This window comes from Brevibacterium sp. Mu109 (assembly GCF_900169375.1).
In the GTDB taxonomy this organism is placed as follows: domain Bacteria; phylum Actinomycetota; class Actinomycetes; order Actinomycetales; family Brevibacteriaceae; genus Brevibacterium; species Brevibacterium yomogidense_A.
Window position 1 is genome coordinate 1 of the sequence record NZ_FXZF01000025.1, and the last position, 45,987, is coordinate 45,987.

42 protein-coding genes and 1 pseudogene are annotated in these 45,987 nt (G+C 67.0%); 15 read left to right on the forward strand and 28 right to left on the reverse strand.

Going from position 1 to position 45,987, the window contains the following annotated elements:
• Positions 1-257: 257 nt before the first annotated feature.
• Both BSP109_RS13490 and BSP109_RS13495 read right to left on the reverse strand, forming a co-directional pair.
• Positions 258-1,409, reverse strand: a complete 1,152-nt coding sequence (locus tag BSP109_RS13490; RefSeq protein ID WP_146001163.1) for a hypothetical protein — start codon at positions 1,407-1,409, stop codon at positions 258-260.
• Entirely contained in the window at positions 1,406-1,948 is a 543-nt protein-coding gene (locus BSP109_RS13495) for an O-acetyl-ADP-ribose deacetylase (RefSeq protein WP_101601291.1), read from the reverse strand. The genes BSP109_RS13490 and BSP109_RS13495 overlap by 4 nt, the downstream gene beginning before the upstream one ends.
• A 128-nt stretch (positions 1,949-2,076) precedes the next feature.
• Between BSP109_RS13495 and BSP109_RS13500 the strand changes: the two genes are divergently transcribed.
• Positions 2,077-2,973: a patatin family protein gene (locus BSP109_RS13500; protein ID WP_101601292.1), complete on the forward strand. Its 897-nt coding sequence runs from the start codon at positions 2,077-2,079 to the stop codon at positions 2,971-2,973.
• A 161-nt stretch (positions 2,974-3,134) separates the two neighbouring features.
• Positions 3,135-3,701, forward strand: coding sequence for a hypothetical protein (locus BSP109_RS13505; protein ID WP_101601294.1), 567 nt, complete (start codon positions 3,135-3,137; stop codon positions 3,699-3,701).
• Between the two features lie 349 nt (positions 3,702-4,050).
• Here BSP109_RS13505 and BSP109_RS13510 read toward each other — a convergent pair whose 3' ends face one another.
• The 8 genes from BSP109_RS13510 to BSP109_RS13545 all read right to left on the reverse strand — a co-directional run bounded on the left by BSP109_RS13510 (position 4,051) and on the right by BSP109_RS13545 (position 12,290).
• Positions 4,051-4,425 (reverse strand): hypothetical protein, encoded by a 375-nt coding sequence (locus tag BSP109_RS13510; RefSeq protein ID WP_101601296.1) that lies wholly within the window; start codon positions 4,423-4,425, stop codon positions 4,051-4,053.
• A 230-nt stretch (positions 4,426-4,655) separates the two neighbouring features.
• Complete coding sequence (locus BSP109_RS13515) at positions 4,656-5,603, reverse strand: zinc-binding dehydrogenase (RefSeq protein WP_219618554.1); 948 nt, start codon at positions 5,601-5,603, stop codon at positions 4,656-4,658.
• A gap of 100 nt (positions 5,604-5,703) precedes the next feature.
• The gene (locus tag BSP109_RS13520; RefSeq protein ID WP_146001164.1) at positions 5,704-6,939 is read right to left on the reverse strand and encodes a YibE/F family protein; all 1,236 of its coding nucleotides are present in this window, start codon (positions 6,937-6,939) and stop codon (positions 5,704-5,706) included.
• A gap of 98 nt (positions 6,940-7,037) precedes the next feature.
• Positions 7,038-7,970 carry an NADP-dependent oxidoreductase gene (locus BSP109_RS13525; RefSeq protein ID WP_101601299.1) on the reverse strand — a complete coding sequence of 311 codons (933 nt, stop codon included), beginning with the start codon at positions 7,968-7,970 and terminating at the stop codon, positions 7,038-7,040.
• Positions 7,971-8,057: 87 nt separating this feature from the next.
• Complete coding sequence (locus BSP109_RS13530) at positions 8,058-9,107, reverse strand: hypothetical protein (RefSeq protein WP_101601301.1); 1,050 nt, start codon at positions 9,105-9,107, stop codon at positions 8,058-8,060.
• An 83-nt stretch (positions 9,108-9,190) separates the two neighbouring features.
• Positions 9,191-9,883, reverse strand: a complete 693-nt coding sequence (locus BSP109_RS13535; protein WP_101601303.1) for a DUF6320 domain-containing protein — start codon at positions 9,881-9,883, stop codon at positions 9,191-9,193.
• Positions 9,880-11,322, reverse strand: coding sequence for an alcohol acetyltransferase (locus BSP109_RS13540; RefSeq protein WP_101601304.1), 1,443 nt, complete (start codon positions 11,320-11,322; stop codon positions 9,880-9,882). The genes BSP109_RS13535 and BSP109_RS13540 overlap by 4 nt, the downstream gene beginning before the upstream one ends.
• Positions 11,319-12,290, reverse strand: a complete 972-nt coding sequence (locus tag BSP109_RS13545) for an alpha/beta hydrolase (protein WP_101601346.1) — start codon at positions 12,288-12,290, stop codon at positions 11,319-11,321. Before BSP109_RS13545 ends, BSP109_RS13540 begins: the two co-directional genes overlap by 4 nt.
• A 48-nt stretch (positions 12,291-12,338) precedes the next feature.
• Between BSP109_RS13545 and BSP109_RS13550 the strand changes: the two genes are divergently transcribed.
• Positions 12,339-13,214, forward strand: a complete 876-nt coding sequence (locus BSP109_RS13550) for a TIGR02206 family membrane protein (RefSeq protein WP_101601306.1) — start codon at positions 12,339-12,341, stop codon at positions 13,212-13,214.
• A gap of 291 nt (positions 13,215-13,505) precedes the next feature.
• Here the strand turns inward: BSP109_RS13550 and BSP109_RS13560 are convergent, their stop codons facing one another.
• Complete coding sequence (locus BSP109_RS13560; RefSeq protein ID WP_219618555.1) at positions 13,506-13,811, reverse strand: type II toxin-antitoxin system ParD family antitoxin; 306 nt, start codon at positions 13,809-13,811, stop codon at positions 13,506-13,508.
• Positions 13,812-13,838: 27 nt separating this feature from the next.
• Between BSP109_RS13560 and BSP109_RS13565 the strand changes: the two genes are divergently transcribed.
• A complete protein-coding gene (locus BSP109_RS13565) occupies positions 13,839-14,756 on the forward strand; it encodes an FUSC family protein (protein WP_180959743.1) in 918 nt (305 codons plus the stop codon).
• Positions 14,757-15,060: 304 nt separating this feature from the next.
• Here the strand turns inward: BSP109_RS13565 and BSP109_RS13570 are convergent, their stop codons facing one another.
• From BSP109_RS13570 to BSP109_RS13585, 4 genes are all read right to left on the reverse strand, one after another.
• Positions 15,061-16,902, reverse strand: coding sequence for an ABC transporter ATP-binding protein (locus tag BSP109_RS13570; RefSeq protein WP_101601348.1), 1,842 nt, complete (start codon positions 16,900-16,902; stop codon positions 15,061-15,063).
• Positions 16,903-16,913: 11 nt separating this feature from the next.
• Entirely contained in the window at positions 16,914-17,879 is a 966-nt protein-coding gene (locus tag BSP109_RS13575) for an ABC transporter permease (protein ID WP_101601312.1), read from the reverse strand.
• A complete protein-coding gene (locus BSP109_RS13580; protein WP_101601313.1) occupies positions 17,879-18,973 on the reverse strand; it encodes an ABC transporter permease in 1,095 nt (364 codons plus the stop codon). The genes BSP109_RS13575 and BSP109_RS13580 overlap by 1 nt, the downstream gene beginning before the upstream one ends.
• A gap of 88 nt (positions 18,974-19,061) precedes the next feature.
• The gene (locus BSP109_RS13585; protein WP_101601315.1) at positions 19,062-20,696 is read right to left on the reverse strand and encodes an ABC transporter substrate-binding protein; all 1,635 of its coding nucleotides are present in this window, start codon (positions 20,694-20,696) and stop codon (positions 19,062-19,064) included.
• 195 nt (positions 20,697-20,891) lie between these two features.
• Between BSP109_RS13585 and BSP109_RS13590 the strand changes: the two genes are divergently transcribed.
• Positions 20,892-21,980, forward strand: coding sequence for an aminotransferase class V-fold PLP-dependent enzyme (locus tag BSP109_RS13590; RefSeq protein ID WP_219618556.1), 1,089 nt, complete (start codon positions 20,892-20,894; stop codon positions 21,978-21,980).
• On the opposite strand, the gene BSP109_RS17925 is transcribed toward BSP109_RS13590, so the two are convergent.
• Entirely contained in the window at positions 21,952-22,641 is a 690-nt protein-coding gene (locus BSP109_RS17925) for a BCCT family transporter (RefSeq protein ID WP_101601318.1), read from the reverse strand. The genes BSP109_RS13590 and BSP109_RS17925 overlap by 29 nt on opposite strands.
• A gap of 450 nt (positions 22,642-23,091) precedes the next feature.
• Between BSP109_RS17925 and BSP109_RS13600 the strand changes: the two genes are divergently transcribed.
• A complete protein-coding gene (locus BSP109_RS13600) occupies positions 23,092-23,868 on the forward strand; it encodes an NAD(P)-binding domain-containing protein (RefSeq protein WP_101601319.1) in 777 nt (258 codons plus the stop codon).
• A gap of 36 nt (positions 23,869-23,904) precedes the next feature.
• Here the strand turns inward: BSP109_RS13600 and BSP109_RS13605 are convergent, their stop codons facing one another.
• From BSP109_RS13605 to BSP109_RS13640, 8 genes and pseudogenes are all read right to left on the reverse strand, one after another.
• Positions 23,905-24,636 carry a glucosamine-6-phosphate deaminase gene (locus BSP109_RS13605; protein ID WP_101601320.1) on the reverse strand — a complete coding sequence of 244 codons (732 nt, stop codon included), beginning with the start codon at positions 24,634-24,636 and terminating at the stop codon, positions 23,905-23,907.
• Positions 24,637-24,739: 103 nt separating this feature from the next.
• Entirely contained in the window at positions 24,740-25,474 is a 735-nt protein-coding gene (locus BSP109_RS13610; RefSeq protein ID WP_101601322.1) for a hypothetical protein, read from the reverse strand.
• The gene (locus BSP109_RS13615; RefSeq protein WP_146001165.1) at positions 25,471-26,364 is read right to left on the reverse strand and encodes a hypothetical protein; all 894 of its coding nucleotides are present in this window, start codon (positions 26,362-26,364) and stop codon (positions 25,471-25,473) included. Before BSP109_RS13615 ends, BSP109_RS13610 begins: the two co-directional genes overlap by 4 nt.
• The gene (locus BSP109_RS13620) at positions 26,361-27,005 is read right to left on the reverse strand and encodes a SipW-dependent-type signal peptide-containing protein (RefSeq protein WP_101601325.1); all 645 of its coding nucleotides are present in this window, start codon (positions 27,003-27,005) and stop codon (positions 26,361-26,363) included. Before BSP109_RS13620 ends, BSP109_RS13615 begins: the two co-directional genes overlap by 4 nt.
• A gap of 94 nt (positions 27,006-27,099) precedes the next feature.
• A complete protein-coding gene (locus BSP109_RS13625; RefSeq protein ID WP_180959744.1) occupies positions 27,100-27,687 on the reverse strand; it encodes an alternate-type signal peptide domain-containing protein in 588 nt (195 codons plus the stop codon).
• Between the two features lie 124 nt (positions 27,688-27,811).
• On the reverse strand, positions 27,812-28,378 hold the full coding sequence (locus BSP109_RS13630) for a signal peptidase I (protein ID WP_101601328.1): 567 nt from the start codon (positions 28,376-28,378) through the stop codon (positions 27,812-27,814).
• Positions 28,375-28,923: an SDR family NAD(P)-dependent oxidoreductase gene (locus BSP109_RS13635; RefSeq protein ID WP_101601329.1), complete on the reverse strand. Its 549-nt coding sequence runs from the start codon at positions 28,921-28,923 to the stop codon at positions 28,375-28,377. Before BSP109_RS13635 ends, BSP109_RS13630 begins: the two co-directional genes overlap by 4 nt.
• A gap of 47 nt (positions 28,924-28,970) precedes the next feature.
• Positions 28,971-30,499 (reverse strand): annotated as a pseudogene (locus BSP109_RS13640) (succinic semialdehyde dehydrogenase).
• 106 nt (positions 30,500-30,605) lie between these two features.
• Between BSP109_RS13640 and BSP109_RS13645 the strand changes: the two are divergent.
• From BSP109_RS13645 to BSP109_RS13660, 4 genes are all read left to right on the forward strand, one after another.
• Positions 30,606-31,181, forward strand: a complete 576-nt coding sequence (locus BSP109_RS13645) for a peroxidase-related enzyme (RefSeq protein ID WP_087004594.1) — start codon at positions 30,606-30,608, stop codon at positions 31,179-31,181.
• Positions 31,182-31,321: 140 nt separating this feature from the next.
• Positions 31,322-33,049 (forward strand): carbon starvation protein A, encoded by a 1,728-nt coding sequence (locus BSP109_RS13650; protein WP_101601330.1) that lies wholly within the window; start codon positions 31,322-31,324, stop codon positions 33,047-33,049.
• 3 nt (positions 33,050-33,052) lie between these two features.
• On the forward strand, positions 33,053-33,358 hold the full coding sequence (locus BSP109_RS13655) for a cory-CC-star protein (protein WP_219618559.1): 306 nt from the start codon (positions 33,053-33,055) through the stop codon (positions 33,356-33,358).
• On the forward strand, positions 33,349-34,332 hold the full coding sequence (locus BSP109_RS13660) for an ArsA family ATPase (RefSeq protein ID WP_101601331.1): 984 nt from the start codon (positions 33,349-33,351) through the stop codon (positions 34,330-34,332). The genes BSP109_RS13655 and BSP109_RS13660 overlap by 10 nt, the downstream gene beginning before the upstream one ends.
• A gap of 54 nt (positions 34,333-34,386) precedes the next feature.
• Here the strand turns inward: BSP109_RS13660 and BSP109_RS13665 are convergent, their stop codons facing one another.
• Positions 34,387-34,809 carry a DUF2695 domain-containing protein gene (locus BSP109_RS13665; protein WP_087004603.1) on the reverse strand — a complete coding sequence of 141 codons (423 nt, stop codon included), beginning with the start codon at positions 34,807-34,809 and terminating at the stop codon, positions 34,387-34,389.
• Positions 34,810-35,068: 259 nt separating this feature from the next.
• Here BSP109_RS13665 and BSP109_RS13670 point away from each other — a divergent pair, with 259 nt between their 5' ends.
• Positions 35,069-35,887: a SurA N-terminal domain-containing protein gene (locus BSP109_RS13670; RefSeq protein WP_256970189.1), complete on the forward strand. Its 819-nt coding sequence runs from the start codon at positions 35,069-35,071 to the stop codon at positions 35,885-35,887.
• Between the two features lie 94 nt (positions 35,888-35,981).
• On the opposite strand, the gene BSP109_RS13675 is transcribed toward BSP109_RS13670, so the two are convergent.
• The gene (locus tag BSP109_RS13675) at positions 35,982-37,028 is read right to left on the reverse strand and encodes a tellurite resistance/C4-dicarboxylate transporter family protein (RefSeq protein WP_257944697.1); all 1,047 of its coding nucleotides are present in this window, start codon (positions 37,026-37,028) and stop codon (positions 35,982-35,984) included.
• 141 nt (positions 37,029-37,169) lie between these two features.
• Here BSP109_RS13675 and BSP109_RS13680 point away from each other — a divergent pair, with 141 nt between their 5' ends.
• From BSP109_RS13680 to BSP109_RS13690, 3 genes are all read left to right on the forward strand, one after another.
• The gene (locus tag BSP109_RS13680) at positions 37,170-37,901 is read left to right on the forward strand and encodes a TetR/AcrR family transcriptional regulator (protein WP_101601335.1); all 732 of its coding nucleotides are present in this window, start codon (positions 37,170-37,172) and stop codon (positions 37,899-37,901) included.
• A complete protein-coding gene (locus BSP109_RS13685) occupies positions 37,894-39,333 on the forward strand; it encodes an MDR family MFS transporter (protein ID WP_101601337.1) in 1,440 nt (479 codons plus the stop codon). Before BSP109_RS13680 ends, BSP109_RS13685 begins: the two co-directional genes overlap by 8 nt.
• A gap of 582 nt (positions 39,334-39,915) precedes the next feature.
• Positions 39,916-40,821: a macrolide 2'-phosphotransferase gene (locus tag BSP109_RS13690; RefSeq protein ID WP_101601339.1), complete on the forward strand. Its 906-nt coding sequence runs from the start codon at positions 39,916-39,918 to the stop codon at positions 40,819-40,821.
• Positions 40,822-41,148: 327 nt separating this feature from the next.
• Here BSP109_RS13690 and BSP109_RS13695 read toward each other — a convergent pair whose 3' ends face one another.
• Positions 41,149-43,650 carry a PEP/pyruvate-binding domain-containing protein gene (locus BSP109_RS13695; protein WP_101601341.1) on the reverse strand — a complete coding sequence of 834 codons (2,502 nt, stop codon included), beginning with the start codon at positions 43,648-43,650 and terminating at the stop codon, positions 41,149-41,151.
• A gap of 53 nt (positions 43,651-43,703) precedes the next feature.
• On the reverse strand, positions 43,704-44,900 hold the full coding sequence (locus BSP109_RS13700; RefSeq protein ID WP_101601343.1) for a glycerol acyltransferase: 1,197 nt from the start codon (positions 44,898-44,900) through the stop codon (positions 43,704-43,706).
• A gap of 119 nt (positions 44,901-45,019) precedes the next feature.
• On the opposite strand from BSP109_RS13700, the gene BSP109_RS13705 reads away from it, so the two are divergent.
• Positions 45,020-45,595 (forward strand): 1-acyl-sn-glycerol-3-phosphate acyltransferase, encoded by a 576-nt coding sequence (locus BSP109_RS13705; RefSeq protein ID WP_101601351.1) that lies wholly within the window; start codon positions 45,020-45,022, stop codon positions 45,593-45,595.
• The last annotated feature ends 392 nt before the right edge of the window (positions 45,596-45,987 follow it).

The following is a 45,987-nucleotide window of genomic DNA, read 5'->3' on the forward strand; positions in this document are numbered from 1 at the left end:
TCATCGTGATGACTCCTATTCGAGGATTCTTGGAAGGTTGACTCGAAGGATCACACGGTGGCCGCGTCTACATCCGGGTGGGTGTGTCCGGGCCTCTGTGCGTTACACCACTCTATGGGGCTCTACCGAACTGACGATGGATGACAAGGAGGGCGGCCCGTGCGCGGGCCGCCCTCATCTGTATTCACTGCTCTTCACTCGCCACCCGGAACGCCTGCTCGGTGTGGGTGCGTCGGTGGTCGAACAGACCGTCCTGGTTACTCGTCGTCTGGGACCACCGCAAACTCGAGCGAACCGAACGCGCTATCCAGGGCCCCCTCCGCACAGTGCGCGGCAGCCTCAACGAGTTCTCTGCGCCAACCGTCGACCGGTGCGTTCGCGCTCTTGGGCCACCATGCTTCGCCTTCGAGGTCCCAGCCCGCTTCGGCGGATCCGCTCCAGACCACAAGACCGATAACTCGCGCGTCGTCATACGAACCGAAGGTCAGCATCACCTCGACGGCATATCCGCCGCACCAGAAGTATCGGCCGAACTGGCACCCGTCCTCGTCGCTGAGCCGAAGGTCGCGATCCCAACGGCCCCTAGTGGAAGCAGCGAGTCCAGACTGAACGGTGGTGTTCCACAGCTCATTCATCGCCTGCGCGAGCTCAGTCAACGCGGACTCAGATCCCCGGCTCTCGTTATCCGGCTCCCAGGTCCATGCCTCGTCCGACCAAGACCACCACCAGGTGTTCTCCTTGAGATCGAGCGCTCGATGCTCGCTGCCGTCCTTGTTGTTGCATGTGAACCAGTCGGTTGAATTCCACGTGATCGATCCACCCGCACACTGCAGCGCAAACTCACCCACTGATGAACGAGCGATACTTCGAAGTTCATCCAATCGCTGCTGGTCGAGGTCGCTCGGCCATTCGACGGGATTCGTTCCGTACGCCATTCCCTCATAGAAGGCACGCAGGCGTTCCAGTTCAACGTCCGGACTCGAGCTCGCTAAGCGCTCGAACAGGTCCTCCCACGCCACCACCTCACCGTCGACCTGGCTCCGAACGGCCGCAACACGTCCACGGGGGACGATGAAGAAGTCAGCGTAGTCGTCACCGGTTTGGGCCGGAGTCAGTGCCGCACGAAGTTTCAGCTCAACACGGGTCGACGATTCGCAATGATGAAAAGTAATGTCCACCCTGCCCAGACTCGGATCCTCATCGCTGACCTGAGCGTCGATCACGACTGCTTCGCGGCCAATCTCTGCTACACCAAGCTCTGACAAGAACCTCCGGCTGTTCCCCTCCAGCCTCAACCACGCCAACAACGCGTTCTCCACGAACTGTTCATCACGGCGACGGTCGCCCTCGCCGTATGTCGCGCGGATCAGCTGAGCTGCCCAGGCACCAGAACGCTCACTTTCACTCATGCCTTCGTCCCTCCAGCCGTGTCGCCGAGAGCATCCCGGAACGCTCTCTCCGCCTCGTCTCCGAAGGGGACGAAGACGACGGTCTCGACAGTCTCTGCGACCTCGGCGGCGGTGTCCTGCACGGTCTGGACTGCGATGCGAGCGGCATCGTCCATCGGCCAGCCGTAGACGCCGGCGGAGATCGCCGGGAAGGCGACGCTGCGAGCGCCCACCTGCACCGCGACCCGCAGGCTCTCGCGATAGCAGGAGGCGAGCGTCTCCGAGCGGTCCTCCGTCTTTGCGAAGACCGGGCCCACGGTATGGATCACCCAGGAGGCGGGCAGCTTTCCAGCGGTCGTGGCGACCGCCTGTCCGGCGGGAAGTCCGTCCGGCAGCGTGGTGTCGCGGAGCTCGCGGCATGCGGCGAGGATGTCCGGGCCGCCTGCGCGGTGGATCGCACCGTCCACTCCCCCGCCGCCCAGCAGACCGGAGTTCGCGGCATTCACGATCGCGTCAGTCTCCTCCTGCGTGATGTCACCCGGGCGGATCATGATGTCCATGGCTGCGCTCCTCTGCTGATCGGGTCGTTCTGGTGCGGCTGTTGTGGCTGGTCTGGTCGGTGACCCCACCGTAGTCCGGGTCACCGAGCACGTGTCCGCGCGCACTGCACGTGTCTAGGATGGCGGGCATGACGCTTGCGGCTGCCCCCACACGGATCGACGACACCGCGCTCATCTTCGAAGGGGGTGGCATGCGGGCCGCTGTCACCAGCGGCATGGTCGTCACGCTCTTGGAATCTGGCCTGTCCTTCGACTGGGTGGCCGGGGTCAGCGCGGGAGCGACGAACACCGCGAACTATCTGTCTCGCGATGCTCGCCGGGCTCGGCGCTCATTCGTCGAGTTCTCTGCCGATGAGCAGTTCGGCGATCTGCGCACCTTCGCCCGCGGGCAGGGACTCTTCAACGCCGAGTACATCTACCAGAACTCCGGCGGCCCCGACCAGGCGCTCCCCTACGACTGGGAGTCGTTCCTGTCGAACCCCGGTGACCTGCGGGTCATCGCGTTCGATGCAGAATCAGGCGAGGACGTCGTGTGGTCGAAGTCGGACATGCCGCACATGGACGACCTCATGGTCCGGGTGCGCGCATCCTCGACCATGCCCATCCTCATGCCGCCCCTTCACCTGGATGGACACGTCTACGTCGACGGCGCGATGGGCGAGGACGGCGGGATCGCGCTCAGCCAGGCACAGCGCGAGGGCTTCGAGACCTTCGTCATCATCCTCACCCAGGAGCGCGACTACGCGAAGGAGCCGCAGCGCTTCCCCGGGTTCTACCGCAGCTGGTTCCGCCGCTATCCCACCCTGGCCGACGCCCTGCTGACACGGTGGAAGCGCTACAACGAGACACGCGAGCGCGTCTTCGAGCTGGAGCGCGAGGGCAGGGCATACGTGTTCACGCCGGACCGCATGCCGGTGGGCAACGGCACTCGGGATCTGTCCCGGCTGGCGGCGGCGCATCGCATGGGGCTGTCCCAGTCGCGGCGTGAGATGCCGGCGATCCGGGAGTTCGTGGGGGCGCGGTGAACAGCATGCGAACGTCTCGTTCCTCACCGCTGAGTGACCGGTGAGCGCTTCGACATCATTCGGTGGAGACCGCCAGTTCGCCATTGACCCAGGTCACAGCGCTCCTTCTATCGTGGCTGGTGAGGGCACCCGCTCTCATCACCGCTGAAGAAAGGCACACCATGAAACTGCGCCAGGCGATCAGCACTCCGCTGGCCACGACTGCACTCATCGTCACCGCTGCGGTGGGAGGCTCGGTCTCCGCAGCCGCTGCGGACACCGGCAGCGCCCCCAGCGGCGCATCGGCGTCAGCCGTCCAGCCCGCAGCGTCTGCACAGTTCGACAACACCAGCGACTTCCTCAACCACTACGCGGGGCAGACCCTCGCGAACAGCAACGGCAGCTACCCCGGCCAGTGCGTCAGCGCGATCTCCATCCTCCTCGAAGAGGTCTACGGCGTCGACCACGGCGCCTGGGGCAACGCGATCGATTACCAGGCGGGCGGTTCCGGCGGCCAGCAGATGGCGGCCAACGGCTTCTCCTGGAACACGGACACGAACTTCGAGAACGGCGACATCGTGGTGTGGGGCGAGGGAGCGGACACCTCCGCGTACGGCCACATCGGCATCTACTGGGACGGTCAGATCTGGCACCAGAACTGGGATTCGAGCAGCGGCATGGACCAGTCGCTCCATGCCATCGACTTCAACAACGACATCGACGCTTACCTCGGCTACTGGCGAGGCTGACGCACGGTTACGCCCTCACCCGAACGCAGACCAGCGAGGCCCCACGATCCGGGATCGTGGGGCCTCGGTGGTGCGGTGCGTGTCGACGACGTGCGTGGCGCGCTACCTCTTCCACTTCACTTTGCGCTCTTTCAGCACTCGCTGTAAGCGATCTGTCTTCTGGAGCAGACGACGCTCACCATCAAGCGTGTACTCGATCTGACGACCGTCAGTCATAGTGAAAGTCCTTGTTTGATTCTCGACCGCCTGAGCTTTGCGGTGCGACTCTGATCGATGCGTAGCGGGAATAGCCATCAATCCACCTCGCTTTCGTGGGATAGACAGTACCGGAAGAAGCTGGGAGGAGCCCTCACGACTCACCTCCGTCGCCGGCGCGGACAGGCGGTGCGTACGCGTTCGAACTGACCTTGTTGAGCACTTCCTCACTGAGCACATCAAGAAGGTCACCGTCGTCTACGGCCAGAGTTTCATCTGTGGCCATCGCCGTCAGGACGCTCATCCCCATGTTGGCGTCGACGAGGTCTTCTGATGAGGACATCGGAATCGCCCACTCAAGACGACGCCAGAATTTCGCCTCCCTATCGGTCTTCTGCTGGCGGAGATAGTTGACGAAAGCGATCGCTGCGGCCACAGCCGCGGCAAGCACAGCGAGCGCAGGCGCAAGCGCACTCACATACTCAACCCAGCTCGGCAGCAGGACCGCCGCATCGGAGATCTCTGTCATGCCTCAGGACGATAGCTCCTGGCACAGACATAGCGTCTGCTCTCCTGTCGCTCGCAGCCAGGGGAGCGACTACATCGCCGCGGCACAGCGCAAGCCAGTCGAGATCACAGCGCGCAGAGCGAGACGCCATGCGGTGGACTCGCACGCATAGAGACCGACCACGTCCCGCGTATCGGAGCTGGCCGCACTCATCGGGCTCCGCTCAGTGCGGCCAGCTCGGACTGCGGCTGTCAGCTGTCGTAGCGCGCGACCAGACGGCCGCTGACTTCGCCCTTCGCCAGACGGTCGATCCCGTCTGGAATCTCGTCGAACGCGATGTCCGAAGACTCGATGACCAGGTCGCCGTCTGCAATCATCTTCAGGACTGCTTCCAGATCCTCGCGCCTGCCGATGGTCGTGGATCCCTGCAGGTTGATCGCGCGGGTGATGAAGTCGAACGACGAGAACTCGAACTCCAGCTTCCCCATGCCGACGAGGACGACGGTCCCACCGAACTTCACCGCGTCGATCGCCTTGACGGTGGTATCGCCGAACCCGGCGAAGTCGACGACGACGTTGAGGTCTTCACCCGCCAGTTCGCTGACGTCCTTGACGACGCGGGACACGCCGCGCTCCTTGGCAGCCTCCCACACCTGTTCGCGGGGCTCGATGCCGATGACTTCTGCACCCTGAGCGACAGCGATCCGAGCTCCGGTCATCCCCAGGCCGCCCAGACCGAGGATCCCGACGCGCATGCCCTTCGTGATGCCGCCGTGCACGACGACACCGGAATACGAGGTCACTCCGGCATCGGTCGCCGCCGATGCCTGCGACCAGCTCACGTCGGCTGGCTTGTGCACCAGCATCTCTACGTTGCCGATGACGTACTCGCCGTACCCGCCGTCGCGCGAGACACCTGGCGCATCCGTCGCCTTCACCGCCTGTGCGACTTCGTCCCCGACTGCGAACTCTGTGACGCCCTCGCCCACTTCTTCGACGATGCCCGTGACCTCGTGACCGAGGACCATCGGCAGGTCGACGATGATCGGGATGACTCCTTCGAGGTACCCGACATCGCTGTGGCAGAGACCTGCTGCGACGACCTTGATGAGAACTTCGCCGGGGCCGGGGCTGGGCTTCGCCCGATCCTCTTCCAGCCGCAGCTCCGCACCGACCTCGTCCATGAGCCATGCCTTCATGATGTTCCCTTCCGCAGACCGATGGTTCTCTCCCGAGGCTTCCACCTCGGTCCTCGGACTACAAGGGAATGTCACCACACAACACGGGACCGCTCAGCTGTCAGACGTGCGACGCCGATTCGCTGTGGCCCGGAGTCCCCCGCAGCCACTTCGCGAACCAGATCGCGAAGAGCGTCGTCGCCGGCATCGTCACCGTGAGACCCACGATGCCCGCCAGCAGCTGCACGATGGTGTACGCGACAGCCTCCGACTGCATCAGCGCCCACACCGGCATCCCGAACGACTTCGCCGCGACGAACGCCGCGAGGCTCGCACCCACTACGGAGAAGCTCACCGTGTAGATCGCACTCGCCGCGTGGTCCTGCCCCACATCCAGCGCCCGCTTCATGAGCGACGGCTGACGTCGGCGAAGGCTGCGCCGTGTCGTGGGTGCGGCACCTGCCTCGCCGCCCCCGTGGTCGTGGCCTCCTGCGTCCTGGAAGCCCAAGAGCGAGAAGACGACGGATGCCTGCGCGACGGTGATGTCATTGAGGATGCCGATCAGCGCGATGAGCAGACCGGCGAGCGCCAGCACGGACAGGTCGATATCCCCGGTCACGAACACGGACGCGGATGTGGTGTCCGTGATGCCGGTGAGCCGTGCGACGGAGGAGAAGATCCACCCCGTGAGCATCGCTGTGCCCACGCCGACGACGGTGCCCGCCCACGCCGCCATCGTCTTCGCCCCGAACCCGTGGGTGAAGTGCAGGACGACGGTGAGCACCAGCACGGAGGTGACGGCGGAGTACGCGAGAGGATTGCCGCCTTCGTGCACTCCCGTCACCAGGAACAGCCAGATGAACAGGGCAGAGACCAGCAGCGACACGAATGCGCGCAGACCCTTGCCGCCCACACTCAGCGCGACCAGCACCAGGGTGATCGCCGCGAAGATCAGCAGCGAGGTGCCGCGCTCCACCGAATGGAACGAGTGCAGCACGTCGCCCTGGACCGGAGTCGCCGTCTGGACGACGACCCGATCGCCGTCCTCCAGACCCGCGACCCAGCCCTCACGGATGATGCCGATGTTCTGCGTCCCGCCGTCGTCCAGGTGGGCGGTCGCCTGGCCGCAGTGGGAGTCCGCATCGATCCAGTCCGCGGCGCAGTCAGCCAGGTCGACATCGCTGAGCTCCGCCCGCGAATAGTCCAGCGTCGTCCCGTTCGGCAGGGCTGCCGGCTGCTGCGACGGCCACATCGCCAGCACGATCGGCAGCGCGAAGACCAGCACACAGCCCACCACGATGAGGGACACGAACGTCTCCCGGGTGAACCCGGAGAAGCGGAGAGCAGGCATACGCATACCCACCAGTGTTCCCTATGAGGTCGTGAAACGAAGACGCCTTCTCATCACGAAGGCGCCCTCGCGGCTGCGAGGGCGCCCACGGTAGTCGGGAGGCCTCAGAACTCCAGGACGATGCGTCCGCGCACTCCCCCGGCCTCGAGCCTGCGGTGGGCCTCCGGCGCCTGGTCCATCGGCAGCGCCTCTGCCACGCGCAGGGTGACGACGCCGTCCTCCGCCTGCTGGCGCAGCGTATCCAGCTCCTCCGGGTTCTTCGCGTACTTGCTCACGACGATCGACCAGAATTTCACGCCGCGCTCGCGCTCACCCTTGTCGCCGCGGATCGTCACGATCGTGGCGCCGTCCTTCGCAGCGGGGACGATCTCGTCCAGCTGCACGGAACCGTCGATCATGCCGTCGACGCCCTCGGGGAACTTCTCCCGCACTGCGGCGGCGAATCCTTCGCCGCGGCGCAGCACGACGTCTGCACCCAGGGAGGCGACCAGCTCTTCATCCGCTTCCGATGCGTCCGCGACGACCGTGTGACCGTCCGCCTTCGCCAGCTGCACGGAGTAGCCGCCGAACGCGCCGGCCGCACCCGTCACCGCGATCGTCGAGCCGGCCGGCAGGTTGAGCTTGTCGAGCGCCAGGCGGGCGGTGAGCCCGTTCATCGGCAGCGTCGAGGCTTCGATGAGCGAGGCGCCGTCGGGGATGCGGGCGACTGATTCGACCGGCACCGCGATCTTCTCCGAGTAGGCGCCGTGGGATCCGTTCGGCACGACGATCGCCATGACCGCGTCGCCGATCTCCAGGTCCGTGTCCGTGTCCGAACCGATCGACTCGATCATGCCGGCGGCATCCATGCCGACGACGTAGGGCGGCTCAGCACCCGCGACGTCGCGCATGCCGACCCTGCGCATCGTGTCTGTGGGGCTGACCGCCGCTGCGCGCACGCGGATGACCACCTCGCCGGGACCCGGCACGGGGTCGGGAAGCTCCATGACTTCGAGGACGTCGGGACCACCGGGCTCTGTGTATGCACTCGCCTTCATGTGTCGCACAACACCCCGCCCGGGCCACTATTCCCGCCGTCCGTCATCCGGACCCGAGTGCTGGCTCCCTCCCGGTGACGCGGAGGCCTACTCCGCATCCTCCTGCCGCTGTCGGAATCGCTGGGCCTGACGCCGTCCGTGCGTGAGCTCACTGATATCATCCGGGCTGTCGAAGTTGGAACCGAGTGCGCCGGCGACAGTGCCCATCGAGGCGCTCAACCACGCGATGTCGACATAGTTCCACAGCGACACTTCGACGCCGATCGTCTTGGACATGAAGCCCGCCTCGATGACGATGAGCCCGCCGAGCAGGATCCCCGCGAAGAGCACGGCATAGAGCGCGGCGACCGCGACGAACAGAGTCGCCACCGTCGAGGCGTTGTACATCGCGGCCTCCCGGGGGCTGCCCAGCTGCCGCGACCGCTCCCACAGTCGGTTCCCGGCGAGCAGCCACAGCACCATGGTCGTAATCACTGTCACCGCGATGACGCTCAGTCGCCACGGGGGCAGCGCATAGGCCATCTCCCAGATCGATGAGTAGAAGATGCCGAAGGCCCCCGTCGCCGCGGCCGCTGCCAGGACACCCGACAGCTTCGTCACCGCTGCGAGGGGCTCGTTGGTCCGCACCATCCCCAGCACCAGGCGCAGACGGCCGGGCCTCCACCAGGGCGAGGCGATGTACACCGACCGGCCCGTCTCCGAATCCTGCTCGTGCACCTCCCCGTACTCGATGCGCGCATCGCCGCTGCCCGGCACCTTGTCCGCGGCGAGCGCGTCGAGCGAATCGGACATCGCGGCGCGGAGGTTCTTCACCACGTTGGACCATCCGAGAGCGGGGAGGGAGATGATCGCAGCTCCCTCCGCGAAGTGCAGGCCGACCATCTTGACCCTACGGCCAGCACGGCGCGGGATCTCAGTCACGATGACCATGAGATCGGCTTCGTCTTGCCGCGCCCACTCCCTCACCGTCTCCATGTCCAGGGTTCCATCGTCGCGGAGTGGGATCCGCCGCCTGTTGTGGTGCAGGACGAACTCCGCTTCGGAGTCATCCTCCTGTCTCGTCTCGAGCACCTGCGCCACCGCTCGCGAGGGCAACCCGGGGTCGGCGAACACATCAACCTGAAACACGTGGTCCATTCGATACACACTAGGGCAATGTGCCCTGTCGCCTCCACGGTTGCACTTGCGCGGCGTCAGCCGCCGTCACCGTTCGACCCGCCTCACAGGTGCAGCCGCTTGCCCAGCTCGTGGCGAGCCTCCGCACCACGCGCGAACTGCACGAACGCCAGGGCGATCAGGCTCAGCACTCCGCACACGACGGACGGCAGCGGATCGTCGACCCACCCGAAGCCCAGGAAGCCGATGGGCGCGAGTCCCAGCAGCACCGCCAGACCGGTGTAGACGATGTGGTCCCCCACCTCGATGCGCATCACCCGCACCGTGATGATGAGGGCCACGATCGAGCAGGCGCAGAGGCTGGGCACCGCATACGTGAGCGACCAGCCGTGCCAGCCGGTCAGATAGTCCCAGTACGTGACGGACAGTCCCACCAGCACGACCAGGTAGACGGTGCCCTTCGCGAGGTTGCGTCGCTTGCGCGCCGCCATGAGCACGACGAGCCACATCGCGGCGACGCCCAGCCAGATCGAGCGCAGCACGCCGATCCCATCGCCGTCCCGGTTGAACAGCAGCTGCGCGGCGAACGACAGGACGACCACTGCCAGCGAGGTCAGGAACAGCGTCCGCAGCACCCGCTTCCGGGAGAAGTCCAGGGGGATCACCGGGAACGGATCGCCGGATCCGCTACCCCTGTCGCCCCCGTCGCCCCTGTCGCCCTCCAGCGCGGCTCGGCACAGCGGACACGTCCTCCACGTGCCTTCAACCTCGACCGAGCAGTCCGCACAGCGCCTCATGAGCGGACCTCCGCGAGATCGGCAGCCCCGGCGACCTCGGCCTCGGTCACGCGGGTCGCGGCGACGGACACGTCGACGCCGCCGTCCGCCAGCATCCGCGCGAACTCCCGCACGTGGTCGGTCTCCGTGAACGGCGAGGTGAAGCTGACCGTGAGCATGCCGTCGTGCGACATGGAGCAGAACTGCGGGCGGACCGCGGCGACATGGAACATCATGCGTCGCACACGCGATTCGGCAGGCTCCGGCAGCGCCACGCGTCCCAGGTTGGATACGGCCACACTCAGCCCGCGGTTGTTGGCGACGTTGACCAGCGCCAGAATGATGTCCTTGATCCCGCGCGGCAGGATCCGCAGCAGCGGCATCCGCTCGAAGCGGATGAACCGCCGCAGCTTGCGCTCGAGCGCCTCCGGGGTGGCCTCGGGCCGGAACTGCTCCTCAAGACCACGGCAGATGGCGCCGAGGCTGTCGTCACCCTGGCCGTACGTGTGCTCCACCCGGACGGTCGCGAAGAAGTTCCGCGGCGAGTTCGACGGGAAGAACTGGCGCAGATTCACCGGGACGGACGCCGCGATCGTCTGCGACCTGCCCAGTCCGCCCGAGGACAGCCGGACGGCTTCGAAGAACAGGCCCGTGAGGTACATCGTCATCGACACGCCCTCCGCGCGGGCGAGCGCGAGCACCTGCGTCGCCGGCATGCTCAGCTCGACCAGCCGCGTCCGGTTGTCCGGGGTCCTGGTCCCCCGCACGCGGTGCACGCCGTGGACCGTCCTGCGGCCCAGTCCGGCTGGGCGGCGGGAGGGCTGCGGAGTGGGGGCGGCCTCGGGCGCGGGGGTGTTCTGAGACTTCGCGTCCTTGCGGCGGCGCCTGCGGAAGTAGTGCGCGAAGCTGTCCGGAGTCAGGCCCAGCGCGTCAGCGGCGGCCTCGCTGGGGTCGGCGTGCAGGTCCGATGCCTGCTCGGGGGCGTCGGGCAGGTCGACGGTGAGGGCCTCGGGATCGGATTCGCCCGGCTCGAGCGGTTCGGGATGGCGCAGGCGGACGTAGGAGTCCAGCAGGTCGGTGAGGAACCACAGGGCGCCGGTGCCGTCGGACAGAGCGTGGAAGACCTCGAGCGAGATCCGTCGTTCGTGGTGGACGACGCGGAACAGCAGATTGCGGCGGTCGACCTGGTAGAGGGCGGCGCAGGTGTGCTCCTCCTCCGGGGTGACGGCGGGGCGCAGGCTGCTGTCCTGCAGGTAATACCAGAAGACGCCTCGGCGCATCACCGCGTGGTAGAGCGGGTAGCGGTCGTAGATCTCATCGAGCGCGGCCTGCAGGAGGAGCGGATCCACGTCGTGGTCCATCTCCGCACTCACGCGGAAGACCTTGGGGTCGGCATCGCTGCGAGCGGCGAGGAAGATGTTCGACGCGTTGTCGAGGCGCACCCAGGCGGGGCGGGTCACGGGGCGGCGCCTGAGTTCGCCGGGACATCCGCATCGAGGAACGCGTTGATCACCTCATAGGCCTGTCGGAGCGAGCGGGAGAAGCGGGGCCCGTGCAGGGCGCCGTCGACGCGGTGGATGGTCACGGAGTTGCCGGCCTCCTCGAGCGCTCGACCGTACGCCTCGCCCTCGTCGCAGAGCAGGTCGAGTTCAGCGGTGATGAGGAGGGTGTCCGGCTGGCCGGAGAAGTCATCGGCCATGAGCGGGGCGACGCGCGGGTCCTTGCGCGCCTGCGCGTCCGGGACATACATCTCGAGGTAGTCCTGGACCTCGTGGGTGGTGAGGCGGTAGTCCTTCCCGTGGTCGCGCACGGAGGCGAACGGGGAGGTCCGCGGGTCGTGGTCCCAGTGCGTGACGGGATAGAGGAGGATCTGGCGTCCGGGGGTCGCGTGGCCCTCCGCGTGCAGCTGCTGGGAGACGACCGCGGCGAGGTTCCCACCGGCGGAATCGCCCACGAGCACGATGCGGCTCGCGTCGTCGGCGCCGATGCGGTGGGGCTCGTCCAGCAGGAGCCGGGCGATGTGCAGGCAGTCGTCGAGGCCTGCGGGGAACGGGTGCTCCGGTGCGAGGCAGTAGTCGACGGAGACGACGACGCAACCGGTGAGCTCCGCCATCGTCGCGCAGGCCGGGGTGTAGCTCTCGATGTCGCCGGTGACCCAGCCGCCGCCGTGGAAGAAGAGGAGGACATCGTCGCGGCTGCGCTCGACCGGGTTGAACACGCGGACCGGGATCGGGTGCTTGCCGTCGTCCACGGTGGCCTCGCGGAAGGGAACGCGCGGTCCCGGCAGCGGCATGGAAGCGAGCTGACGCTGCAGACGCCTGACCTTCGCGTAGTCCTCACGCATGTTGACCCGCGGGGCGGCGAACAGGCCGAGCACCGCTCTGACGAACCGGTTCACGGGGGGTCTGCGGCGATCGGGCTGGTCCATGGTCACAGCTTAGGCGCGGGAGGCCGGTTCGGTGCATACACTCCTCTCATGGACAGCGCAGTCGAACCGATCGGGCAGATGACCCCGTACGGAGCGGAGCACCTCTCGGTGCTCGGGGTGACGGTGGTGCTCGCCGTGGTGCTCGTGATGGTGGCTCGGCGTATCCGCGGGAGTGTCCACGAGGATCGCCTGCTGCGGACGGCCGGATGGGCCATGCTGGCGGTGACGGTGCTGTGGACCGTGTGGGGAATGATGCCCGGCCAGTGGAACATCGACCAGTCGCTGCCATTCCAGTTCTCCGATGCGATGCGCTTCATCACGGCGATCGCGCTGCTGACACGGGCCGGATGGGCGATCGCGGTCTGCTACTTCTGGGGACTGACGCTCAACCTCCAGTCCGTCATCACGCCGGATCTGAACTACTTCAACTATCCCGTCGTGGAGTTCGCGGCCTACTGGTTCCTGCACATCGCCGCGCTCATCGTGCCGATCGTGTTCGTGTGGGGGCTGGGGTACCGTCCCACGTGGCGCGGGTACGGCGTCGCGTATGCCGCGGCGATCGGATGGGCGCTGGTGGCGATCTGTGCGAATGCGCTGACGGGTGCCAACTACGCGTATCTGAGACACGCACCTGCTGGCCCGTCGGTGCTCGACGTGCTGGGGCCATGGCCGGTCTACATCGTGTGGGAGCTGGTCATCGTCGCGGTGGTGTGGGCGCTCATGACGTGGCCTTGGGAGGCGCGGGGCGCGCGAGGCCGCGGCGGTCGGAGTGCAGAGCCTGTCGACACCCTGCGGACTGTGAGAAGAACGAGTTCTGCTGTTGCATCAACGCATGTTCCAATCGACGCCCTTGCTAGTCCCACGTCCACCGCGGGTCGACGTGGCGCTGCAGATCCATGGCGTCGTGGAGGACACTGCCGGTGACCAATGTCTCGCCGTCATAGCGACAGGTCAGGAAGTGTCGCGGTCGGTTGACCACGCCACCCGGCGAACGATCGCGGCTGTGCGAGAGATGCCAGGAGAATACGCCAGCTCCCATTTCTGGGCGGGCTGTGTGTCTGCCGACGTCACTGCGCGAGGCCGCCGCGTCACGGATTGCCGCAACGATCAACGCCTCGTACCTCACGCGTGCTTCTGCACCGAACTGCTCGTGAGACCACGCGAGGATCGAGGCGACGCCACTCTGGGCAAAATACGTGAGGCGGTATCCGGCCATCAGTCCGCCGACTGCGCGCGTGCTGCCGCTCGAGCGCCTAGCTGGCCGATGAAGTCGTCGAGATCATCCTCGGCGATCTCGTCGCAGCGGCAAGCTGCGAGATCCTCCCTCCCTCGGTCAGCGGCCTCCCGCAGAGCGGAGATCTTCGCCTCGTCCTCCGCATCACGACGCTCTAGGAGACGGAGCCCCTCGCGGAGCACCTCACTGGCGTTCTGGTGTCGCCCCGACGTCACCAGGGACTCGACAAGCTCGTGCTGGTGCTGACTCAGAACAACATTCCGGGTTGCCACGACAATCACCTCCATTGGCGTTATATGCCAATGGAGGTGATTGTGCGCGGACAGACATCATCAGACCCCACGCCCTACGCGGCGTTCGGCGCTTTCACCGGTATCTACGCGCGCAATGAGATGCAGCGCTCACGCGTCATGCGACAGTCGATCGCAGGCGCACTGCTGACCGGCAGCGTCACGGTCGGGGCGATGCTCTCCCAGTTCGAGGCGAACGTGTGGGTCCTCACCGCGGTCACCTGCGTGGCGTCCGGAGTGGGTGCGATCGTCGCGGCGAACTGGGGCCTGGCGCCTGCCGGCTCGATCTTCTTCATCTTCGCGACCGCCGCCGTGGGGTCCATCCCGCACGGCGCACCGGTCTGGCTGGCAGCGGCGGTGGCGGGGGCCTCGGCGGCGTTCTGCGTGCTGCTGGGTGCTGGCGCGCACCTGCTGGGCGAAGGCCGGCGGGGCAAGCTCATCGGCACACTGGCGGTCGGCCTGAGTGCGGGCGACCTCGCCGCGCACGGCGCACGGTTCATGGTCGCACCGGCAATCGCAGGCGTCCTGGGGATCGTGTCGACGGCGTTCTGGCCGGAGCTCTCCCACCCCTATTGGGCGATGGTCGCGGCCGTCGCACCGATCACGCCACCGCACCGCACTGCGCGGGTGCAGCGAGGGCTGCATCGCATCGTCGGCACGCTGGGCGGCCTCGTGGTCACCGCGTTCATCCTTTCGTTCCCGTCGCAGCCGTGGCAGCTGGTCGTGTGGGTGATCCTGCTGCAGTTCCTCGCAGAGGTGTTCGTGGGCCGCAACTACGCGTTCGCACTGCTGTTCATCACTCCCCTTGCCCTCGCGATGACGCAGATCGCACATCCGCAGGCGGTGGGGCAGCTGGTGACCTCGCGGGCGGTGGAAACGGTCATCGGTGCAGCGGTGGGCATCGTGGTGGTCGTGGTGGGGTTCCGGCACTCGAAGGAGTGAGGGGCGGGGTGGTGCGCGGTGCCACCCATCGCCGAGGGACGGGCTTACGGTTCGAGGGACTGTCGCACGCACCCGTCCCTCGGACCGTAGGGGTGTCCCTCGCGGGTGGAGGCGGCCTCGCGCGGGAGAAAGCGACGGGGAGAGTGTGGGCGTCGCTCTCAGCGCACTTGAGCCGTCACTCCTGCACGCAGAATCGCTGATCTCCGTGCAGGAGTGACGGCTCGAAGTGTTGAGGTGACGGCTCGGCGGGAACAGTGACTGCTCAACGTGCTGAGGTGACGGCTCAGCCCTCGGAAGGCACCCCTCAGAGTGCTGCGCGGAGGCGGGCGGCCTCTTTACGGCGCTGCTCCTGCTCGATCGGATCCGGCACCGGCAGGGACGCGATGAGCCTGCGCGTGTAGTCGTGATCCGGACGCGTGAGCACCTGTTCTCCGGTCCCGTTCTCCACCAGCTCCCCGTGAAAGAGGACGCCGATCCGATCCGACAGCATGTCGACCACCGCCAGATCGTGGCTGATGAACACCGCTGCGAAGCCCAGACGATCCTGCAGCTCGCGGAACAGTTCGAGCACCTTCGCCTGCACGGACACGTCCAGCGCAGACGTCGGCTCATCGGCCACCAGCAGCTCCGGATCCAGCGCGATGCCGCGTGCCAAAGACGCGCGCTGACGCTGACCACCGGACAGCTCGTGCGGATATCGCTTCGCATACTCGGTGGGCAGCTGGACGGCGTCCAGCAGTGACAGCACTTCCTTCCGCCTGTCCGCATCGCTCATCTTCGGACGGTGCACCGCGAACGGCTCCTCGATGCACTGGCCGACCGTCAGCTGCGGGTTGAACGACGCCGCGGGATCCTGGAAGACGAAACCGATCCGCTTGCGCAGCGGCTTGAACGTCTTCTCCTTCATCCCGACCATCTCGTACCCCAGGACATTCAGCGACCCGCCCGTGGCGGTGGTGAGCCCCGCGATCGCACGACCGATCGTCGTCTTGCCGGAGCCCGACTCTCCGACCAGCCCGAACACCTCACCCTTGTGCACCGTGAAGTCGACTCCGGCAACCGCGGTGAAGTCGGGCTTGCCGATGCCTCCCGGGTAGACGATCTCCAGCCCACGAGCGGTGACGACGGGCTCGCCGAACGTGCCGACGGCCTCGGCAACGGCAGCGGTCTCAGTGGCCCCACCGGCATCGGCGGGCCGTCCTGCCGCCGCAGGCTCTCCAGCCTCGGCAGCGGTCGTCTCCCCCGCCTCGGCGGTGGTGGCACCGGCACGAGCGGCAGCAGTCGCCCCCGCCCCGCCCGGACCAGAGCGGGAGTCGACACCCAGCCGCGGGACCGCCGCGAGCAGTGCCTGCGTGTACTCCTCCTGCGGGGAGGCGAACAGCTCCTTCACCGGGGCGGTCTCGACCAGCTCGCCGCGGTACATCACCGCGACCCTGTCGGCGAGGTCCGCGACGACACCCATGTTGTGGGTGATCAGCACGATCGCCGTGCCGCGCTGATCGCGCAGGTCGCGCAGCAGGTCGAGGATCTCGGCCTGGACGGTGACGTCGAGCGCAGTGGTCGGCTCGTCGGCGACGATGACATCGGCACCCAGGGCCAGCGCCATCGCGATGACGATGCGCTGCTTCTGACCGCCGGAGAACTGGTGCGGGTAGTAGTTGTAGCGGTCGGCGGCGTTCGGGATGCCGACGTCCTCCAGCGCGCTGACGACCCGCTCCCGGATCTCCTTCTTCCCCAGCTTCGGATTGTGGGCGCGCAGGCCCTCTGCGATCTGCCAGCCGATCGTGAAGACCGGGTTGAGCGCCGTCGACGGCTCCTGGAACACCATGGACACGTCCGCGCCGCGCAGCTTCCGCAGCTGGGTCTTCGACGCGGTCAGCACGTTGTTGCCCTGGAGGACCACCGCGCCGTTCGTCGTCGCCGTCTCCGGGATCAGCCCCAGGACGCTGCGCGCGGTGACGGACTTGCCGGAACCGGATTCGCCGACGATCGCCAGCACCTCGCCGGGTGCCACCGCAAGCGTCAGGTCCTTGACCGCATGGACGTCGCCGCCGTCGGTGGCGAAGGTGACGTCGAGGCCGTCGATGCGGAGGACGGGGTCCTTCCCGGCAACGGGATCCTTCCCGGCGGCGGGGCCCTTGGTCATGCCGTCGGTGCTCATGCCGTCTCCTTCACTGCGGACTTCTTCTTCGATCCCGCACGCCTGCGCAGGCGAAGACGCGGATCGTTGAGGTCGTTCATCGATTCGCCCACGAGCGTGATGCCCAGGACGGTGGTGACGATCGCGATGCCGGGGAACACGCTGGTCCACCAGATGCCGCTCGTGACGTCGGCCAGCGACTTGTTGAGGTCGTAGCCCCATTCCGCCGCGGACGACGGCTCGATGCCGAAGCCCAGGAAGCCCAGGCCTGCCAGCGTGAGGATCGCCTCGGAGGAGTTCAGCGTGAAGATCAGCGGCAGGGTGCGAGTCGCGTTGCGGAACACGTGCTTCGTGATGACGCGCGTGCGCGACGCGCCCAGCACGATCGCCGATTCCACGAACGGCTCCGCCTTGAGGCGGACGGTCTCCGCACGCACCACGCGGAAGTACTGCGGGATGAACACGACGGTGATCGAGAATGCCGCGGCGAGGATGCCGCCCCACGCGCTCGACTGACCTCCGGAGATCACGATCGCCATGACGATCGCCAGCAGCAGCGAGGGGAACGCGTAGACCGCGTCCGCGATGACGACGAGGATCCGGTCCAGCCAGCCGCCGATGTATCCGGAGATCAGGCCCAGTGCCACGCCGATGAAGATCGATAGGAGCACGGCGACGATGATGACGCTCACCGCGGTCTGGGAACCCCAGATGACACGGGAGAACACGTCGTATCCGCCCACCGTGGTCCCCCAGATGTGGGCGGCGCTCGGTGCCTGCTGGGCGCCGAACCGGCCGCCCTCCTCATAGGACATCTGGGCGTAGCCGTAGGGGGCGATGAGCGGCGCGAAGATCGCCGCGATGAGCACCAGCGCGCAGATGACGAGACCTGCGATGAGCATGCCGCGCTGCAGGCCGACGGCCTGGCGCAGGTGGCTGATGATGGGCAGCCGCTGGAAGGGGATTCGCTTGAGAATGTCCATCAGTACCTCACTCGCGGGTCGATGAGGGCGGCGATGACGTCGACCAGGAAGTTCGTGAGCGCGACGATGACGGCGAGCATCACGACGATTCCCTGGACGGCGACGAAGTCGCGCTTCAGCAGGTACTGGACCAGCTGGAAGCCCAAGCCCTTCCACTCGAAGGTCGTCTCCGTCAGCACCGCGCCGGCGAGCATCATCGCGATCTGCATGCCCATGACCGTGATGACGGGGATCAGCGCGGGGCGCCACGCGTGGGTGGTGACGAGTCGGAACTCGCTCACTCCGCGCGAGCGGCCGGACTCGACGTACTGCTGGCCGAGTGTGCCGATGAGGTTCGTGCGCACCAGCCGGAGGAACACTCCGGCGGTCAGCAGACCCAGCGCGATCGCCGGCAGCACCGCGTGGGACGCGATGTCCCCCAGCGCGTCGAAGTCGCCGATCCGGATCGCGTCGATGAAGTAGATGCGGGTGGGGCCGACCACGCCGGACATGAGCAGCTCCGTGCTGCTGGAGGCACGGCCGGATGCCGGGAACAGCGGGATGAGCACGCCGAACACCAGCTTGAGCAGCAGGCCGGCGAAGAATACGGGGGTGGCGTAGCAGAGGATCGCGAAGACGCGCAGGGCCGCGTCGGGCCACCGGTCGCGGTGGTAGGCCGCGAGCATGCCCAGCGGGATGCCGACGGCGAAGGCGACGATGAGGGCGAAGAACACCAGCTCGACGGTCGCCGCGCCGTACTGGAGGAAGAGGTCCGTGACGGGGCGGTTGTCCGACACCGTGGTGCCGAAGTCGCCGCGCAGCAGTCCGCCCATGTACTCGAAGTACTGGACGATGAGCGGTCGATCGTAGCCGGCGGCCTCGATCCGCTCCTGCAGCTGGGCCTTGGTGAGCCTGCCGCCCAGTGCCGCGGTGATCGGGTCTCCGGTGATCCGCATGAGGAAGAACACCAGCGTGGTGAGGATCCAGACGGTGGGGATGATGAGGAGGAACCGGACCAGGACGTAGCGCCCCAGTCCGGACCCGGACGCGCGCTGCTTCTTCAGCGGCTTGGACGGACCCTCCGCGAGAACAGGGTTCTCAACGCTTGCAGCCATGAGTATGAAGCCATTCAGTCACGCCGATGGGGCGGGTGCATCTGCACCCACCCCATCGGCTGTCAGTTCAGGGAACCGTGATCCGCTCTTACTTGCCCAGCAGGGCGAGGCGGAACTGGAACGACGGATCGAGCGTCTCGTCGACACCCGTCACGTCGTTGCCGGACACTGCGATCTGCGAACCCTGCAGGAACGGCAGGGTCGGCAACTGCTCGGCGAGGTCGTTCTGGATGTCGGAGATCGCTTCCGCGCGCTCGTCCTCGTCCGTGATGGAGCCCTGCTCGGCGAGCTTCGTGTTGATGTCCTCGTCGCGGAAGTGGTTCGCGAGGAACGACGGGCTCTCCTCCGTGTCGTAGAAGAACGGCACCATGTAGTTGTCCGCGTCGGAGTAGTCCGGGAACCAGCCCAGCTGGTAGGCCGGGTAGAGGTCCTCCGTGCGGTCCTTGGCGTACTGGACCCACTCCGTGGACTGCAGATCGACGTTGAAGAGACCGGTCGATTCGAGCTGGCTCTTCACCATCGCGTACTCGTCGCCGGAGGACGGACCGTAGTGGTCCGGGTTGTACTGGAGGCTGATGTCGACCGGAGTCTCCACGCCTGCATCCTCGAGGCGCTTCGACGCCTCGTCCTCGTCCGCAGCGCCGTTCCCGTCGCCGTAGAGGTCCTTGAGCGATTCGTTGGCGCCCGGCAGGCCTTCCGGAACGTAGGAGTACAGCGGGGTGTAGGTGCCCTTGTAGACCTGGTCTGCGATGGTCTCGCGATCGATCGAGTCGGCCATCGCCTGGCGGATCGCGAGTGCCTTGCCCTCGTCCGGGTCATCCGACTCCGCACCGTGGGGCATCGTGTCGAAGTTGAAGACGATGTAGCGGATCTCGCCGCCGGGGCCCTGGTGGACCGTCAGCTCGTCGTTGCCTTCGAGGTCCTCGACGTCCGTCGCGGACAGCGAACGCCATGCGACGTCGATGTCACCCTGCTCCAGGCCCAGCTTCATGTTGTTCGCATCCGCGAAGTACCGCATCTGCACGGACTCGGACTTCGCTTCGCCCAGCGGGCCCTGGTAGTCCGGGTTCGCCTTGTAGGAGATGAGCTCGTTGAACGAGTACGAATCGATCGTGAACGGGCCGGCGAACGCTTCGCCGTCGACGATCTCCTGGTCCGGGGTGATCTCATCCGCAGCGAAGACGTCCTCGTCGACGATCGGACCCGCAGGACCGGCGAGCACCAGCGGGAACGTCTGGTCATTCTCGCGGTTGAGCGTGAACTGGACCGTGAGGTCATCCGGCGTCTCGATGGACTCGACGGTGCCGAGCAGCGAGGACGGACCGTTCGGGTCCTGGATCTCCAGCTGCCGCTCGAAGCTGAACTTCACGTCGGAGGCCGTGAGCTCGTTGCCGTTCGCGAACGTCAGTCCCTCCTTGAGCTTCACCTCGTACGTGCTCGGATCAGTGAAGTCAGCGGACTCCGCGATGTCGGGCTCCGTCTCCGCCGTGCCCGGGGTGTAGGACAGGAGGAACGGGAAGACCTGCTGCATCACGAAGAACGAGCCGTTGTCATAGGAGCCGGCCGGGTCGATGACCGTCACCTTGTCAGTGGTGCCGACGGTGACGGTGCTGCCGCCCTCGCCTTCCCCTTCGCCTCCGGTCGTGGAGGTCGAGCAGGCGGTGAGGACGAGTGCCGTCGCGCTGACGGCGGAGGCCAGCATGAGGCCGCGCGATTTCTTCATCGTGTTCCTTCGAACGTGTGATCCGTCTCCGGGAGGCTTGTCGCCCCTCCATCGGGTCTCGACGAAGTGCCCGGAGTCCGGATGCTGATACGTGGGTTGCCTCACAGGGTAGACCTGTGTGTGAGTGAATACAAAGTGAACGTTCAACTGATGCACATGCGCAGGTGAGACGTGCGCCACTGATACCGTCGCCGCATGCGTGAGATGCATATGCGTGAGATCTGGGGCGAGCAGTTCGCCGGAGCAGAGAAGTTCCTCGATTCCGCCACCTACGGCCTGCCCTCCCGACGACAGACGGATGCGCTTCGCACCGCGCTCGACGACTGGGAATCCGGCACACAGGACACGTCCGCCTTCGACGAGGCGGTCGATGCAGCACGTTCCGCCTTCGCCGAACTGGTGGGTGCGCCCACCGACTCCGTGACGATCGGTTCGACGACCTCGGCGCTGGTGGGGCTCATCGCGGCGGCGGTTCCGGACAGCGGTCGGGTCGCTGTCCAGCGTGGCGAGTTCACCAGTGTCACCGCACCATTCGCCACGCAGGCGGCCCGTGGAGTCACGGTCGAGCAGTTCGACCCGGGGACGCTGGAGGCTTCCGTGGAGGAAGCGGTTCAAGCATCCGCGAGGAGCCCGGAGAAGGCGTTCGACCTCGTCGCGGTGAGCCTCGTGCAGTCGGCCGACGGACGGGTGCTCGACACCGAGCGGCTGCGACGTGCGGTCGCCGGCACGCACACGCGCGTAGTCATCGACGTGACGCAGGCGGTCGGCTGGAAGAAGATCGACCTGGGCTGGGCGGACGCTGTGGTGGCCTCCGGCTACAAGTGGCTGCTGGCGCCGCGCGGCACCGCGTGGATGGCGCTGACCGACTCACTCGCAGCGACCCTCATCCCCCACACTGCCGGGTGGTACTCCTCCGAGACCCCGTGGGCGAACACGTACGAGCACCCGCCGCTGCTCGCAGCGGACGCCCGCCGCTTCGACGCCTCCCCCGCGTGGCACCCGATGCTGGGGTCGGGCATCTCCGTGCCGTGGCTGGCTTCACTGGACATGCAGGAGGTCGAGGCGCACTGCGTGGGCCTGGCCGACCGCGTCCGGGAGGCGGCTGGGATGGACGAGTCCGGTTCAGCGATCCTCGCACTGGAGATCCCCGGGATCGAGGCCGCAGTCGCCGACGCCGGAATCCGCGCCGCCGTGCGCGCCGGCCGCGTCCGGGTCGGATTCCACCTGTACAACACGGCCGCCGACGCGGACGCCCTCATCGGGGCACTGCGCCGCGTGAGGTGAGGGTCGCGGCCCCCGATCCGCGGCGTCTCATTCGAAAGCTCACGACCCGAACACTCCGAGTGATGAAATGGTTCGGGTCGTGAGCTTTCGATCCTGAGGTCCGGCACAGCGGCAGCAGCCTCCCCAGCCTCCTCGTCATCCAGATCGACACGCACAAGAGCAGCATGACCGCGGCGACGGCACCGGTGGCGGTGCCCCAGACGATGACGGACCTGCGGGTGGGCTCCTCGGCGCCGTTCTCGCTGAGCGCGCCCATGACGATCATGAGGACGACCGCGGCCCAGCCTGACACCGGCAGAGCGTTGAGCATGTCGAAGAGGATCAGGTCGAAGTTGATGTCGGGGACGCCGTCGACGACCTCGGCGAGCTTGTCCTCACCTGCCTCACCGCGTTCCGCCCGCTCCTGGATGCCGATCGCACCGCCGCCGAAGATCGCGAACCACATGAGAGAGATGACCGACGGCACGACGAGCACCCCGGTGACGAACAGACGGATGCTGCGGCCGCGGGAGATGCGGGCGACGAACAGACGGATGGCCAGGACCGCTGCGGTGCCGAACACCCACGGGTCGAGGCCCACGCGACGGAAGTACCGCCTGCCGGTGGTGGGGTTCTGGAGGCTCTCGATGAGGTCCTCGGTGGTTTCGGGATTCGTGCTCATAGTCGGGTTGTCGATTCGATGGGGCCGCAGTGGGCCTCTGCCGGTCGGCGCTCCTTCCGCTGCATCTCGGAATGTTCCTCGCCGACACCCCGCCCACCTGAGGCCCCTGAGTGTGACGAGGCGACTGGGTATCTCCACCTCGCCTGCTTCTTCGGCCGTCTCGCCCTATCCGACGCTGATGAACGCGGCTACGGTGGAAGAAGGCGAATGGTCCCCATGCATCACTCATCTGTGGGATCACGCCGCAGGAGTAGATCATGACGATTCTCACCTCCGACGAACAGAGCCTCATCTGCTCTGCCTAGCGCTGGATGAATGGGCCTCCGGATTCTCCCTCGCATTCGGCGATGACGAGAACGACAAGGCGCGAACCCTCGCAGATCGTCTGCGGCATTCGGTCGTGCAGGCTGAAGACACTCCCTGATCCCCCTTCGAACGGACGACTGACACATGAGCGGAACCATCGGCTTCATCGGCGTCGGCGAGATCGCTGCGGCGATGATCGAAGGTCTCGCCAGCGCTGAGGAGCCGCCGGAATCCCTAGTCCTCTCACCGCGGGGCCGGAACAACGTCACGTCGCTGGCGCAGCGATTCCCCGGCCTGGTGACGGTGGCGGCGGACAACCAGGCCGTCGCAGATGCGGCGGACACGATCATCGTCGCTGTCCTGCCCGAGCAGGTGGCAGAGGTTCTCGAGCCGGTCGCCTTCCGCGACGCCCACGTCCTCATCAGTGCCCTGGCGGGCGTCACCATCGCCGAGGTCCGGGCCGCCGTAGGCGTTGATGTCCCGGTCATCCGTGCCATTCCAATGCCGCCGGTTCGAAACCGTGCCGTCGCGACGGTGGTCACCCCGCAGCATCCGACCGCGACGGCGATCTTCGACGTGCTCGGCGGGACCTTGCCGGTAGCGGATGAAGCGGCCCTGTCCGTGTTCTCGTCCGTGACGGGCGCGGTGTCTGGTTACCTCAAGTACCTCGCAGTCGTGTGCTCGTGGGCGGAATCGCAGGGGGTCCCCCGCGAAGACGCGGAACGGTTCCTGCGTGACCTCTTCGCGGGGCTCTCCCCCGCGATCAAGGACACGAACACCCCCATGGAGCAGGTCGTCAGCGACCATGAGACTCCAGGTGGACTCAACGAGCAGCTGCGGACGACCTTCTTCGAGGAGACGGGCACTGCGTCGCTGCAGAAGGCGCTCGATGAGCTCCACGCCCGTGTCACCGGATCCTGAACCGCCCGTGGTTAGTGAGCCCCACGCACACGTGAGTCAGCTGCGACCGAGAAGAGACGCCGCCGCGTCGTCCAGGTAGACGTCGACGTCTGCGTGGTCCTGCAGGGCACTCGCCGGGACGTCCTCTGTGGTGGCGCCTTCGATCATCGCGCGGATGGCGGGGGCCTTGCCCTCACCGAACGCGAGCAGGAGCGCATGCCGCGATTCGAGGATCGTGCCGATGCCCTGCGAGATCGCGCGGGTCGGCACATCTGCTTCGCTGTCGAAGAAGCGGGAGTTCGCCTCGCGGGTGCTGGGGGTCAGGTCGACGACCCGCGTGCGAGAAGCGAAGGAGGAGCCCGGCTCGTTGAAGGCGATGTGGCCGTTGGGTCCCAGGCCGAGGATCTGCAGGTCTACGCCACCCAGCGCGAGGATGCGCTGCTCGAAGTCCGCTGCCGCGGCGTCCGGGTCATCCGCGTCACCGGTCGGCAGGACCGCTGCGTTCGCATCGATGCCCCACGGCTCCAGCACGTGCTCTGAGATGTAGCGACGGTAGCTCTGCGGGTGGCTGGGTGCCAGGCCCACGTATTCGTCGAGGCAGGTGATTCGCAGGCGGCTGAGGTCGAGACCCTTCGCCACGCGTGCGGTGATCTCCGCATAGAGCGGTTCCGGCGAGGACCCCGTCGCGATCCCCAGGACTGCGTCCGGGGTGTCCCGCACCAGCTGTTCGATCGCGTCGGCAGCCTGCGCGATCAGATACGTGGTGTCTTCGCCGGTAGTGATTCTCATGCGTGAAAGCGTACACACCGCGCGGCTTCCTTCGGAATTCATCTGACAGTCACTTCGGATATGTCGCAGAGATCATGCTCTGATCCTCTGGAAAGGACAGCCATCAGCTTCGTCTTCGAGCAGCCCGCACCGCCAGGGCACCGAGGGCTGTGAGAGTCGCGGCGACAAGGATCAGCAGGAAGATATCGGGGCCAGTGCGCGGCAGGTCCCCGTCGGGGTCAGGATCTGGTCTGGGCTCTTCGCTCGGGTCTGGATCCGAGCTTGTGCTTGGATCCGGACTGGGAGACGGGTCGCGAGAGTCGTCTGTCTCGGTGGGGCTGGGCCCCGGCGACTCGGGAGGCGGGGTGCCGTCCGGCACGTCGGCCTGTGCCGTCACGATCACTTTGAATCCGGCCTGCTTCTGCTTGGTGTCATTGCCCGCCTCGTCCGGCAGATGCACGACGAAGTGGAGGTCGGCCTCCTCGTCGGAAGGCAGGACGCCCAGCCAGATCGGGGAGTCGGAGTCGAGCATTTCGCCAAGCGATGCTGTGGCCGTCTCGCCGAGTCCCTCGACTGAGAGCTCCGCCTCCTCGTGGAGAGCATTCGGTTCCGACTCCGGTTCAAAGCGCACGCCTACCTTTGCCGCACTGCCCGTGTTCTGCGACACCACGATCGTGGAGCTGTTCGTGTCGCCGGGCACCATCGTGAGGTTGGTGAAATGGTCGCCGGGAGGCCCTCCAGCGGAATCCTCGACGGTGATGCGACCTTGCGCGAAGACCGATGTCGGCGCGGCCACGAAGCAGAGAGCGAGGATCGGGGCAACGAGTGCCGGTGGGATGAGCGGACGCCCACGGCTCATCGGAGGAACACCTCGACGACCATGTCTTCAGAGGGCGCGGTGGTTCCCCACGACTCCATGATGACCCACTGAATCTGACGCCCGTCGGTGCTGGTGGGGCCCTGATTGTTGCCGAACGGAGCCTGCGGTCCGGAGTAAGCTGCGAGGTTCACCGGGTTCGGCGTGCCGGACGAGAACGAGCCCGCGCCGCTCCAGTAGCCGCTTGCCAGGTACTCGACTGAGTTGCTCGGTGTGCGGCTCGTACCGGTGTCGGAGTTGAAGGCGTCCGTGAACGTCGGAACCGGGTCGATAGCGATCGGACACAGGATGGCACAATCAGGCCGTGCATCGCGCAAGTTCTTCGATCGGCCGGAGGCGACGAGCCACGAGTACTTCGACCTGTCGCTCAGGATCAAAGTGGCTTTGCCCAGACTGGTACTCCCCTCACGGTGCAGTCGGACGATCTCCGCGCCGAATCCCTGAGTCGGGTTCAGACGGTGTCCGGCGAAGCCACTCCCGTGTCGCGGCAGCCAGACCTTGTTGGAGACACGGCTGCCAGTGTTGCGCCAGGCGGTGATCTTGACCTGAGAACCGGATGACAGCCTGGAGCCGTCGCATGCCCAGAGCCTCACGCCCAGGCGCCGCTCGCCGCCGGAAGGCCCGTACTCACCGTTGTTGACGACCGGCACGATCGCCATCCTCGACTCGGACGACGTGTAGTACGGCATGGCACTCAGGCGATACACGTTCGACTGCTTTTCTGGAGTCGGCACTGAACACCACCGCCCAACGCCTCCCACTGTCTGCTGTGCGGTCTGTTCGGCAGTGAGATACGCAGCCGTCAATGTGGTCGGCACGAGCAGCGCCAGAGCGAGGAGCATGACGAGTGGGAGTCCGAAGCGTTGGGTCATGGAGACGCCGCCTGTTCGAGAAGCAGGGTGTTCGTCATCGTGAACAGCGGGTGGGAGGACGCGCTCGCACTGCGCCGGTTCTGCAGTGTGACTGCGACATCGACCGTGCGCCCCTGGGAATCCGTCACGGTCGCCGGCATCGACACGGTCAGCGTGACCGAGACCGATTCACCGGGCGCCAGCTGAGTGCCCAGGTCGACGTCGTGACTGAGTCCTCCCGAGCCGAAGCTGCTCGGCGGCACTGTGCTCACGCGACCTTCCACGGAGACCTCTCCGCGCAGGTACCCTCGGGCAGCCGCATAATCGTCTGCGTTTCGCACCCCACCACGGAGCCTCAGCGTTGCCTCGGCGTCCACGGCCGAGTCAGTCGAATTGCTCACCGTGTAGGTCCACCGCTGTGCCTGCATCCCGGGGATGATGCCCTGGCTGTTCCCCGACCGGTAGACGCCGCTGGTGGTGCCCGTCTGTACGCTCGTCGGCCCGCTCTGAGCGATCTCTGCCGTGAGTTCGCCCGCGGTGATGGACGTCGTGTCCGATGAGACCGTCTCACTCCACGCCGCATACGTCGCCGTTCCTCCCAGCAGCACGACGGCGACACCGGCTGCGGCGACGGCCGTCAGCACAGCACTGCGTGAAGTCATGTGGTCTCCGAACGACGACGAGCTCTCTCCCAGAACAACGATGAGTGTGCGGGCCCTCGGCGTTTCCGTTGTGCCCGCACACTCCTGGTGAAGATCAGTTGTTCGGTGCCTGCGTGAGCGTGTAGTCGACGGCGAAGTCCAGCGAACCGAGCTTGGCCGCGTTGAACTCGGACTCCTCGCCCCAGGGGAAGGTGATGGTGGTGGTCACCTCGACGCTTCCGGTTCCTTCACCGGTGAGCGTGTCGCCTTCGAGGGTGAGACCATCCGCGCCGGTGAGTTCAGTCGCCGCCAGATCCTCAGCGGTGATCGCGTCGGCAAGAGCCGTGTCTGCTTCCGCCTCGCTCGTCGGAGTGATGCTGATGTCACCGTTGAAGATTGCGGCGATGTTCTCGCCCTGGAGTTCGACGGGGATCGACTGCGTGTAGGTGAGGATATCCCCCGGCACGATCTGGTCCGCCGCCGGGTCGAACGCCTCTGCCGCGGTCGGCTCGCCCGCACCGCTGCCAGCATGGCTGATCTCCCAGCCGCCACCGGCGACCGTGCCGATATCGAGCGTTCCGGCGGAGATGATCCCGTCACCACCGTCGGCGCTATCGGTCCAGAAGGCGACGGTGCCAGCGCCGCCCAGGAGGAGTGCGACGCCGATGCCACCGGCGATTGCGGCCTTGGTCACGTTCTTCATGTGAGTCCTTCGCAGTATGGGATGGAGCAAGACGCCCGCGCTTGTCCTACGAGAACTGGACGGGTCTGTATGCAGGCTACAAACCCTCACAGGATACAACAAACCCAACGTGTTGAAACGAGTGTCAGTGCGCAGCCTTCTTCTCTCGCCCGCTGAACACATTGCGCAGGAGCAGAACCGCAGCGTAGACGAGCAGCCCGATCCCTGCGATCGCCGCCAGCTTCGGCCTGACGTCCATCGGCAGCCAGGTGCCCACGTAGCCGAGGTACGGCACGTGATAGATCACCTTGCCGCGGATCTGCTCGGCGCGGACAGGCTCCGGATCGATCGAGTCGTTAGCATCCCCCTGCGTCCGATACCGGACCTCTCCTTCGACGATGTCGACGGCGATCACACGATGCGTGACCGTCTGCGGTTCGCCGGATTCGAGTTGGTAGGTCACGACGTCGTCGAACTGCACCTGACCATCGGAAACTTCCTGCGCGACGACGATCGAACCGACCGGGATCTCAGGCTCCATCGAGCCGGAGACCACTGTGTAAGGCTCCGCACCGATGACTCGCGGCACCAGGACTGTCGCGACGATCGCCAGGAAGCAGATGACGACGACTGCCCACGCGATCGTCTGCCCGCCCACGGCCAGCCACCACCGGAAACCTCGCCGGGGCCTCGTCGACGACTCTTCGTTCATACGGTCGAGCCTCTCTGAACAGCTGTCGCTGCGGCCCGGCTCACGGGCATCTGAGCCGTCGGCGCCACTGCCTCTTGTCTCCGCCCGGTGAAGGCATCCATCGTGTCGTTCACGCCGAAGAGGTTCATCACACGGTCGAACAGCTTCACCGGCAGGAGGCGCGCCGCGGGGATGACCCCCACCATGCGCGGCATGACGAGCTGCTGACGTCCTTCCACCATCGCGGCGGCGCTCGACACCCTCATGATCGCCCCGAGCAGACGCTTTCCGGTCACGACCCCCGCGTTGTTCACCAGGATGTCGACGGGGCCCACGGCCTCGGCGGTCGTCTTCACCGCCTGGCGGTCGGTCACGTCGATCTCATGGGAATCGGCGTGGCCCCTGCGTGCGCGGATCTCATCGCGGACAGCCTCGCCGGCACTGGCAGACAGGTCCCAGATGACGACGTGGGCGCCTTCGTCGGCCGAACGCAGCGAGAGCAGGCGTCCGATCCCGCTGCCGCCGCCGGTGACCAGGAAGGTGGCCCCGGGAAGAGGATGCCGCATGGAGAGTCCTTCGCGTCGTAGGTGAACCTGACTTGAGTGAACCGGTTTCAGTTGAACCGGCTGAGCACGCGGACCCCCGCGTGCATGATCGAAGCCCACCGTTCACGTGTCATCCCGGGTGGTCCGGACACGGGGACGAGGCGCTGCTGGGCGATGGTCTGCGACTCCGTGTATCCGAGGATGCCCTCTGTCCCGTGACGACGTCCCAGCCCGGAGTCCTTCACGCCGCCCATCGGAGCATCGTGAGAGGCCCACGTCGCCGCGTACCCCTCGTTGATATTCACACTCCCGGCCTGCAGGCGACGAGCGACCTGGGGGCCGCGCTCTTCGACCAGACACTCGCGTTGAGCCCGTACGGGGTGTCATTCGCCGCAGCGATCGCTTCGTCGTCGCTGCTGACGCGGTAGAGGCTCACGACAGGTCCGAACGTCTCCCCACTGTGCGCCTCCATGCCAGCCTGCACATCAGTGAGCACGGTGGGCTCATAGAAATAGGGGCCGAGGTCCGGGCGGGCCCGTCCTCCCGCGAGGACGCGCGCACCCAGCGCAACTGCATCGTCGACGTGCCGGGTGACGGTCTCCAGCTGCTGTGCACTGATGAGCGACCCCATGTCCGCCTCCCAGGTCAGGCCCGCACGGACGTCCATCGCGCTCACGTGCTCGAGGAACCGATGCGTGAACGCGTCCCACTGGGAGTCGTGGACGTAGATGCGCTCCATGCTGATGCACAGCTGCCCGGAGTTCGAGAAGCACGCGGTCACCGCGCCGACGGCGGCCCGTTCGACATCCGCGTCTTCCAGCACGAGCAGCGGGTTCTTCCCACCCAGCTCTGCGGAGAATCCGATGAGCCGATCTGCGCAGCGGGTCGCGAGGGTCCGGCCCGTCGCCGTCGACCCTGTGAACACCATGTGGTCGGCGTGCTCGACGACCTCTCCCCCGACCTCGGGCCCGTCCCCCAGGACAATCTGGAGCAGACCGGGCGGCAGGCCCGCCTCCTCGAGCAGCGACAGCGCGTACAGCGCGGTGTGGGGTGTCTTGTCATCCGGCTTGAGGACCACTGCATTGCCCGCCAGCAGCGCGGGCAGGGAGTCCGTCACGGGAAGCGTGAACGGGTAGTTCCACGGCGTGATGACGCCGACGACCCCGTAGGGCACCCGCCGTTCGACCGTGCTGGTGAGGAGCGGGATCGCTCCAGATCGTCGACGGTCCTTCAGCGCTGCGGGGCCGCTGTGGGCCAGATACCCGGCCCACAGTGCCACGTCCGTCACCTCTTCGAACGCGCTGGCTCGGGACTTGCCGGTCTCCCGCTGGATCCAGGTGAGGAGTTCGGAGTTGTGGTCGAGCACCAGATCGCGGAAGCGCGTGAGGACAGCGACACGGTCACGCATCGGTGTGCGCTCCCAGCGCTCCTGCGCTCCACGGGCACGGTCGAACCCCGTTGCGACATCCTCTCGAGAGGACCGCGGGAGCGTGCCGATGGGTGTGCCGTCGAACGGGCAGCGCACGTCCACGGTGCCACCGTCACCTTCGGCGGTGACCAGTGCAGCGAGGTCGGGTTTCATCGCCAGCGAGCTCATGGCTACACGGTAGCGCGATCCGCGCGCCGGGCTGAGGCGTCCTCAGAGCTCCGGGCCTCCAGCGCGCCGCGAGGCGGAGTGTGACACAGGTCGCTAGTGTGGGGCCATGCGCTATCCGTATGAGGACATCGAGAACGTTCCTGACGACATCCGCGAGCAGATCCTCGCTGTGGCGGAGAAGACCGGGTTCGTCCCGAACGTCTTCCTGGGCCTGGCGCGGAGGCCGGCGGAGTTCCGCGCGTTCTTCGCGTACTACGACGCGCTCATGGAGAAGGAGACCGGCGGCCTCACGAAGGCGGACCGGGAGATGATCGTGACGACGACCTCGGCGGCCAACGGCTGTCTGTACTGCGTCGTCGCCCACGGCGCGGTGCTGCGGATCCTGTCGAAGGACCCGTACGTCGCAGATCAGGTCGCCGTCGACCATCGGCATGCGGACATCACCGACCGCCAGCGGGCGATGCTCGACTTCGCAATGAAGGTGACGGAAGAGCCGGCTGCCATCAGCGACGCGGACCACGAGGCTCTCGCGGCCCACGGGTTCGACGATGAGGACGCGTGGGACATCGCAGCGATCACCGCATTCTTCGGCCTGTCGAACCGGATGGCGCTGGTGGGCGGCATGCAGCCCAACCCCGAGTTCTACCTCATGGGCCGCGTACCGCGGGAGAAGAAGGCGTAGGTCACCAGGGCAGACCGACACTGCTCACACCGATCGCCAAGGTCGTTCACATGAAACGATGAGGTAGGTAGACTACCGCAGTACCTCGCTTTGACAACGATCATGTCTGTGCAACGACGCAGCGACGAAAGGCACACCGGATGAGTCCCGTCCTCCTCATGGCGATCGGCCTCGCGATCCTGGCACTCGGGTACTTCGTGTACTCGAAGTACCTCGCGAATCGCGTGTATCAGCTGAACGACAGCTTCCGCACTCCCGCGCACGAACTGCGCGACGGGGTCGACTACGTTCCCACCAACAAGTTCGTCCTCTGGGGTCACCACTTCACCTCAGTCGCAGGCGCCGCCCCCATCGTGGGCCCGGCCGTCGCCCTCATCTGGGGTTGGGTCCCCGCATTCCTCTGGGTGACGATCGGCACGGTCTTCTTCGCAGGGATGCACGACTTCGGCGCCCTGTGGGCCTCCGTGCGGAACAAGGGACAGTCCATCGGCTCGCTGTCCGGCCGCTACATCGGCAAGCGCGGAGCGGGACTGTTCCTCATCGTCATCTTCATCCTCCTCCTCATGGTGATCGCCGCGTTCTCCGTGGTCATCACCAACCTCCTCATCTCCACCCCCTCCGCGGTCATCCCGACCTGGGGCGCGATCGGCGTCGCACTGCTGGTCGGCGTGGCGGTGTACCGCCTGCGCATGCCGCTGCTGCCCGTCACCATCGTGGGCGTCGTCGCCCTCTATGCGCTCATCGTGCTGGGCGACGCGGTCCCCGTCGTCATCCCGGAGAACTTCCTCGGCATGACGCCGACCGTCTTCTGGATCCTCACGCTATTCGTCTACGGCGCGTTCGCGTCGCTGCTGCCGGTGTGGGTGCTCCTGCAGCCGCGCGACTACATCAACGGCGTGCAGCTCTTCATCGGGCTGGCCCTCCTCTACGGCGCCGTCGTCATCGGCATGTTCGTCTCCGACGGTGCGCACGAGATCGTCGCGCCGGCCATCAACATGAATGTTCCCGACGGCACACCCAGCATCGTTCCGCTGCTGTTCGTCACGATCGCCTGTGGCGCGATCTCCGGCTTCCACGGCATGGTGTCCTCCGGCACCAGCTCGAAGCAGCTCGACAAGGAGACCGACTCGCGGTTCGTCGGCTACTTCGGTGCGGTGGGCGAAGGCCTGCTGGCACTCGGCACGATCATCGCGATCTCTGCGGGTCTGCGCACCGTCGCAGAGTGGGAAGAGCTCTACAGCGCCTTCGGCGACGCCGGCATCCAGTCGTTCGTCCAGGGCGGCGGCATGCTCATGGAGGCCGGTCTCGGCCTGCCTGCTTCGCTGAGCGCCACCGTCCTTGCGACGATGGCAGTGCTGTTCGCTGCGACATCGCTGGACACCGGGTTCCGCCTCATGCGGTTCGTCGTCCAGGAGATGGGCGAGCGCGTCAATCTCAAGGTCGGCAAGTACGCCGCGACCGGCGTCGTCCTGGTGCTCGGCATGGGCCTCACGTTCTCGCAGGGCCTGGGCGCTGAAGGCGGTCTGCGCATCTGGCCCCTCTTCGGCACGACCAATCAGCTGATGGCATCGCTCACGCTCATGATCCTGGCAGTCATGCTGATCCGGAAGCGGCGCAATCCGTGGCCGGCGCTCATCCCGCTGGCGCTCGTGTTCACCATGTCCTTCTGGGCGGCGATCGAGCAGCTCTTCAGCTTCGCCGCACCGGGAAGCCAGGACTGGCTGCTGTTCATCATCGACTGCGTCATCATCGTGAGCAGTGTGCTCGTGGCGATCGAAGGAATCAGAGCGATCATCCGTGCGACCAAGGAGCCGCCGGAGCACGCCGATGAGGACGAGAAGCTCGTCGCGGTGCGCGAAGAGGTCTGATCAGTGACCGACGGCACCGGTTCGAACGCGGCCCGGCCCTGGGCGAGGGATCTCGCCCAGGGCTGGGCCGCGTTCCGTGACGGTCTGGAAGAGTTCTACAAGGGCCCGTACCGGCAGATGTTCGCCCGCGAGAAGCGCGATGAGGACGATTTCTTCACCCTCATCGTGCTGGGCGAGGCGCTGGGTGTCCCCGACCCTGCCGCCTACTACACGGCGGAGTTCCTCCCCAGCCTCTATCAGGACTTCCACGCATGGCACCGACGCATGGGCATGCCCGACTCACCTCTGGACCACATCGCATGCTGCTGACTGCAATCGGCGGACTCCGCGTCGTCTTCGTCGGAGGCAAGGGAGGGGTCGGCAAGACGACCGTCGCCTCGACTGTCGCCGTTGCCCGGGCACTCGAAGGCGCCCGAGTGCTCGTCGTCTCCACGGACCCCGCCCACAATCTGGGACACCTGTGGGATCGCCAAGTCGGCGATGATCCCGTGCGACTGGCGACCTTCACGGAGGATGCGTCCGCCGGCGGCGCCGTCGAGGGGATGGAGATCGACCCGCGAGCCACCCTGGATCGGCACCTCGCCTCCGTCGAGCGCACGATGCGACGGATGCTGCCCGAACGCATGCGTCCTCACGCCGAGCGTCATCTCGAGATGGCGCGCGAAGCTCCGGGCAGCTTCGAGGCCGCGGTCCTCGAACGAGTGGCCGACGCCGCTGCACTGGGCATGGACGAGTACGACCTGGTCATCTTCGACACCGCGCCGTCCGGACACACCCTCAGGCTCCTCTCGCTGCCGGGTCAGCTCACCACGTGGACGGAATCGCTGCTGAAGAACCGTGATCGCTCCGAGCGGTACGCGTCGGCGATGCGCAGCATTGCGGGCACCTCCGGCGAAGACCTCGCAACGGCGGCGGATGCAGAGCTGCGTCGCACCCTCATCCGGCGCAGGGACCGATTCGAGAACCTGCGCGCGGTCGTGACGGATCGTGCGCGCACGGGGTTCCTCATCGTCTTCACTCCGGAGCGGATGCCCGTGGCGGAGACGCTGGAGCTCGCCGATTCGCTGACGGATCTCCACGTCCCCCTCGCAGCGCTCGTCGCCAACCGCCGGTCGCCCGCGGACGCAGGTGAGCTGCTGAGCGCGCGCCGTGACGTCGAAGAGCCGCAGCTGCACCGGGTGAGGGCCGCGCTTCCCCACGTTCCGCTGACCGAGCTGCCGCTGGTCTCCGGCGAACTGGTGGGCCACGATGCGCTCGTCGACTTCGCCCGGAGCCTCACCTGATCAGCACCAGGGTCAGCGGCAGCGGCAGCCATAGCGATTGCGATAGCCCCGGCATCACCATCCGCGGAGCGGACGCTCCCAATTGCCGCACGGGTTCACCGCGCCCCGCCGCACACCCGCGCACGGGGGCATGACGTCCGGCGGACCGCCCTCGAGGCAGGTCGCCTCCCCCTGCGCGTCCTCGACCCACCGGTCCCTGGACCACAGCGCGAACGCCGGTTCGTAGGCGTTGAGGAAGATCTCGCAGTCGCAGCAGCATGCACCCAGCCGGGAGAGCCGTTTGACGATCGCGGTCGCGCGAGGCGCGGAGGCGTCCCGGTACTGCAGCGTGAAGCGGTGGGTGTTGTCGCAGCCGAAGCTGCGCAGCTGACGGTCGACGAAGCAGACGAGGCACTCCCCCATCTCTGGGGTCATGAGCGCCAGCGCTGCGTCCCGGACAATGCGTTCCGCCTCTGCGGATTTCGTGTTCGCTTTCATAACCGAACACTCGCATGAGCCACGGACACAACTCACCAGCCCGACCGATCACTCGCAACCAGTGATGCACAGCCGGCACCGCACAGCCGGCACCGCGCAGACCACGCCCCAACCCCCGCGGAATCCGCACGATCCAGCCCGCGCTCAGACAGGGCACGCGCGCCGGTCAGTCGGCTTCGGTACCGTCGAGGGTTGGCCAGCGAGCATCGCCCGCACGCTCGGGCGACCGCAGACGAACAGTCTTCAGTCAGGAGTACGCGTGCAGTTTCGAACGATGGGCATGGGAATCGGTGCGGTCGGCTTCGCACTGACGGTCGCGGCATGCGGCGGCTCCGGCGGCTCGGAGGCCGCCCCCGAAGGGCAGGAGACTCCCGCCGCGGAACAGGGGCAGGACCCCGCAGCCGGTGGCGCAGCGGCCGAAGGCGAGCAGCCCGCGGCACCGGAACCCGACCTCGAAGGCATTCCCGACGTCGTCGCAGACGTCAACGGCACGGAGATCACGAAGGACGAGTTCACCGGGGTCTACGAGAGCCAGTTCCAGCAGATGGCGATGCAGTCGCAGGCATCGGGCCAGGAAGTCGATCAGGACAAGCTGAAGAGCGACACGCTGGACAGCCTCATCGGCGTCGAGCTCCTCGAGCAGGAGGCCACCGACCGCGGCATCGAGGTCGACGATTCCCAGGTCGACGAGGCCCTCACGGAGACGGCCGAGACGAACCAGATGAGCGCCGACGACTTCCTCGCCGCCATGGAGCAGCAGGGCATGCCGGAGGAAGAGGTCCGCGAGCAGCTCACCTCGCAGGAGACCGTCGGCAAGCTCGTCGAGGACGAGAACGGCGGGTTCGAGGCGAGCGAGGAGGAGCTGCAGGAGGCCTACGACCAGGCGAAGTCGCAGCAGGAGCAGATGGCGCAGCAGCCCCAGCAGGGTCAGCAGGCCCAGCAGCCGCAGGAGATGCCCCCGTTCGAGGACATGAAGCCGCAGCTCGAGGATCAGGTGACGCAGCAGAAGGAGGCAGAGGCGACTGACGCCCTCGCCACAGAACTGCGCGAAGAAGCGGACGTGACCACCAATCTCTGAGGCGTGACGGTCGGCTCGTGAACCGTGACCGTCGACCCCTGAACCGTGACGGTCAACCTCTGAAACGCAGCTGTCGACCCCTGAACCGTGACCGTCAGCCCCTGACGCGCCGCACGCTGCTGACGACGAAGCCCACGGCCACCGCCAGCCACGCGCACACGGCGACGCCCAGGAAGACGGTGCCCACGGCCTCGAGCGCGGGGATGCGGTCGACCCGACCCAGCTGGAGCGACGCGACCGCGAACATCCCCAGCGGGAAGACCATCGACCACAGTGCGGGCGTGTAGCGCAGGGGCACCCGGTGGACGACGTGCCGCCAGATCCCGGCGCCCGCGAACATGGGGATGAGCCACGCGGCGAAGCACCAGAAGATCACGACCGTCGCGCTGACGAGCGACCGTGAGGCATCGATCATCGGCGTCGACGGCATGTCCGCGATGCCGGCGCCTGCCACGACGGAGATCGCGAGCGCACCCATCGCCACCCAGTACGGCGGCTCGAACTGCTCCGGCGTCACCCCGTGGTGGACGAAGCGCAGCGTCACGAGCACGGCGATGCCGGCGTAGAGCAGCGTGCCGACGGACCACGACATCACCGTGAGGGTGCCGATGAGGTGCGAGTGCTGCGGGACCAGCGGCAGCACGGCGGCGAGCGCGACGGCCACTGACTGCGAACCCACCGACCAGATGAACCATGTGCCGTTGGTGCGCGCGAGGATCGGCTCGCCGTCGCGCGCCATGAGGACCTGCCACGGCAGGATGTAGCCGAGCACCAGCCACACCGCAGCCGCCACGACCACCAGGCCGATGGACACCGGCGCGAACCGCGTCTCCAGCAGGCCGACCGACAGCACACCCGTGCCAGCCACGATCGTGAAGTAGCCGAATGTCTTCTCCGGGTCGCGCTGGTCCGCCTTCACCCGCTCGCGATGGCGGAACCAGCGCAGGGCATAGAGCGCGGCCAGCACCGCATACGCGACGACCGCGATCACCAGCAGGATCGCCGAGGCCCACTCGATGCCCACGGTGTCCAGGCCGACCGCCACGATGCCCGTCGCCATGACGAGCGCGAAATAGCCCGGCGACAGCCCCGCGAGGGCACGGTCGAGTCGCTGCACGGGAAGGCTGGTCGTGGTCGTCACCCTCCCATTGTGGCCGCACCCCGGCGCCGAGGCCCCCGCGGGTCGCGGAAGGCCGTCACCTCCGGCGGCGGGCCGCACACGTGTGACCTCGACCCCCATTCTTGCAGGCCGTGCAATTATGCGCGTAATGTAATTTGCGAGATGACTACACACGAGACACCACCGGACATCAGCCTGCGCGAACGCAAGAAGCTGGAGACACGACGCCTGATCCGTCGGGTCGCATTGGACCTCGCCACGGAGCACGGCCTCGAAGAGCTCACCGTGGAAGCGATCGCCCACGGTGCCGACATCTCGCCGCGCACGTTCTTCAACTACTTCTCCCACAAGGAGGACGCGCTGGTGACGGACGCGGACGCCGCCGCTGAGGCGCTGCACTCGGAGATCGTCGCGCGGCCCGCAGACGAGTCTCCCCTCCACGCGATCCGCGCGGTCATCACGGAGAAGGACCTCTTCTCCCTCATGAACACGGACCGCGATCGCACACGCGCACGGCAGAGGCTGGTGCAGCAGCATCCGACCCTCACCTCGCGCCAGCTGAGTCAGCACGCGCTGATGGAGCAGTCGCTCCGTGCCGCGGTCGCAGAGCGCCTGGGCACGGACGAGGAGTCGGACCTGCGCCCCGCACTCGTGGCCGCGGTGGCGGGATCCGTCCTGCGGGTCGCCATCCAGCGGTGGACCGCCAGCGAGGAGTCGAAGCTGAGCGATCTGCTCGTCTCCGCATTCGACATGCTCGAGCAGGGCCTCCTCTCGTACACGCCCCTCGACGCGGGAACCGCACGCACGGACGTGTCAGACGCAGGAGCCGCAGGAGCCGCAGCGGCCGGAGCCGCAGACGCCGCCTCGCAGGCAGGAGGGAACTCGCATGAGTGACTCGCACACGGCGGGGCCACCGGAGCACTCGCCGGTGAACCGCAACGTCGTCATGGGCGTGCTGCTGTCCGGCGCGTTCGTCATCATCCTCAACCAGACGCTCCTGAACACGGCGCTGCCCGCCTTCATGCTCGACTTCGGCATCACCGCCAGCGAGGCGCAGTGGGTGACCACGATCTTCATGCTGGTCAACGGCATCATGATTCCCATCACCGCGTTCCTCATCCAGAAGTTCACGACCCGCACGCTCTTCCTCACCGCGATGGTGCTCTTCATCGTCGGGACGCTGATCTGCGCGTTCGCACCCGTCTACCCCGTGCTGCTGCTGGGCCGCGTCGTCCAGGCCATGAGCGGCGGTCTCATCATCCCGCTCATGCAGACGATCCTGTTCGCGATCTTCCCCGTGGAGAAGCGCGGCACAGCGATGGGCACATTCGGGCTCGTCATCTCGTTCGCCCCCGCGATCGGCCCCAGCCTCTCCGGCTGGATCGTCGACCATCTCCCCTGGCAGATCCTCTTCTTCATGATGCTGCCGATCGCCTTCATCGCGCTGGTGGTCGCCTACTTCATCCTCAGGAACGTCACCGAACGGACGCACCCGCGCCTGGACATCCTGTCGATCATCCTGTCGTCGTTCGGGTTCGGCGGTCTGCTGTTCGGCTTCGGCGGGGCCGGCGATGCCGGCTGGACCAGCGCCGAGGTCCTGGTCCCCCTGGGCATCGGAGTCATCGCCCTGATCTGGTTCATCTTCCGCCAGCTGAAGCTCGACGAGCCCATGCTCGAGCTGCGCGTGCTGAAGTACCCCATGTTCACCCTCAACACCGTGCTGGGCATGCTGGTGTTCATCGCAATGATCGGCGGGATGCTCATCATCCCGATGTACATGCAGAACATGAGCGACTTCAATGCGATGGAGTCAGGACTGGCCCTGCTCCCGGGCGCGGTGCTCATGGGAGTCATGTCGCCGATCACCGGGCGCGTGTTCGACGCCGTCGGTGCCAAGTGGCTGTCGGTCATCGGCTTCGCGCTGCTGGCCGGGTCGACCGCCATGCTCGCGATGCTCGCTGTGGACACCACGTTCTTCTACATCGCGGCGGTGAACACCGTGCGCATGCTGGGTACGGCGATGGTCATCATGCCGGTGACGACGGCGGCGCTGAACCAGCTCCCGCCGCGGCTCATCCCGCACGGCACGGCGCTCAACAACACGATGCGGCAGATCGCCGCGTCCGTGGGCACGGCCGTGCTCGTCACCGTCATGGTCGGAGCCGCACGGGACCCCGAGGTCTACGGACCCGCCGGTCCGATCCACGGCGCGAACATCTCGTTCCTCGTCGCCGCCATCGTCGCGGGCGTCGGCTTCATCGGCGCGTTCTTCATCAAGAACTCGCACGGTCCCACGACCCGTGAGACACGGACGGAAGTCGAATGACGGGCACGCTCGCGGAGTGTTGGGCGCTCTCGTCACGTGGCGGGCACTCAACGCCGCGAGTCCACGTGACCAGCACGCTCGCCGAGTGATCGGCGCCCTCGCCGGATGACGAGCGCTCTCGCCGAGTTGGTGGGCACTCCACGCCGCGGGCTCACGTGCCCCACCCCGAAAATCACATCGAGTGAGTGCAAACCGGCCCCCGATCACCACGACGGGGGCCGGTTTGCACTCACTCGGCGGGCTCGTGGATGATGGCGGGCCAGACGAAGCGCGGCGGAAGCTCGTGCCCCCTCCCTGCGAGCTCCAGCATCCTCGCGCTCGGGATCAACCGCGCCAGGGCTCTCCCACCAGCACGAGCGTGGGTGCGGTCTCCTCTCCGAAGGACTGCACGCAGAATTCGGCATCATCAGCAGTCGTGACGATGAATGTCGGTTCGTCGTTCATGGACGTCCCCTTCCTGCCGTCCACCGAACCACATCCTGGAGCGTGTGACGAGAGCTTCGCGCACGCGATCTCCCGTTCCCTGATCCCACCCGCCATTCCTCCTTACATCGTCGGAATGCGTATGGGAGCCTGGTACGCATGGATGGCTCACCGACCGACCTTCCGCACACCGTGGGCCGCATCGCCGCGGACCACGGACTCGACCTCGATACGTCGACGATCACAGTCAACGAGATGGGGCTGGATTTCCGCGTGGCGATCGCCCGGACCTCCGACGGCGACGCCTGGGTCCTGCGCCTCCCCCGGCGACCTGACGTGCTCGACCGTGCGGGGGTGGAGGGTCGCGTGCTGCGACTGATCGCCCCGCACCTCTCCGCAGCCGTACCGGACTGGCTGATCCACACCCAGGACCTCATCGCGTATCTGCTGCTTCCCGGTGAGCCCGGGCTCACCCTGACGGATCAGGGCGAACCCCAGTGGCACACCGATGTCTCCTCCGACGCGTTCTCGGAGAGTCTGGGCGACTTCCTCGTCGAGCTGCACCGCATCGATCCGGCGGAAGTCACAGATTCCGGCATCGAGGTCAGGACCCCCGAGCAGGAGCGCGAGAATTGGCGACAGGACATCGCCCGGGTCACCGCGGAGTTCGACGTCGCAGACCACCTCACCTCCCGGTGGGCTGCGTGGCTGCGTGAAGACAGCTACTGGCCGACGTGGAGCGTGCTCACCCACGGGGAGGTCTATCCCGCGCACACGCTCGTCACCGATGACCACATCACCGCGGTCCTCGACTGGACCACCGCATCGATCGGCGACCCGGCGAAGGACTTCATGTTCCACTGCATCGCCGCGTCACCCACTGCGTTCGAACAGACGGTGACGCGGTACGTCGAACGCGGCGGTCGCGTCTGGCCGCGGCTCGCGGATCACTGCACGGAGATGTTCTCCGCGAACGCCGTGGGCTACGGCCTCTACGCCCTGGAGACAGGCGATCCGACCCACCGCGAAGCGGCCGCCGCGCAGCTGAACCCTCCCCCGGACTGAGCAAGCGGCCCGCCAGCCCCGGCCCCGGCCTCGGCCTCGAGTGAGTACAACCCGGCCCCACCCCAGCCACAGCCCCGGCACCGGCACCGGCACCGAGTGAGTACAACCTGGTCCACACCATGCTGGAAGTGGACCGATTTGCACTCACTCGAGCAGCGCTCCCACCTCACCCGGGGCAGGTCTCCCCACACCCCATGATCGAGTGAGTGCAACCTGGCCCCGAATCGACGAATACGGGGCCAGGTTGCACTCACTCGGTGTCGCGACGTGACGATGGGGCCCGTCCCGCGAGCCCCATCGACGCCCTCACACGACCACCACCGTCGTTCACACGAGCACCACGGTCCCCTGCGTCCCGTCGAGGCGGACGCGCTGCCCGTTCTCCAGCCTCTTCATCGCGTCGCGCACGCTCATGACCGCGGGGATCCCCAGTTCCCGCGCGGTGACCGCTCCGTGCGACAGCGCGCCGCCGCTCTCCGTGATGACGCCCGCGGCCTGGTAGAACAGCGCCGTCCACGCCGGGTTCGTCGTGCGCGCCACGAGGATCGCACCGGCCGGGAAGTGCGGGAAGTCGTCGGGACTGTGGACGACGTACACCTCGGCCTCGGTCTGGCCCGGGCTGCCCGCGGTGCCCTGCAGATCCGCGTCGGTCGGGACCTCGGCGGTGTCGCTCTGTCCGTAGACCCAATCCGGATCGGACCGGGTCGCAGCGACGTAGACCGCCTTCTGCCGCTCGGCCAGCGGCCGCAGGGCGGCCAGCGCCTCAGCCGACCCGTCCCGCACAGCCGTCTCCACACCTTCGACGTGCAGGAAGTACACGTCGTCGCGGCTCTCCAGCGCACCGTGCTCCACCAGCCGCGCCCCCAGAGCGCGCAGGGCGCGACGCATCGGGAGGGTGAGCCGGGTGGTCTGGTAGTGCTCGAGGTCATCGAGCGCCGTGTACGCGCGCGCCAGCCGGATGACCTCCTGGAGGAAGTAGCGCATGTCGTCGGGGACCGCGTCCAGGACGCGGCGTTCGACCTCGGCCTGCTGGGCGCGCAGCTGGTTGGGAGACGCCTGCGCCTCCTCCTCGCGGTGAGCCAGGACGCGCAGCTGGTTGACGACGATGTGCGGTGCCTCGACCCAGGTGGGGTGGTAGGCGTCGAAGTCCAGCTCCCGGTGGCCGTGCCGCGCCAGGAACCCGTCGAGGTCGCGCATGAACCCGGGGAACTCCGCACGAAGATCGTCCACGCGCCCTTCGGCCGATGGGACCGCGTCCAGCCACTCGAGCAGTCCCGGGGTCGCCCGGATGGTGCGCGACAGCTCCCACAGCTCGTCGTTCACCTGCCCCGTCTTCGTGTCCGTCTGCGCGAGCAGCTGGTCGAAGACGCCCTGCGCCTGATCTGCGGGCAGCCCCATCTGCAGCAGCGTGAGCAGACCCTTGTACAGCGTGCTCTGCGTCAGTGAGATCGCGATGTTCGGCAGGAAGTAGTCGGTGCCCAGGTCGCTGATCTCCCGCACGTGGTCCCACAGCTCTGCGACGTCCTTGTCGTTAAGCGGCTCGTGGGTCAGACGCCCGATGCCCAGGAGGTAGGTGTCGAGGTCGCGCATCCACTGCACCGGCAGCTCCTGCACCCACGCGTAGCGGCGGGCGATCTCCGGCAGGGCCTCACGGATGGCATCGGCATCGCGGAACATGGCCACGGGGAAGCGGCCGCCGTAGAGCTCGACCGCGGTCTGGTTGCCGTAGATGAAGCTGTCGCGCATCGCGAACCACTTGTCGCCGAACGGCGGCAGCCCCATGAGCTGGAAGCTGTGGTTGAGCGACTGGTGGAAGCCCGCCTCGACGAGGTCCCAGGTGAGCGGCGTGACCGGATTCGGGTAGCGCTCCGCGGATTCGTCGCGCGTCCAGCGGGCGGCCACGCGTGTGACCGGCCGGGACTGCAGGAGGAACAGCTCACCGCCCGTGATCGCCCATTCGATGTCCTGCGGGAAGCCGAAGTGCTCCTCCGCGCGCACCGCCAGCTGGGCGACGGCCGCGCGGTCGGCCTGCTCGATCGCGGCGCGGTCGGCGAGCGCGGCATCCACCGCGACCTCCTCCGTCCCGCCGTCGGCGACGACGATCAGGGCCTGGGGCTTGTGGGCGACACGGACTTCGCGCTCCTCCGCTCCGTCGCGGCTGAGCAGGTACTCGTCCACCTCCGCTTCTCCGCCGACCACGGTCTCGCCGAGGCCGAACGCCGCATTCACGAGCACCGTCGTGAGGTCGCCGCGCACGGGGTCGATCGAGAATGCGACGCCTGCCGCCTCGTGCGCGCCCACCTCGACCATGCGCTGGACGACGACCGCCATCGACGCCTGCAGGTGGTCGAGTCCCAGCCGATCGCGGTACTTCATCGCGTGCGCGTTCCACAGGGAGGCGTAGCAGCGGCGGACCGCGAGGGCGATGGATTCCGCGCCCCGCTCCCCCAGGAACGTATCGTGCTGGCCGGCGAACGCGGCGCCCGGCAGGTCCTCCATCGTGCCCGAGGACCGGACGGCAACCGCGTGGTCCGACAGACCGTGCCGCTCCAGTGCCGCCTCGATGTCACCGATCCAGCCCGGATCGAAGTCCGTCGTCATCACGAGCTCCTGGATCGCGGCGGACGCGTCCTCCGTCGACGACTCCCGCACGATCTGCGTGATCTGCTTCCGCAGGGGCACGAGGAACTCGTCATAGGCCTCAGCGGTGACGATGATGCCGGGCGGGACGGGCAGCTCGCGGGCGGACTTCGCCAGGCTCGCGCCCTTGCCGCCGGACACGTCCAGGCGCGTGGCGTCGTCGTGCGCGAAATCGATGATGCGGGACATGGAGTCTCCTCTGCTGGGCGAGCGATCAGTCGTCTGGGCGGGCGGTCTGCGAGTCAGTCGAGCGGTGCGGTGTCGAGCGGTGCGGTGTCCAGAGGTGCGGTGTCGGGCTGCCAGCGACGAGCGCGCAGCAGCAGCCGGCCGGCCGCCGCGCTGAGGAGACCGGCACCCGCGACCGCCCCTGCGGTCGCACCGGCACCTGCGAGCACAGCCCAGACCGCAGCAGCCGCGACGATGAGGAGCCATATGACGACCCCCGCACTGCCGCCGAGGCTCCGGAAGAACGACACGGTGTTCCGTGCATCGGCCTTCTTCCCCGCGAGCCAGCCTGCGAGGAGGACCGGCGCGAGCAGCCAGTGGAGGGCGATCCCCAGGCGGCGAGGCCACGGCGACGGAGCCGCAGTCGCGGCAGAGGCCGGGCCCGAGGCCGTGACCGGCTCCGCGGAGACAGCCGAGCCGGCAGACGGGCCACCGTCGACCGTGTCCGCGCTGGTCACACTCTGCACCGCCGCGGCCTGCTCGTCGAGGAATGACGCGGCGAACGACTCCCCTGCTCGTGCGCGCTCGGTCGCCCGCCGCTGCACGATGTCGAAGGTCTGTGGATCCGGGCAGTGCACCGATACCGCATCGAGTGCCTCGGAGAGAATCGCGTGCGCTCGCTTCTCCCTCTCGATGCGTGGCCCGTCCGTGTCCTGCGGCAGGTCGACGTCGGGCCCGCACCACAGTTCCGCCATCGTGCCGAACCGCTCCGGCGCCAGATAGAACAGGCCCACGGGGATGACGTCGACGTCGACGCCCGCTTCCTGCAGGCGGCAGACGATCTTCGCAGCACCGCGCTGGTAGGCGCCGGCCGTGTGCTGCCATTCGCTGGTGCCTTCGGGGAAGATCACCAGATCACCGCCGGCGGTCAGGTGGTCAACGCCAGCGCTCACCGGATCGTTCACACTCGAACGGTCCATCCCATAGCGTTCGACGTCGCGCTGCCGGATGACGGGAATGCCGGTGAAGAGCAGGCGGAGCGGTCCGCGCAGCAGCTGCATCGACACGAGGTACTGCGCATGGGGGAAGGCCGACTGGACCAGCGCACCGTCGATCGCCCCGTTGCGGTGACTCGAGACGATGAGTCGGGGGCGACGACGCGGCCCCGGGACTGCTCCGCCGCTCCGCACGCGGACGAAGGACGCGCGCCGCATGCACGTGAGGACCCACCGGTGCCACAGATCCAGAGCCGCGCTTCGCGGAGGCTTCCCCATGCCGATCAGTCTCGCATACGGCACACGGCACACCGGCGGACTTCATGGTGCTGATCTGCAACAGCAGTCAGCCCCGCCGCCGGCGGCAGGGCATGGGAGCGGTGCTCTACAGTGATGTCGTGCTCAGACGCCTCATATCCCGCGCCTTCTGGTTCCTCAGCCCCTGGAAGCTGACGACGCAGCCGGCGCCCGACCGGCCGACGATCCTCATCGGTGCACCCCACACCTCGAACTGGGACTTCATCCTGATGCTGGGCATCGCCTGGCGACTGGGGATCGACGTGCGGTGGTTGGGGAAGAACAGCCTCTTCGCGGGCTGGCGCGGTCCGATCATGCGCGGCCTGGGCGGGATGCCGGTCGATCGCGCGAACCCGACCAGCGTGGTCACGGACGTGGTGCGGCAGGTGCATGCGGGCAAGGTGTTCGGCCTGGTCGTCACCCCGGACGGCACGCGCTCCGGGCACACGCACTGGAAGTCCGGCTTCTACCGCATCGCCCGGGAGACCGGCATGCCCGTCACCCTGGGATACGTCGACCGCCCCACGATGACGACGGGGCTGGGACCGACCATCGAGCTGACTGGTGACGTGAAGGCGGACATGGACCGGATCCGCGCGTTCTACTCGGACAAGACCGGGTTCCACCCTGAGAAGCGCGTGGAACCGCGGCTGCGCGACGAATCGTCGCAGGGATAGTCACTCGGGGTGCCCCCGCCCCACAGCACGGGAATCGCCCGAACGAGACCATGAATGATACCCACAAGTAACTTTCGTGAGTCCTCTCTCAAACCATCACGAACGCCGCTCACTGCTAGCAAACGCAGGACAAGACGAATACTGTGAATCGCGTCAGCGGTTCCTGCGAGATCAGCGAACTCGCAGCGCGATCAGACCGCACCATCACCATCAGACATCGATTCTGCGCCGAGGCCGCTGAGCGACCGCTCGTTCCCCGGAAAGAGAAAAGGGGTATCCATCTTGATGCCGATGGACGGGGCCGGTCTGCCGGGTAGGGTCGGGTGACGTAAGGGCCCCCGCGCTGCGTCAACAGCCGGGGGCATGGACTACACCGTCAAGGGGTGTATGTC

Bases quoted from the DNA above. Each gene is read 5' to 3' on its own strand.
- BSP109_RS13490 (WP_146001163.1), bottom strand. From the start codon at position 1,409: ATGAGTGAAAGTGAGCGTTCTGGTGCCTGGGCAGCTCAGCTGATCCGC.
- BSP109_RS13495 (WP_101601291.1), bottom strand. From the start codon at position 1,948: ATGGACATCATGATCCGCCCGGGTGACATCACGCAGGAGGAGACTGAC.
- BSP109_RS13500 (WP_101601292.1), top strand. From the start codon at position 2,077: ATGACGCTTGCGGCTGCCCCCACACGGATCGACGACACCGCGCTCATC.
- BSP109_RS13505 (WP_101601294.1), top strand. From the start codon at position 3,135: ATGAAACTGCGCCAGGCGATCAGCACTCCGCTGGCCACGACTGCACTC.
- BSP109_RS13510 (WP_101601296.1), bottom strand. From the start codon at position 4,425: ATGACAGAGATCTCCGATGCGGCGGTCCTGCTGCCGAGCTGGGTTGAG.
- BSP109_RS13515 (WP_219618554.1), bottom strand. From the start codon at position 5,603: ATGAAGGCATGGCTCATGGACGAGGTCGGTGCGGAGCTGCGGCTGGAA.
- BSP109_RS13520 (WP_146001164.1), bottom strand. From the start codon at position 6,939: ATGCGTATGCCTGCTCTCCGCTTCTCCGGGTTCACCCGGGAGACGTTC.
- BSP109_RS13525 (WP_101601299.1), bottom strand. From the start codon at position 7,970: ATGAAGGCGAGTGCATACACAGAGCCCGGTGGTCCCGACGTCCTCGAA.
- BSP109_RS13530 (WP_101601301.1), bottom strand. From the start codon at position 9,107: ATGGACCACGTGTTTCAGGTTGATGTGTTCGCCGACCCCGGGTTGCCC.
- BSP109_RS13535 (WP_101601303.1), bottom strand. From the start codon at position 9,883: ATGAGGCGCTGTGCGGACTGCTCGGTCGAGGTTGAAGGCACGTGGAGG.
- BSP109_RS13545 (WP_101601346.1), bottom strand. From the start codon at position 12,290: ATGGACCAGCCCGATCGCCGCAGACCCCCCGTGAACCGGTTCGTCAGA.
- BSP109_RS13550 (WP_101601306.1), top strand. From the start codon at position 12,339: ATGGACAGCGCAGTCGAACCGATCGGGCAGATGACCCCGTACGGAGCG.
- BSP109_RS13560 (WP_219618555.1), bottom strand. From the start codon at position 13,811: ATGGAGGTGATTGTCGTGGCAACCCGGAATGTTGTTCTGAGTCAGCAC.
- BSP109_RS13570 (WP_101601348.1), bottom strand. From the start codon at position 16,902: ATGACCAAGGGCCCCGCCGCCGGGAAGGATCCCGTTGCCGGGAAGGAC.
- BSP109_RS13575 (WP_101601312.1), bottom strand. From the start codon at position 17,879: ATGGACATTCTCAAGCGAATCCCCTTCCAGCGGCTGCCCATCATCAGC.
- BSP109_RS13580 (WP_101601313.1), bottom strand. From the start codon at position 18,973: ATGGCTGCAAGCGTTGAGAACCCTGTTCTCGCGGAGGGTCCGTCCAAG.
- BSP109_RS13585 (WP_101601315.1), bottom strand. From the start codon at position 20,696: ATGAAGAAATCGCGCGGCCTCATGCTGGCCTCCGCCGTCAGCGCGACG.
- BSP109_RS13590 (WP_219618556.1), top strand. From the start codon at position 20,892: ATGCGTGAGATGCATATGCGTGAGATCTGGGGCGAGCAGTTCGCCGGA.
- BSP109_RS17925 (WP_101601318.1), bottom strand. From the start codon at position 22,641: ATGAGCACGAATCCCGAAACCACCGAGGACCTCATCGAGAGCCTCCAG.
- BSP109_RS13600 (WP_101601319.1), top strand. From the start codon at position 23,092: ATGAGCGGAACCATCGGCTTCATCGGCGTCGGCGAGATCGCTGCGGCG.
- BSP109_RS13605 (WP_101601320.1), bottom strand. From the start codon at position 24,636: ATGAGAATCACTACCGGCGAAGACACCACGTATCTGATCGCGCAGGCT.
- BSP109_RS13610 (WP_101601322.1), bottom strand. From the start codon at position 25,474: ATGAGCCGTGGGCGTCCGCTCATCCCACCGGCACTCGTTGCCCCGATC.
- BSP109_RS13615 (WP_146001165.1), bottom strand. From the start codon at position 26,364: ATGACCCAACGCTTCGGACTCCCACTCGTCATGCTCCTCGCTCTGGCG.
- BSP109_RS13620 (WP_101601325.1), bottom strand. From the start codon at position 27,005: ATGACTTCACGCAGTGCTGTGCTGACGGCCGTCGCCGCAGCCGGTGTC.
- BSP109_RS13625 (WP_180959744.1), bottom strand. From the start codon at position 27,687: ATGAAGAACGTGACCAAGGCCGCAATCGCCGGTGGCATCGGCGTCGCA.
- BSP109_RS13630 (WP_101601328.1), bottom strand. From the start codon at position 28,378: ATGAACGAAGAGTCGTCGACGAGGCCCCGGCGAGGTTTCCGGTGGTGG.
- BSP109_RS13635 (WP_101601329.1), bottom strand. From the start codon at position 28,923: ATGCGGCATCCTCTTCCCGGGGCCACCTTCCTGGTCACCGGCGGCGGC.
- BSP109_RS13645 (WP_087004594.1), top strand. From the start codon at position 30,606: ATGCGCTATCCGTATGAGGACATCGAGAACGTTCCTGACGACATCCGC.
- BSP109_RS13650 (WP_101601330.1), top strand. From the start codon at position 31,322: ATGAGTCCCGTCCTCCTCATGGCGATCGGCCTCGCGATCCTGGCACTC.
- BSP109_RS13660 (WP_101601331.1), top strand. From the start codon at position 33,349: ATGCTGCTGACTGCAATCGGCGGACTCCGCGTCGTCTTCGTCGGAGGC.
- BSP109_RS13665 (WP_087004603.1), bottom strand. From the start codon at position 34,809: ATGAAAGCGAACACGAAATCCGCAGAGGCGGAACGCATTGTCCGGGAC.
- BSP109_RS13680 (WP_101601335.1), top strand. From the start codon at position 37,170: ATGACTACACACGAGACACCACCGGACATCAGCCTGCGCGAACGCAAG.
- BSP109_RS13685 (WP_101601337.1), top strand. From the start codon at position 37,894: ATGAGTGACTCGCACACGGCGGGGCCACCGGAGCACTCGCCGGTGAAC.
- BSP109_RS13690 (WP_101601339.1), top strand. From the start codon at position 39,916: ATGGATGGCTCACCGACCGACCTTCCGCACACCGTGGGCCGCATCGCC.
- BSP109_RS13695 (WP_101601341.1), bottom strand. From the start codon at position 43,650: ATGTCCCGCATCATCGATTTCGCGCACGACGACGCCACGCGCCTGGAC.
- BSP109_RS13700 (WP_101601343.1), bottom strand. From the start codon at position 44,900: ATGGGGAAGCCTCCGCGAAGCGCGGCTCTGGATCTGTGGCACCGGTGG.